This window comes from Streptomyces sp. NPDC020747 (genome assembly GCF_044334695.1).
Classification (GTDB): domain Bacteria; phylum Actinomycetota; class Actinomycetes; order Streptomycetales; family Streptomycetaceae; genus Streptomyces.
Genome location: NZ_JBIRTJ010000013.1, coordinates 1 through 56318 on the forward strand (window position 1 = coordinate 1; position 56318 = coordinate 56318).

Annotated in this window: 55 protein-coding genes and 2 riboswitches (1 of these 57 running past the window's edge); of the genes, 35 read left to right on the forward strand and 20 right to left on the reverse strand. The window is 70.3% G+C overall.

Features of this window, described 5'->3' with window-relative positions:
- The 3 genes from ACH4YP_RS30570 to ACH4YP_RS30580 form a co-directional block, all read left to right on the forward strand.
- Positions 1-885 (forward strand): cbb3-type cytochrome c oxidase subunit I (locus ACH4YP_RS30570; protein ID WP_398493847.1); only part of this gene is annotated, 885 nt, incomplete at its 5' end.
- Entirely contained in the window at positions 882-1280 is a 399-nt protein-coding gene (locus tag ACH4YP_RS30575) for a cytochrome c oxidase subunit 4 (RefSeq protein WP_055615514.1), read from the forward strand. The genes ACH4YP_RS30570 and ACH4YP_RS30575, both read left to right, overlap by 4 nt.
- Before the next feature lie 129 nt (positions 1281-1409).
- Positions 1410-2657, forward strand: coding sequence for an Ig-like domain-containing protein (locus ACH4YP_RS30580; protein WP_398493849.1), 1248 nt, complete (start codon positions 1410-1412; stop codon positions 2655-2657).
- A gap of 12 nt (positions 2658-2669) precedes the next feature.
- Here the strand turns inward: ACH4YP_RS30580 and ACH4YP_RS30585 are convergent, their stop codons facing one another.
- The gene (locus tag ACH4YP_RS30585; RefSeq protein WP_055615512.1) at positions 2670-3071 is read right to left on the reverse strand and encodes a hypothetical protein; all 402 of its coding nucleotides are present in this window, start codon (positions 3069-3071) and stop codon (positions 2670-2672) included.
- Positions 3072-3259: 188 nt separating this feature from the next.
- Between ACH4YP_RS30585 and ACH4YP_RS30590 the strand changes: the two genes are divergently transcribed.
- The 6 genes from ACH4YP_RS30590 to ACH4YP_RS30615 all read left to right on the forward strand — a co-directional run bounded on the left by ACH4YP_RS30590 (position 3260) and on the right by ACH4YP_RS30615 (position 10692).
- Positions 3260-3880 carry a heme-copper oxidase subunit III gene (locus tag ACH4YP_RS30590; RefSeq protein ID WP_143637955.1) on the forward strand — a complete coding sequence of 207 codons (621 nt, stop codon included), beginning with the start codon at positions 3260-3262 and terminating at the stop codon, positions 3878-3880.
- 65 nt (positions 3881-3945) lie between these two features.
- Positions 3946-4755, forward strand: coding sequence for a c-type cytochrome (locus tag ACH4YP_RS30595; protein ID WP_361072596.1), 810 nt, complete (start codon positions 3946-3948; stop codon positions 4753-4755).
- Entirely contained in the window at positions 4752-5819 is a 1068-nt protein-coding gene (locus tag ACH4YP_RS30600) for a Rieske 2Fe-2S domain-containing protein (protein ID WP_398493852.1), read from the forward strand. The genes ACH4YP_RS30595 and ACH4YP_RS30600 overlap by 4 nt, the downstream gene beginning before the upstream one ends.
- Positions 5816-7453, forward strand: coding sequence for a cytochrome bc complex cytochrome b subunit (locus ACH4YP_RS30605; protein WP_361072602.1), 1638 nt, complete (start codon positions 5816-5818; stop codon positions 7451-7453). The genes ACH4YP_RS30600 and ACH4YP_RS30605 overlap by 4 nt, the downstream gene beginning before the upstream one ends.
- Before the next feature lie 171 nt (positions 7454-7624).
- Positions 7625-8689 (forward strand): anthranilate phosphoribosyltransferase, encoded by a 1065-nt coding sequence (gene trpD, locus ACH4YP_RS30610; protein ID WP_361072605.1) that lies wholly within the window; start codon positions 7625-7627, stop codon positions 8687-8689.
- A 278-nt stretch (positions 8690-8967) separates the two neighbouring features.
- A riboswitch (SAM riboswitch) is annotated at positions 8968-9084 on the forward strand.
- Between the two features lie 171 nt (positions 9085-9255).
- On the forward strand, positions 9256-10692 hold the full coding sequence (locus ACH4YP_RS30615) for an aminotransferase class V-fold PLP-dependent enzyme (RefSeq protein WP_361072809.1): 1437 nt from the start codon (positions 9256-9258) through the stop codon (positions 10690-10692).
- 8 nt (positions 10693-10700) lie between these two features.
- Here the strand turns inward: ACH4YP_RS30615 and ACH4YP_RS30620 are convergent, their stop codons facing one another.
- The 7 genes from ACH4YP_RS30620 to ACH4YP_RS30650 form a co-directional block, all read right to left on the reverse strand.
- Positions 10701-11879: a glycerate kinase gene (locus tag ACH4YP_RS30620; RefSeq protein ID WP_398493855.1), complete on the reverse strand. Its 1179-nt coding sequence runs from the start codon at positions 11877-11879 to the stop codon at positions 10701-10703.
- A 45-nt stretch (positions 11880-11924) separates the two neighbouring features.
- Complete coding sequence (locus ACH4YP_RS30625) at positions 11925-13343, reverse strand: SLC13 family permease (RefSeq protein WP_361072815.1); 1419 nt, start codon at positions 13341-13343, stop codon at positions 11925-11927.
- A gap of 93 nt (positions 13344-13436) precedes the next feature.
- Entirely contained in the window at positions 13437-14099 is a 663-nt protein-coding gene (locus tag ACH4YP_RS30630; RefSeq protein ID WP_361072818.1) for a response regulator transcription factor, read from the reverse strand.
- Between the two features lie 56 nt (positions 14100-14155).
- A complete protein-coding gene (locus tag ACH4YP_RS30635) occupies positions 14156-15634 on the reverse strand; it encodes a sensor histidine kinase (RefSeq protein WP_398493857.1) in 1479 nt (492 codons plus the stop codon).
- 16 nt (positions 15635-15650) lie between these two features.
- Positions 15651-15923 carry a small secreted hydrophilic protein gene (locus ACH4YP_RS30640; RefSeq protein WP_361072823.1) on the reverse strand — a complete coding sequence of 91 codons (273 nt, stop codon included), beginning with the start codon at positions 15921-15923 and terminating at the stop codon, positions 15651-15653.
- Between the two features lie 246 nt (positions 15924-16169).
- Entirely contained in the window at positions 16170-16451 is a 282-nt protein-coding gene (locus ACH4YP_RS30645; protein ID WP_055615922.1) for an Lrp/AsnC family transcriptional regulator, read from the reverse strand.
- Between the two features lie 41 nt (positions 16452-16492).
- Complete coding sequence (locus ACH4YP_RS30650) at positions 16493-17254, reverse strand: rhomboid family intramembrane serine protease (protein WP_398493859.1); 762 nt, start codon at positions 17252-17254, stop codon at positions 16493-16495.
- A 156-nt stretch (positions 17255-17410) separates the two neighbouring features.
- Here ACH4YP_RS30650 and ACH4YP_RS30655 point away from each other — a divergent pair, with 156 nt between their 5' ends.
- The 5 genes from ACH4YP_RS30655 (at position 17411) to ACH4YP_RS30675 (ending at position 22989) form a co-directional block, all read left to right on the forward strand.
- Positions 17411-17650 carry a hypothetical protein gene (locus ACH4YP_RS30655; RefSeq protein WP_055615920.1) on the forward strand — a complete coding sequence of 80 codons (240 nt, stop codon included), beginning with the start codon at positions 17411-17413 and terminating at the stop codon, positions 17648-17650.
- A 35-nt stretch (positions 17651-17685) separates the two neighbouring features.
- On the forward strand, positions 17686-19038 hold the full coding sequence (locus tag ACH4YP_RS30660; protein ID WP_361058009.1) for an NYN domain-containing protein: 1353 nt from the start codon (positions 17686-17688) through the stop codon (positions 19036-19038).
- A 353-nt stretch (positions 19039-19391) separates the two neighbouring features.
- Complete coding sequence (locus tag ACH4YP_RS30665; RefSeq protein ID WP_361058011.1) at positions 19392-20423, forward strand: NlpC/P60 family protein; 1032 nt, start codon at positions 19392-19394, stop codon at positions 20421-20423.
- Between the two features lie 296 nt (positions 20424-20719).
- Complete coding sequence (locus ACH4YP_RS30670; protein ID WP_361058013.1) at positions 20720-21733, forward strand: NlpC/P60 family protein; 1014 nt, start codon at positions 20720-20722, stop codon at positions 21731-21733.
- A gap of 32 nt (positions 21734-21765) precedes the next feature.
- Positions 21766-22989: a hypothetical protein gene (locus ACH4YP_RS30675; protein WP_398493862.1), complete on the forward strand. Its 1224-nt coding sequence runs from the start codon at positions 21766-21768 to the stop codon at positions 22987-22989.
- A 110-nt stretch (positions 22990-23099) separates the two neighbouring features.
- On the opposite strand, the gene ACH4YP_RS30680 is transcribed toward ACH4YP_RS30675, so the two are convergent.
- Positions 23100-24332: a glycosyltransferase 87 family protein gene (locus tag ACH4YP_RS30680; RefSeq protein WP_398493864.1), complete on the reverse strand. Its 1233-nt coding sequence runs from the start codon at positions 24330-24332 to the stop codon at positions 23100-23102.
- Positions 24333-24469: 137 nt separating this feature from the next.
- On the opposite strand from ACH4YP_RS30680, the gene ACH4YP_RS30685 reads away from it, so the two are divergent.
- Complete coding sequence (locus ACH4YP_RS30685) at positions 24470-25612, forward strand: glycosyltransferase family 4 protein (protein WP_398493866.1); 1143 nt, start codon at positions 24470-24472, stop codon at positions 25610-25612.
- A gap of 209 nt (positions 25613-25821) precedes the next feature.
- Positions 25822-27405: a GMC oxidoreductase gene (locus tag ACH4YP_RS30690; RefSeq protein ID WP_398494298.1), complete on the forward strand. Its 1584-nt coding sequence runs from the start codon at positions 25822-25824 to the stop codon at positions 27403-27405.
- Positions 27406-27421: 16 nt separating this feature from the next.
- Here ACH4YP_RS30690 and ACH4YP_RS30695 read toward each other — a convergent pair whose 3' ends face one another.
- On the reverse strand, positions 27422-29218 hold the full coding sequence (locus ACH4YP_RS30695) for an AMP-binding protein (RefSeq protein WP_361058021.1): 1797 nt from the start codon (positions 29216-29218) through the stop codon (positions 27422-27424).
- A gap of 296 nt (positions 29219-29514) precedes the next feature.
- On the opposite strand from ACH4YP_RS30695, the gene ACH4YP_RS30700 reads away from it, so the two are divergent.
- The 6 genes from ACH4YP_RS30700 to ACH4YP_RS30725 all read left to right on the forward strand — a co-directional run bounded on the left by ACH4YP_RS30700 (position 29515) and on the right by ACH4YP_RS30725 (position 34759).
- Complete coding sequence (locus tag ACH4YP_RS30700) at positions 29515-30327, forward strand: metallophosphoesterase (RefSeq protein WP_398493868.1); 813 nt, start codon at positions 29515-29517, stop codon at positions 30325-30327.
- Between the two features lie 138 nt (positions 30328-30465).
- Positions 30466-30909, forward strand: coding sequence for an SRPBCC family protein (locus ACH4YP_RS30705; RefSeq protein ID WP_361058025.1), 444 nt, complete (start codon positions 30466-30468; stop codon positions 30907-30909).
- Positions 30910-31063: 154 nt separating this feature from the next.
- A complete protein-coding gene (locus tag ACH4YP_RS30710; RefSeq protein WP_398493870.1) occupies positions 31064-32245 on the forward strand; it encodes an ArsA family ATPase in 1182 nt (393 codons plus the stop codon).
- Positions 32246-32338: 93 nt separating this feature from the next.
- Entirely contained in the window at positions 32339-32818 is a 480-nt protein-coding gene (locus ACH4YP_RS30715) for a DUF5304 domain-containing protein (RefSeq protein ID WP_361058029.1), read from the forward strand.
- A 53-nt stretch (positions 32819-32871) separates the two neighbouring features.
- Positions 32872-33825 (forward strand): ROK family glucokinase, encoded by a 954-nt coding sequence (locus ACH4YP_RS30720; RefSeq protein ID WP_361058031.1) that lies wholly within the window; start codon positions 32872-32874, stop codon positions 33823-33825.
- A gap of 157 nt (positions 33826-33982) precedes the next feature.
- Positions 33983-34759 (forward strand): endonuclease/exonuclease/phosphatase family protein, encoded by a 777-nt coding sequence (locus tag ACH4YP_RS30725; RefSeq protein WP_398493873.1) that lies wholly within the window; start codon positions 33983-33985, stop codon positions 34757-34759.
- Between the two features lie 77 nt (positions 34760-34836).
- Here the strand turns inward: ACH4YP_RS30725 and ACH4YP_RS30730 are convergent, their stop codons facing one another.
- Together ACH4YP_RS30730 and ACH4YP_RS30735 are read right to left on the reverse strand one after the other, a co-directional pair.
- Positions 34837-35508 (reverse strand): hypothetical protein, encoded by a 672-nt coding sequence (locus ACH4YP_RS30730; protein ID WP_361058035.1) that lies wholly within the window; start codon positions 35506-35508, stop codon positions 34837-34839.
- Positions 35501-36310 carry an alpha/beta fold hydrolase gene (locus ACH4YP_RS30735; RefSeq protein ID WP_361058037.1) on the reverse strand — a complete coding sequence of 270 codons (810 nt, stop codon included), beginning with the start codon at positions 36308-36310 and terminating at the stop codon, positions 35501-35503. Before ACH4YP_RS30735 ends, ACH4YP_RS30730 begins: the two co-directional genes overlap by 8 nt.
- Positions 36311-36606: 296 nt before the next feature.
- Between ACH4YP_RS30735 and ACH4YP_RS30740 the strand changes: the two genes are divergently transcribed.
- The 4 genes from ACH4YP_RS30740 to ACH4YP_RS30755 all read left to right on the forward strand — a co-directional run bounded on the left by ACH4YP_RS30740 (position 36607) and on the right by ACH4YP_RS30755 (position 40690).
- Positions 36607-37395 (forward strand): lysophospholipid acyltransferase family protein, encoded by a 789-nt coding sequence (locus tag ACH4YP_RS30740; protein WP_361058117.1) that lies wholly within the window; start codon positions 36607-36609, stop codon positions 37393-37395.
- A 33-nt stretch (positions 37396-37428) separates the two neighbouring features.
- Positions 37429-38706 carry a MacS family sensor histidine kinase gene (gene macS, locus ACH4YP_RS30745; RefSeq protein WP_398493875.1) on the forward strand — a complete coding sequence of 426 codons (1278 nt, stop codon included), beginning with the start codon at positions 37429-37431 and terminating at the stop codon, positions 38704-38706.
- Between the two features lie 133 nt (positions 38707-38839).
- Positions 38840-39517, forward strand: coding sequence for a response regulator transcription factor (locus ACH4YP_RS30750; RefSeq protein WP_143637911.1), 678 nt, complete (start codon positions 38840-38842; stop codon positions 39515-39517).
- A 144-nt stretch (positions 39518-39661) separates the two neighbouring features.
- Positions 39662-40690 carry a 6-phosphofructokinase gene (locus ACH4YP_RS30755; RefSeq protein WP_055612065.1) on the forward strand — a complete coding sequence of 343 codons (1029 nt, stop codon included), beginning with the start codon at positions 39662-39664 and terminating at the stop codon, positions 40688-40690.
- Positions 40691-40977: 287 nt separating this feature from the next.
- On the opposite strand, the gene ACH4YP_RS30760 is transcribed toward ACH4YP_RS30755, so the two are convergent.
- On the reverse strand, positions 40978-42879 hold the full coding sequence (locus tag ACH4YP_RS30760; RefSeq protein ID WP_398493878.1) for an anthranilate synthase family protein: 1902 nt from the start codon (positions 42877-42879) through the stop codon (positions 40978-40980).
- Positions 42880-42996: 117 nt separating this feature from the next.
- Positions 42997-43098 (reverse strand): trp operon leader peptide, encoded by a 102-nt coding sequence (locus ACH4YP_RS30765; protein ID WP_361058043.1) that lies wholly within the window; start codon positions 43096-43098, stop codon positions 42997-42999.
- Positions 43099-43204: 106 nt separating this feature from the next.
- Here ACH4YP_RS30765 and ACH4YP_RS30770 point away from each other — a divergent pair, with 106 nt between their 5' ends.
- Together ACH4YP_RS30770 and ACH4YP_RS30775 are read left to right on the forward strand one after the other, a co-directional pair.
- On the forward strand, positions 43205-44557 hold the full coding sequence (locus ACH4YP_RS30770) for a class II 3-deoxy-7-phosphoheptulonate synthase (protein WP_398493880.1): 1353 nt from the start codon (positions 43205-43207) through the stop codon (positions 44555-44557).
- A gap of 182 nt (positions 44558-44739) precedes the next feature.
- The gene (locus ACH4YP_RS30775; protein ID WP_361058119.1) at positions 44740-44973 is read left to right on the forward strand and encodes a (2Fe-2S)-binding protein; all 234 of its coding nucleotides are present in this window, start codon (positions 44740-44742) and stop codon (positions 44971-44973) included.
- 13 nt (positions 44974-44986) lie between these two features.
- Here the strand turns inward: ACH4YP_RS30775 and bfr are convergent, their stop codons facing one another.
- A complete protein-coding gene (gene bfr / locus ACH4YP_RS30780; RefSeq protein WP_361058046.1) occupies positions 44987-45466 on the reverse strand; it encodes a bacterioferritin in 480 nt (159 codons plus the stop codon).
- Between the two features lie 185 nt (positions 45467-45651).
- On the opposite strand from bfr, the gene ACH4YP_RS30785 reads away from it, so the two are divergent.
- Positions 45652-46284, forward strand: a complete 633-nt coding sequence (locus ACH4YP_RS30785; protein ID WP_361058048.1) for a sulfite oxidase-like oxidoreductase — start codon at positions 45652-45654, stop codon at positions 46282-46284.
- A gap of 47 nt (positions 46285-46331) precedes the next feature.
- Here ACH4YP_RS30785 and ACH4YP_RS30790 read toward each other — a convergent pair whose 3' ends face one another.
- From ACH4YP_RS30790 to thiO, 5 genes are all read right to left on the reverse strand, one after another.
- Entirely contained in the window at positions 46332-47201 is an 870-nt protein-coding gene (locus tag ACH4YP_RS30790) for a deoxyribonuclease IV (protein ID WP_398493882.1), read from the reverse strand.
- Positions 47202-47333: 132 nt separating this feature from the next.
- A complete protein-coding gene (pknB, locus tag ACH4YP_RS30795) occupies positions 47334-49268 on the reverse strand; it encodes a Stk1 family PASTA domain-containing Ser/Thr kinase (protein WP_398493884.1) in 1935 nt (644 codons plus the stop codon).
- A 142-nt stretch (positions 49269-49410) separates the two neighbouring features.
- Positions 49411-50205 carry a thiazole synthase gene (locus tag ACH4YP_RS30800; RefSeq protein ID WP_361058054.1) on the reverse strand — a complete coding sequence of 265 codons (795 nt, stop codon included), beginning with the start codon at positions 50203-50205 and terminating at the stop codon, positions 49411-49413.
- A 3-nt stretch (positions 50206-50208) separates the two neighbouring features.
- Positions 50209-50409 carry a sulfur carrier protein ThiS gene (gene thiS / locus ACH4YP_RS30805; protein WP_361058121.1) on the reverse strand — a complete coding sequence of 67 codons (201 nt, stop codon included), beginning with the start codon at positions 50407-50409 and terminating at the stop codon, positions 50209-50211.
- A 2-nt stretch (positions 50410-50411) separates the two neighbouring features.
- Positions 50412-51608: a glycine oxidase ThiO gene (thiO, locus tag ACH4YP_RS30810; protein ID WP_398493886.1), complete on the reverse strand. Its 1197-nt coding sequence runs from the start codon at positions 51606-51608 to the stop codon at positions 50412-50414.
- A riboswitch (TPP riboswitch) is annotated at positions 51606-51719 on the reverse strand. (Overlaps the previous gene by 3 nt.)
- Positions 51720-51771: 52 nt before the next feature.
- Between thiO and ACH4YP_RS30815 the strand changes: the two genes are divergently transcribed.
- The 6 genes from ACH4YP_RS30815 to ACH4YP_RS30840 form a co-directional block, all read left to right on the forward strand.
- The gene (locus ACH4YP_RS30815; protein WP_361058058.1) at positions 51772-52116 is read left to right on the forward strand and encodes a hypothetical protein; all 345 of its coding nucleotides are present in this window, start codon (positions 51772-51774) and stop codon (positions 52114-52116) included.
- 66 nt (positions 52117-52182) lie between these two features.
- Positions 52183-53412, forward strand: a complete 1230-nt coding sequence (locus ACH4YP_RS30820; protein ID WP_398493888.1) for an NAD(P)/FAD-dependent oxidoreductase — start codon at positions 52183-52185, stop codon at positions 53410-53412.
- Between the two features lie 115 nt (positions 53413-53527).
- The gene (locus ACH4YP_RS30825; RefSeq protein WP_361058060.1) at positions 53528-53899 is read left to right on the forward strand and encodes an Rv2175c family DNA-binding protein; all 372 of its coding nucleotides are present in this window, start codon (positions 53528-53530) and stop codon (positions 53897-53899) included.
- Positions 53900-53976: 77 nt separating this feature from the next.
- Complete coding sequence (thiE, locus tag ACH4YP_RS30830) at positions 53977-54627, forward strand: thiamine phosphate synthase (RefSeq protein ID WP_398493891.1); 651 nt, start codon at positions 53977-53979, stop codon at positions 54625-54627.
- Positions 54628-54748: 121 nt separating this feature from the next.
- The gene (gene metF, locus ACH4YP_RS30835; protein WP_143637886.1) at positions 54749-55672 is read left to right on the forward strand and encodes a methylenetetrahydrofolate reductase [NAD(P)H]; all 924 of its coding nucleotides are present in this window, start codon (positions 54749-54751) and stop codon (positions 55670-55672) included.
- Between the two features lie 57 nt (positions 55673-55729).
- Positions 55730-56318, forward strand: partial view of a hypothetical protein gene (locus tag ACH4YP_RS30840; protein ID WP_361058064.1) — the 5' portion only. It continues 422 nt past the right edge of the window; the window shows 589 of its 1011 coding nt (coding positions 1-589); it begins with the start codon at positions 55730-55732; its stop codon lies beyond the right edge, outside the window.

Below are 56318 nucleotides of genomic sequence, written 5' to 3' on the forward strand. Positions count from 1 at the left end.
GTCATTCCGGTCTTCTCCCGCAAGCCGATGTTCGGCTACATGGGATTGATCGGCGCGACCATCGCCATCGCCGGCCTGTCGGTGACGGTGTGGGCGCACCACATGTACGTCACCGGCGGGGTGCTGCTGCCGTTCTTCTCCTTCATGACGTTCCTCATCGCCGTACCGACCGGTGTGAAGTTCTTCAACTGGATCGGCACCATGTGGAAGGGGTCCTTGTCGTTCGAGACCCCGATGCTGTGGGCGACGGGCTTTTTGATCACCTTCACCTTCGGTGGTCTGACCGGTGTCATCCTGGCCTCGCCGCCGATGGACTTCCACGTCTCGGACAGCTACTTCGTGGTGGCGCACTTCCACTACGTGGTGTTCGGCACCGTCGTCTTCGCGATGTTCTCCGGCTTCCACTTCTGGTGGCCGAAGTTCACCGGCAAGATGCTCGACGAACGCCTCGGCAAGATCACCTTCTGGACGCTGTTCATCGGCTTCCACGGCACCTTCCTCGTCCAGCACTGGCTGGGTGCCGAGGGCATGCCCCGTCGTTACGCGGACTATCTCGCGGCCGACGGCTTCACCGCCCTGAACACGATCTCGACGATCAGCTCGTTCGTGCTCGGTCTGTCGATCCTGCCGTTCTTCTACAACGTGTGGAAGACCGCCAAGTACGGCAAGAAGGTCGAGGTCGACGACCCGTGGGGTTACGGCCGTTCGCTGGAGTGGGCCACGTCCTGCCCGCCGCCGCGGCACAACTTCCTCACGCTGCCCCGGATCCGCTCCGAATCCCCGGCCTTCGACCTGCACCACCCCGAGATCGCCGCTCTCGACCAGCTCGAGAACGCCGGTCACGGTGAGAAGGCCCTCGCTGGTGGCAAGGAGGCCGGCAAGTGAAGGTCCAAGGCAAGATGTTCCTCTGGCTGGCGTTCTTCGTGCTGGCCATGGCGATCGTCTACGGCGTGTGGTCCAAGGAGCCCGCCGGTACCACGGCGCTCTTCCTGGGCTTCGGCCTGTGCGTCATGATCGGCTACTACCTGGCCTTCACGGCCCGGCGTGTCGACGTGGGCGCCCAGGACAACAAGGAGGCCGACGTCGCCGACGACGCCGGTGAGGTCGGTTTCTTCAGCCCGCACAGCTGGCAGCCGCTCTCCCTCGGCATCGGTGGCGCGCTCGCCTTCATGGGCGTGATCTTCGGCTGGTGGCTGCTCTACTTCTCGGCCCCGATCATCATGATCGGCCTGTGGGGCTGGGTCTTCGAGTACTACCGCGGAGAAAGCCAGAACCAGTAACACGCGCAGAGCACAGGAAGCCCGGACACTCCGTCAGGAGGTCCGGGCTTCCCTCTTTTGCCACACTTCTCGTCCCTCGCACGGCCCACTCGCCGCGCCGGGTCCGGCCCCGCTTCCTAGCGTGAGGTCATGAGCCACACACCGCGAAACCGCACAGCCGTCAGCACGGCACTCATAGTCGCCCTCGGCGCCGGGGTCACGGCCTGTGGCTCCGACGGCCACCCGCTGTCGTCCAAACCGTACGACGCCGCGGGGGACATCTCCTTCAGCACCCCCGTGGACGACGGCAAGAAGGTCGACCCGGACAAGCCCCTGGAGATCACCGCCGAGGACTCCGACGGCCGCATCACCGACGTGACCGCCACGGACGCCACAGGACGGTATGTGGCGGGCGAACTCTCAGTCGACGGGGCCCGCTGGCACAGCACCTCCCCGCTGGCCGCCGGCGTCCACTACAGGGTCCGCGTGAGCACCGAGGACGAGGACGGCGCTCCCGGCCGCAAGGTCGTCGACTTCGACACCGGAACCCCCACCACGAAGAAGCGGCTGGACGTGAAGTTCGGGCCCGACAAGGGCACGTACGGCGTCGGTCAGCCCGTCACCGCCGAGCTCAGCCTCCCGGTCGAGGACAAGGCCGCCCGCGCCGTCGTGGAGCGCTCACTGAAGGTCGACTCCCGGCCCGCCGTGGACGGCGCCTGGCACTGGGTTGACGACACGAAGCTGCACTACCGCCCCAAGGAGTACTGGCCCGCCCAGGCCACCATCAGCGCCCACAGCAACCTGTCCGGGATCAAGGTCGCCGAGCGCCTCTGGGGTGGCATAGCCAAGCCCCTGACCCTGACCACGGGCGACCGTGTGGAGGCCGTCACGGACGCCTCGGCGCACTCCATGACGGTCTACAGGAACGGCGAGGCGATCAAGGCGATCCCCGTCACCACCGGCAAACCGGGCTACGACACCCGCAACGGCGTCAAGGTCGTACTGGGCAAGGAAGGCACCGTTCGCATGACCAGCGCCAGCATCGGTTCCTCCGACTTCTACGACCTGATCGTCCACAACTCGGTCAGGCTCACCAACAGCGGCGAGTACGTTCACGCCGCCCCCTGGTCCACGGGCTCACAGGGCTACGCCAACGTCAGCCACGGCTGCACCGGTATGAGCAGCGCCAACGCCCAGTGGTTCTACGAGAACATCCGCGCCGGCGACATCGTCCAGGTCGTCAACTCGTCCGGCGACATGATGGCCCCGTTCGGCAACGGCTTCGGTGACTGGAACCTCACCTGGCAGAAATGGCGCACCGGCAGCGCCCTGGTGGCCGACACCCCGGAGGGCCCGGGGCCGGAAGCCCGCCTGAGGCTGCGCCCCGAGTCCGTGTAGGCGTCCGCGCCCTCAGGCGCTCAAGGCACGCTTACTGCGAAGCAGCCCCGCCAGGGCGGAGGCGAACTCCACCGGCTCCACCGGCAGGGTCACCGCGGCGTCGGCCCGGCTCCACGTGGCCAGCCACGCGTCCTGCGGCCGCCCGATCAGCAACAGCACCGGCGGACAGTTGAAGATCTCGTCCTTGATCTGCCGGCAGATCCCCATCCCGCCCGCGGGAACGGCCTCGCCGTCGAGCACACACACATCGATGCCACCGCGGTCCAGCTCCTTGATGACGGCGGCAGGCGTCGCGCACTCGATGAACTCGACCTGAGGCACGTCCGTGGCCGGCCTCCGGCCGGTGGCGAGCCGCACCTGCTCACGGGTGTTGGAGTCGTCGCTGTAGACCAGCACCGTTGCGGTCGGCTGCATTCTTCCTCCGGGACGTCAGCGTCGTAGAGACAGATACGGACAGGGTCCGTTGCGCGGATGCTACCCCCTTGAACACATGGTCAACAGCGGTTCGGACAGGGCTTCGATGGGCCATATGGGCTGGACACGACCCACAGACACTCCGAACGGCACCCCCGGGAGTGAGGGCGAGATAAGCGACCGACATAATGTCGGTCGTGGCGACAGCAACGACAGTAGAAACCGGGCACGCGCACCCGTCGGTCAATCGGCCGAACCTCACCAGCGTCGGAACCATCATCTGGCTGAGTTCCGAGCTGATGTTCTTCGCGGCCCTCTTCGCGATGTACTTCACCCTGCGATCGGTGACCGGGCCGGATCACTGGAAGGAGATGGCGGAACATCTCAACTTCCCGTTCTCGGCTACGAACACCACGATCCTGGTGCTCTCCTCCCTCACCTGCCAGCTCGGCGTGTTCGCCGCCGAGCGCGGGGACGTGAAGAAGCTCCGGATGTGGTTCATCGTCACCTTCATCATGGGTGCGATCTTCATCGGCGGTCAGGTCCTCGAGTACACCGAACTGGTCAAGGACGCGGGCCTCTCGCTCTCCTCCGACCCGTACGGCTCGGTGTTCTACCTGACCACCGGCTTCCACGGCCTGCACGTGACGGGTGGTCTCATCGCCTTCCTGCTGGTCCTCGGGCGCACCTACGCCGCCCGCAGGTTCACGCACGAGCAGGCGACCGCCGCCATCGTCGTGTCCTACTACTGGCACTTCGTCGATGTCGTCTGGATCGGCCTCTTCGCCACGATCTACATGATCAAGTAGCCGGGCCCGTTCCCGAGCACATTCCAGAAGCATCGACGCAGAAGATCCTGACACCGGGGTAATCCGTGAAAAAGCTCTCCGCACGACGACGCCATCCGCTGGCGGCGCTCGTCGTCCTACTCCTCGCGCTGGCATGCACCGGGGGGCTGTACACCGCGTTCGCGCCCGCGGACGAGGCGCAGGCCGGTACAACCGCCCAGTCCCTAGCCATCGACGAGGGCAAGAAGCTCTACGCCGTCGGCTGCGCCAGCTGCCACGGCACCGGCGGTCAGGGCACCACTGACGGTCCGAGTCTCGTCGGCGTGGGCGCCGCGGCCGTCGACTTCCAGGTCGGCACCGGCCGTATGCCGGCCCAGCAGCCCGGCGCGCAGATTCCGAAGAAGAAGGTCATCTACTCGCAGGCCGAGATCGACCAGCTCGCGGCGTTCGTCGCCTCGCTGGGTGCCGGTCCGACGGTGCCGACCGAGGCGCAGTACAACCCCGAGGGCGCGGACATCGCCAAGGGCGGTGAGCTCTTCCGTACCAACTGCGCCCAGTGCCACAACTTCACCGGCAAGGGCGGCGCGCTGACGAACGGCAAGTACGCCCCGACGCTGGAGGATGTCGACCCGAAGCACCTCTACGAGGCCATGCAGACCGGCCCGCAGAACATGCCTTCCTTCCCCGACACCACGCTGACGGAGAAGAACAAGCAGGACATCATCGCGTACCTGCACGCGGTCAACAGCGACGACTCGGAGAGCCCCGGTGGTCTGGAGCTGGGCGGCCTCGGGCCGGTCAGTGAAGGCCTCTTCGGCTGGATCTTCGGTCTCGGCGGACTGATCGCCGTCGCCGTGTGGGTCGCCGCCCGGACCGCAAAGGCCAAGAAGTCATGAGTAGCCAAGACATCCCAGAAGAGAACCTGCCCGCCGAGCGGGCCGCCGACGAGCACGCGCACGGCGCCGTGAGTGTCGCGGACGAGAAGCACCCGTTCGCGGATCCCGGTCTGCCGCCGCACGAGCACCGTATCCAGGACATCGACGAGCGGGCCGCCAAGCGCTCCGAGCGCACGGTCGCCTTCCTGTTCACGCTGTCGATGCTGGCCACGGTCGGCTTCATCGCGGCGTTCGTGACGATCCCCGCGGACAAGATCGTCTACATCTTCCCGCTCGGTCACATCAGCGGACTGAACTTCGCCCTGGGCATGACGCTCGGTCTGGCGCTGTTCTGCATCGGCGCGGGCGCGGTCCACTGGGCCCGCACCCTGATGTCCGACGAGGAGATGACCGACGAGCGCCACGCCATCGCGGCGGAGCCCGAGGTCAAGGCCAAGGTGCTGGCCGACTTCAAGCAGGGCGCCAAGGAGTCCGCGCTCGGCCGCCGCAAGCTGATCCGCAACACGATGTTCGGCGCGCTGACCCTGTTCCCGCTGTCCGGCATCGTCCTGCTGCGCGACCTCGGTCCGCTGCCGGAGGACAAGCTGCGGCACACCTTGTGGCGCAAGGGCCTGCAGCTCGTGAACATGAACACGAACGAGCCGCTGCGTCCCTCCGACGTCGCCGTGGGCTCGCTCACCTTCGCCAAGCCCGAGGGCCTGGAGGAGCACGACCACGAGTTCCAGACCGAGATCGCCAAGGCGGCCCTGATGATCGTCCGGCTGCAGCCGGAGAACATCAAGGACAAGCGTGAGCTCGAGTGGTCCCACGAGGGCATCGTGGCGTACTCGAAGATCTGCACCCATGTCGGTTGCCCGATCTCCCTGTACGAGCAGCAGACGCACCACGTTCTCTGCCCGTGCCACCAGTCCACCTTCGACCTCGCCGACGGTGCCCGAGTCATCTTCGGCCCGGCCGGTCACGCCCTGCCGCAGCTGCGCATCGGCGTGAACGACGAGGGCTACCTTCAGGCGCTCGGCGACTTCGACGAGCCTGTCGGTCCTGCATTCTGGGAGCGCGGATGAGCACTACGACCACTTCCGACTCTCGCTCGCGAGAGAAGGCGCCGGCCGGCGAGAAGATCGCCGACTGGGCCGACGGCCGGCTGGGGATCTACTCCCTGGCCAAGGCCAACATGCGCAAGATCTTCCCGGACCACTGGTCCTTCATGCTGGGCGAGATCTGCCTCTACAGCTTCATCATCATCATCCTCACGGGTGTGTATCTGACGCTGTTCTTCCACCCCTCGATGAACGAGATCGAGTACCACGGAAGCTACGTCCCGCTGCAGGGGCAGCTGATGTCGGAGGCCTTCGCCTCCACGCTGGACATCAGCTTCGACGTCCGCGGCGGTCTGCTCATCCGGCAGATCCACCACTGGGCGGCCATCGTCTTCCTGGCCGGCATGTTCGTGCACATGATGCGCGTGTTCTTCACCGGCGCGTTCCGCAAGCCGCGTGAGATCAACTGGATGTTCGGCTTCCTGCTGTTCGTCCTCGGCATGTTCACCGGGTTCACCGGCTACTCGCTCCCGGACGACCTGCTCTCCGGCACCGGCGTCCGCTTCACCCAGGGCGCGATCCTGGCCACGCCGATCGTCGGAACGTACATCTCGATGTTCCTGTTCGGCGGGGAGTTCCCGGGCGGCGACTTCGTCTCGCGGTTCTACTCGATCCACATCCTGCTGCTGCCCGGCATCATGCTGGGGCTCGTGGTCGGCCACCTGATCCTGGTCTTCTACCACAAGCACACGCAGTTCGCGGGTCCCGGAAAGACCAACAAGAACGTCGTCGGCATGCCGCTGCTGCCGGTCTACATGGCCAAGGCCGGAGGCTTCTTCTTCCTGGTCTTCGGCTTCATCGCGATGGTGTCCGCGGTCGCGTCGATCAACCCGATCTGGGTGCTGGGACCGTACCGGCCGGACCAGGTGTCCACGGGCGCCCAGCCGGACTGGTACATGGGCTTCGCCGAGGGTCTGATCCGCGCGATGCCCGGCTGGGAGATCAACTTCTGGGGTCACACGCTCGTCCTGGGTGTGTTCATCCCACTGGTGCTCTTCGGCCTGTTCCTCGGCATCCTCGCGCTGTATCCGTTCATCGAGTCCTGGATCACCGGGGACAAGAGCGAGCACCACATCCTGGACCGGCCGCGCAACGCGCCGACCCGTACGGCCTTCGGTGTCGCCTGGGTGACCGCGTACATGATCATGCTGATCGGCGGTGGCAACGACATCGTCGCGACCCACTTCCATCTGTCGATCAACTCGGTGACCTGGTTCGTGCGGATCGGGTTCTTCGTCGGACCGGTCCTCGCGTTCGTCGCCACCAAACGGATCTGTCTCGGCCTCCAGCGCCGCGACAAGGACAAGGTGCTGCACGGCCGCGAGTCGGGCATCATCAAGCGTCTGCCGCACGGTGAGTTCGTCGAGATCCACGAGCCTCTCAGCCAGGAGGCTCTGCACACCCTCACGGCGCACGAGCAGTACGAGCCGGCCGCGATCGGCCCTGCGGTCGACGAGAACGGTGTCGAGCGCAAGGCGAAGGGCCCGCAGAAGCTGCGCGCCAAGCTCAGCAACGCGTACTTCGGGGACGACAACCAGATCCCGAAGCCCACCGCCGAGGAGTACAAGGAGATCACGAGCGGCCACGGCCACCACTGATCTTCGAACTGTTCGCCACGGCAGGAGCCCCGTCCATTGCCCGGACGGGGCTCTTTGCCGTCCCCGGGGCTGGATAGGGTGGACCCGTTCCCGTACGAGCTATGAGCTACGGGCGAGATTCCACATCCCACAGGCGTCCCCAACGCGGGACGGACGACCCAGGAGCGGCATATGAGCGCTGTGACCCCCGCCGGAGGCGACACCGCGGCGGTCCGTTCCTGGCCCGCCCTGCTGAACGGCCTGCTGGACGGGCGCGACCTGAGCGCCGCCGACACCGCCTGGGCGATGGACCTGATCATGCGGGGCGACGCGACCGACGCGCAGATCGCCGGGTTCGTGGTGGCGCTGCGGGCCAAGGGCGAGACCGTCGAGGAGATCGTCGGGTTCGTCCGGGCGATGTACGAGCACGCGAACGTGATCGAGGTGCCAGGGGACACCGTCGACATCGTCGGTACGGGCGGCGACGGGGCGAAGACCGTCAACATCTCCACCATGTCGGCGATCGTCATCGCCGGGACCGGCGCCAAGGTCGTCAAGCACGGCAACCGCGCGGCCTCCTCGGCCTCCGGGGCATCCGATGTGCTGGAGAAGCTCGGGGTCAATCTGGAGCTGCCGACGCACCGGGTGGCGCAGGTCGCCGAGACGGCCGGGATCACCTTCTGCTTCGCGGCGAAGTTCCACCCCGCGATGCGTCACGCGGGTGCCGCGCGTGGGCAGTTGGGGATCCGGACGGTCTTCAACGCGCTCGGTCCGCTGACCAACCCGGCGAAGGTGAAGGCGCAGGCCGTCGGGTGCGCCGACCCCCGGATGGCGCCGATCATGGCCGGCGTGTTCGCCGAGCGCGGCAACTCCTCGCTCGTCTTCCGCGGGGACGACGGGCTGGACGAGCTGACGACCACGGCCACGTCCCGGGTGTGGGTGGTGCGGGACGGGAAGGTGCGCGAGGAGTCGTTCGATCCGCGTGACGTGGGGATCGAGCTGGTGCCCGTGGAGGCGTTGCGGGGGGCCGACGCCTCGTACAACGCGGATGTGGCCCGGCGGCTGCTGAACGGCGAGACCGGGCCTGTGCGGGACGCCGTGCTGCTGAACTCCGCGGCTGCGCTGGTGGCCCTGTCGCCTGGGGACGGGCCGCTCGCGGACCAGCTCCGGGCGGGGATGGTGAAGGCGGCGGCCGCGATCGACTCCGGGGCGGCGAAGGCCACGCTGGAGCGGTGGGTGGCGGCGACCAACGCGTAGCGCCGGCTGCGGGCCGGTGGGGGTTTTCTTCGCCCCCGCCGCCCCTACCCATTCCCGTCCCTGACTCAGGGGCTCCGCCCCCGAACCCCCAAAAGACTGCGCAGTTCCCCGCGCCCCTAAAAAGGGGGCGCGGGGAACTGCGCAGTCTTTGGCTCCGGCGTTTGAGGGACGGGAATGGGTAGGGGCGGCGGGGGCGAAAAAGGCCCGTCGCTTCCCGGCCGTCCCGGTATCCGGACGCCAGGGTTGCGTCGGGAAGAGCGTGTGGCAAGATGCAGGCAGGTCATGAGCGACAGCCATCAGGCCCCGGCCGGCTGTCCGGCAACCCTCCGTCCGTGGCGGGGTGCCCCGGGTGAAGACCAGGCCGTAGGCAGTGAGGTCTACGGCAAGCGCGGACCCCTCGCAGCACCAGGGGTCCTGGTCGTTCGAGGGAGCCTTCTGTGAGCAAGCGAATGCGATAGGGCGTAGAGCCCCGCCTCCGCACACCCTTTTCACCTTCATCCACGCTTGAGCCGTACCCAGTCGTACCCGCTCGCGTGGTGTTCCCGCCTGCCTCACAGGAGTTCGCCATGTCTGTTTCCACCGCTGCCGCTGTCTCCGCCGCTGTCGCTGCCGCCGACCAGCCCGCGTGCCGTGACACCACCGCGTCCCTGCCCGTGCTGGGGCGGGACGTCACCGTCCCGCTCGTCACCGGCGGCGAGGTCACCTACGCCGCGCTCGACTACGCCGCCAGCGCCCCGGCCCTCCAGCGGGTGTGGGACGACGTGGCCGCGTACGCGCCGTACTACGGGAGCGTGCACCGCGGGGCCGGGTATCTCTCGCAGCTGTCCACCGACCTGTTCGAGAACGCCCGCAGGACCGTCGAGGAGTTCCTCGACTGCCGTGACGGTGACCAGGTCGTCTTCACCCGGTCCACCACCGACTCGCTCAACCTCCTCGCCGCCGCGCTCCCCGCCGACTGCCAGGTCTTCGTCTTCGAGACCGAGCACCACGCGTCCCTGCTTCCGTGGCGGTCCCCCAGCCTTCGGCCGGGGGTGCCCCCATCTCGCTTCGCTCGCCGCGTCACCTACCTCAACGCCCCGCGCACCCCGGGCGAGGCCGTCGCCACGCTGGAGCGGGCCCTCGCCGAGCGGGACCCCCACGGGCCGGCGCTCGTGTGCGTGACGGGCGCGTCGAACGTCACCGGCGAGCTGTGGCCCGTACGGGAACTGGCCGCCGCCGCGCACGAGCACGGCGCCCGGATCGTGCTCGACGCCGCCCAGCTCGCGCCCCACCACCCCGTGTCCGTACGGGAGTTGGACGTCGACTGGGTCGCGTTCTCCGGCCACAAGCTGTACGCGCCCTTCGGGTCGGGTGTCCTTGCCGGACGCGCCGACTGGCTGACCGCGGCCGAGCCGTACCTCGCGGGCGGAGGTGCCTCGCGGAAGGTCTCGCGGCGGGTGGACGGCGGCGTCGACGTCGAGTGGCACGAGAGCGCCGCACGGCACGAGGCCGGGTCGCCCAACGTCATCGGCGCCTACTCCATCGCCTCCGCCTGCAAGGCCCTCACCGAGGCCGGCTTCGATGCGTTGGTCGCCCGCGAGCAGCAACTGATCGACACCGTCCGGGCCGGGCTCGCCGAGGTGCCCGAAGTCCGGGTCCTCTCCCTCTTCGGTGACGACGCGCCGCGCGTCGGTGTCATCTCCTTCGTCGTCGAGGGCTGGAACAGCTCGCACTTCGCCGCCGCGCTCTCCGCCGAGTACGGCATCGGGGTGCGGGACGGTCTGTTCTGCGCCCACCCCCTCGTCCGTACGCTGCTCGGCAGCGACCCGCAGACCCAGGGCGAGTGCGGTGCCCCCGAGGCGGCGCCCGGCGAGAAGTCCCTCAACGCGATCCGCGTGAGCTTCGGGGCCGGCACGCCCGACGAGCACGTCGAGCGGTTCGTCCGGGCCGTCAAGGAACTCGTGCGGGACGGTGCGCAGTGGAACTACCGCACAGTGGAAGGGCGTTGCGTCCCGGCGGTGTGAGGCTGCCCTCACACGCCCGCCCCTCGTGGCAGCCCCGCCCCCAGCAGGATCATCCGCAGCGCGCGCTCGGTCGCGTCGGTGAGGAGTTCCGAGGCTCGGAGCAGGGCCTCGGCCAGGGCCATCGGGGCGGGCAGGATGCCGGTGTAGGCGTCCACGCCCGGGACCGTGTGGGCGCCCTCGCCGAGGGTGCCCGCCAGGGCGAGGACCGGGCGTCCGGTCAGCTTGGCGCGGCGGGCCACCTCGGCCGGGACCTTGCCGCGGGGCGTCTGGTGGTCCAGGGAGCCCTCGGCCGTGATGACCAGGTCGGCGCGGGCGAGGCGGGCGTCCAGGTCGAGATGGTCGAGGAGCACCTCGAAGCGGGGGAGGAGACGGGCGCCGAGAGCGGCGAGGCCCGCGCCCAGGCCGCCGGAGGCACCCGTACCGGGGCCGCCGTACAGGTCGCAGGTGACCGGGAGGTCCCGGGTCAGGACGTACGCCCAGTTCTCCAGGCCCGCAGACAGCTCCTCGACCTGCGCGGGGGTCGCGCCCTTCTGCGGGCCGAAGACGCGGGCGACGCCGCGCTCACCGCACAGCACGTTGTACGGGTTGCAGGCGACCAGTAGTTCCGTGTGGGCCAGGCGGGGGTCGAGGCCCTTCGGGTCGATGTGGTGCAGGCGGGTCAACTCCCGGCCGCCTTGGGGGAGTTCGAAGCCGTCCTCGTCGAGGAGGCGGGCGCCGAGCGCCTGCAGGGCTCCGGCGCCCCCGTCCGACGTACCCGAGTCGCCGCAGCCGACGAGGATGCGGCGTACGCCCGTGTCCAGGGCGGCATGGATCAGCTCGCCGACACCGTACGTGGTGGTCGCGCCCGGGTCGCGCAGGCCGTGCGGGACGAGGGAGAGGCCGGCCACCGCGGCCATCTCCACGACGGCCGTGTCGGCGGAGCCGAGGCTGGATCCGGTGCCGAGCAGCGCGAAGTGGGTGCCCACGGGCTCGCCGAGCGGGCCGGTGGCGGGCAGCGCGACCAGCCGGCCCCCGGTGGCCGAGGCGAGGGCGCGGGCCGTCCCCTCGCCGCCGTCCACCAGGGGGATCAGGTCGACCTCGGCGTCCGGCACGACACGGCGTACGCCCGCCGCGATGGCGTCGGCGGCGGCCTGGGCGGACAGGGACTCCTTGAAGCCACTGGGGGCGACGGCGAAACGGGTCAGCATGAGAGGGGCTCCTTGAGGGCTTGACGGCTGCACGGCTTGACGGCTTCAGGGCTTCAGGACGGGGACGCCGAGCAGCGGCCACACGGTGAGGGCGAAGAGCAGGACCAGCGCCGCCGTCAGCGGGGCCAGGACCGCGGACAGGCGCAGCAGATCGCGCGGGGTGTACGTCGGGGTGCCGGGTATCTCGGCGAAGAGCGTGACCGGCTTGGCGGAGGCCGGGAGCGTGTGGCAGAAGCCCGCCGCGGCGGTCGACGCCAGCGCGGCGGCGACCGGGTTGACCCCCGCGCCCACCGCCGCCGCGACCACCAGCGGCACCAGGACGGACGAGCGGGCGGAGCGGGACTGCAGGACCAGGTGGGCGGCCGTGCTCACCGCGACGACGAGCGCGAGGAACAGCCACGGGTCCACGTCCGCCGGCAGCCCGGACACCAGCCAGCCCGCCGCCCCCGAGTCCGCGAGCGCGACACCCATCGCCATCGTCGCGGCCATGAAGAGGAGCAGCGACCAGGGGACGGTCTTCAGAGCGTCCTTCAGGCCCACGGTTCCGAGAGCGGGCGAGGCCGCGACGACCGCGCCGATCAGGGCGACGACCGCGGGGGAGACCTGGTGGAGGGGCTCGCTGCACCACAGCGCGACCACCGTGGCGAGCAGCAGCGCGCAGCGCGACTCGGCGGGCGACCAGGGTCCGGTGACGGGCTGCTCGCTGTGCCGCTGGATGTCATCCGCCGTGATCTGTACGGGAGTTCGGCGGTCCGCGCGCCGGGTCGTCGTCAACAGCACGGTCTCGGCGGCCAGATGGGAGGACGCCACGGCCAACGGCAGCCCGAGCAACAGCCACTGGGTGAAGTCGATACGGTCCCCGGTCGTCTCCCACAGCACCGACACCGTGATCAGATGCGCACCCGCACCGATCAGGGTCGCCACCGCCGACAGCAGGATCACGGTCGGAAAGAGCAGCGCCAGCATCACGACCAGTCGTTTCCGGTCGGCCAGCACCTTGGCGAGCGCGAGGAACACGGGCAGCGCGAGCGCCGCCCGGCCGGAGGTGGCCGGCACCGCGAAGGCTGTCACGACCAGCGCCGCCGTGGTCAGATGCACCAACTGCCTGACGCTGCGCGCCCCGCCGACCAGGAAGGCCGCCGCCCGCCCCGCGAGCCCCGTCCGGGCCACCGCCGCCGCCAGCACGAAGGCGCAGATCAGCAGCCAGACCGTCGAGTCCCCGAGCGTGCCGAAGAGTGTCTCGCTGCTGATCACACCCGTCACCGTGAGCGCGAGTCCCGCGCCGAGGGCGATGTACGTGTCGTCGATGGGCGTACCGATCCACGCGCAGGTCGCCAGCGCGAACACGGCCAGTGTCAGCCGCGCGTCACCACCGAGCCCGGGAAAGTTGCCGGGCACGATCAGCAGGGCGCAGAGGCTCAGGGCCACACAGAGGGCGGCGGCTTGCCGGAGATTCAGACTCACGACATTCAGAGTTCAGCGGGGCGGTGAGCCCTCAATGAGCAGCACATGAAGGAAGCTTCACGAGCGCCGCGGGGGCGCCTCCCGGCGGAACACTCACGCGGGGAGCCGATACCCCATCCCCCGCACAGTCTCCACCCGCTCCGCCCCGAGCTTCTTCCGCAGCGAACGGACGTACACATCAACGATGTTGGAGCCCGGGTCGAAGTCGTACCCCCACACATGCGACAGGATCTGCTCGCGAGAGAGAACCTGCCCCGGGTGCCGCAGAAACAGCTCAAGCAGTACGAACTCACGGGCCGTCAGGTCGACCACCCGCTCGCCCGCGCGAGCCCGCCGCGTACGCAGATCCAGCGTGAGGTCGCCGCCGCGCAGCACGGTGACCTCGGGAACCCCCGCCGCCGTACGCAGCCGCAGCCGCACCCGTGCAAGGAGTTCCTCGAAACGGAACGGCTTGGTCATCCAGTCGTCGGCGCCGCCCTCCAGGCCCGCCACCGCGTCGCGTACGGAGTCCCGGGCGGTCAGCACGATCACCGGGACCGTCACCCGGGCCTCGCGCAGTTCGCGCAGCACGGTGAACCCGTCCCGGCCGGGCAGCCCGATGTCCAGGATCACCAGGTCGAAGCCACCGGTCAGCGCGTACTCGTAGGCCGAGTCCCCGTCCGCGACGACGGTCGTGGTGAAGCCGCCCGCGCGCAGCCCCTTCTCGACGAAGGAGGCGATGCGCTCCTCGTCCTCGACGATCAGGATGCGCTTCATGTCCAACGGGCCTTTCCGGTACGGGTGTTCATGCAAAGGTGCTCATGTACGGGTGTTCATGCTCGGTCCGTCTCGAGGAGCGGGTCCGGCACCGAGTCGAGCACGACGGCGAAGGTGGCCCCGCCGCCCGGGGTCTGCCGCAGCCCGACCTTCCCGCCCCGGTGCCCCTCCGCGATGGCCCGCACGATCGACAGGCCGAGGCCCGCGCCGCTGCCCCGGGTGCCGCGCCGGGAGGTGCCGCGCCGGAACCGCTCGAAGATCACCTCGGCGTCCTGCGGCTGCACACCGGGGCCCGAGTCGGCGACGTACAACTCGACGCGGCCGCCGGTGACGCGTGAGCCGATCCGGATCGACTGGCCGGGGACGGTGTGCTGCACGGCGTTCTGCGCCAGCTGGACCATCGCCTGGGTGATGCGCTGCGGGTCCAACTGGGCTTCTCCGTCGGCGACTTCGGCCAGTTCCCAGTGACGGTCGCCGAGCGTGCGGGCCTTGACGAAGACATCGGCGGTGAGTTCGGCGAGCTGCACCGGTTCGGGCGTGACGAAGTCCGGGCGCTCGGCCTTGGCGAGCAGCAGCAGGTCCTCGACGATGCGGCTCATCCGGTCGAGCTCGTCGGTGACCAGCCGGACGGTCTCCTCGCGCTCGGCCGGATCGTCGCCCATCAGCTCCAGATGGCCGCGCACGATGGTGATCGGGGTGCGCAGCTCGTGGCCCGCGTCGTCGACGAACTCCCGCTGGGCCGCGAAGGCGCGTTCCAGCCGGTCGAGCATCGCGTTGAAGGTCTCCGCGAGCGCGGCGATGTCGTCGTGGCCGCGGACCGGGATACGCCGGGTGAGGTCCTGCTCGGTGAGCTGGGCGGCGGCGGTACGCACCAGACGTACCGGCTTGAGGATCCGCCCGGCCACCACCCAGCCGATCCCCGTCGTCATCAGCAGCGCGACCCCGGAGATGGCGAGCAGGATGCGGAACACCTCGTCCACGCGGTCGTGCTCGCGCCCCGGATGGAAGGCGACCACGAAGGCGGCCTCCGGTTCACCGCCGGAGCGGGCGATGGCGACCTTGGCCCACCGGACGTCCCCGGCGGCGCGGTGCAGCGTGCCGGTGGACTCGGCGGACTCGAAGATCTGCCGGCGGCCGGCCTCGTCCTGGTGCAGGGGCAGTTCCGCGGGGATCTCACGGTCCTGGACGAGCTTCGCCGGGTCCGCGCCCGGGCCTCCCGCGAGCAGCCCCATCAGCTCCTCGTCCGGATCGGCGTACTGCCGCTCCAGGAAGACCTTGAGCAGCCGCCCCGGCTCGGTGAACGGCTTCCCGGTCTCGGGGTCCACCCCCCGCTCCTCGAAGTTCGCGAACTCGCCCGCCTCCTGGGCGAGCAGACCGCTGACGCGGGAGTCGACGTCCCGCAGGAGGATCGAACGGGTGGTCGTGGCCACGGCGGCGAGGGCGACGGCCATCACGAGCAGCAGCCAGAGCAGGATGCGGACCCGGGCCGAGATGCGCCGACGCAGGGGCACGGGATCGAGATCGGAATCGGACATGGGTGCGGGTACGGGCTCAGCCGTCGTCCCCGGGTCCGTCGTCATCGTCATCGTCGTCACTCACCGGAGGCCGCGACACGACCTCGTCGCTCGGCGTCGAAGCCGGCGTCGGTGTCGAGGACGTGCCCGTGGGTGTGGGCGTCGCCGAGGGCGACCCACTCTCCAACTCCACCTTGGGCGGCACTTTCGGCGACTCCGGACTGTCGGTGAGGGCATAACTGGTAGCGGCGATCCCCAGCGGAATCACCACGACAGCGGCGAGAGCCGCCATCCGGTGAGAGAAAACCATGGGGCCGATGCTGCGGGGTCCACGGGTGCGCCCGGATGAGCGCCGGATGAAGAACTCTTCATCTCGGCCGCGCCCCGTGACCTAGGGCCCTTCTGATGGATCTCCGCGGCGTCGCGACGCCCGGCACGCACGCTCGCCGCACGGCGCGAAGGGCCAGGTGGCTCCGCCACATGACCCTCCACACCGCACGCCGATCGCACGCACCGACCGCCGCTCCTTCTCCCACGGAGATCCATCAGAAGGGCCCTAGTTGTCGAGCCCGATGGCGAACGCGGCCTCAAGATCATGCTGGGAGTACGTACGGAACGCCACATGCGTGTCCGTCCCCTCCACCCCCGGAATCTTGCTGATCATCCCGGGGATCACGTCCGCCAGATCGTCGTGCGCCTTCACCCGGACCATGGCGATCAGGTCGTACGTGCCGGTCACGGAGAACACCTCGCTGACGGAGTCCAGCGCGGCGATCGACTCCGCGATCTCGGGAATCCGGTCCACGCTGGTCTTGATGAGCACGATCGCGGTGATCACGGCTGGTTTTCTCCCTCGGTGGCCATGGCTGGGTTTTCACCTTACTCAGCCTCACGCCCGGGAGTCTTTTCGGCCGGGGGGCCGGGGGTTGTCCCCCGGGAGAACACAGCAGCTGTACGTCCATAGCGCACCCACGCGTAGAGGAACCCCGCCGAGAACCCCAGCAGATGCGCCAGATATGCCACCGCGGGCCCCTGGGTCGCCCGGCTCGCCGCCATCCACTGGAGGGACACCCAGAAGGGCAGGACCACCCAGGCCGGAAACCGCAGCGGCAGGAAGAAGAGGAACGGAAAGAGACTGGTCACCCGGGCTTTGGGGAACAGGTAGAGGAACGCACCGAGGACCGCGGAGATCGCCCCGGACGCGCCGACCAACGTCTGCGCGGAGTCGGAGTGGGCGGCCGCGTAGCCGAACAGGGCGAGGTAGCCACAGCCCAGATAGAAGAGGGCGAACGCGAAGTGGCCCATCCTCTCCTCGGCCATCGCCCCGAAGACATAGAGGAAGAGCATGTTCCCCAGCAGATGCAGCCAGCTGCCGTGCACGAAGAGGGCGGTGGCCGGAGTGACGGCCGCCCGCGGTGTCCCCTCGAACAGTTCGACGGGCACCACACCCCAGCGCTCGAAATAGGCCCGCTGCGCGGAAAGGAGCTCGTCACCGGTGCCGTACGCGGGACTGAGGCCCGAGCCCGGACCGATCACGAAGACCAGGCAGCACAGGGCGATCAGTCCGTAGGTCACCGGAGCGGACTGACCCCGGACCGCGCTGACTGCCCTCTCGACGGGGCTACCCCAGTTGCCGATCATGAACAGAGCATGACGTAACGGGACCGAACCGCACAGAGCGCCTCGCCGCTCCCGGTGGACGGGCGTCGAGTACCCGCCAGGCCTTAGGGTTACGAGCCACACGCTCCAGGGAACCTGGTGCGGCATGAGGACTCAGGAAAGAGAGCGACTGCAACGATGACGGTACCCCTGCCGACCGCCGAGACCCGGTGGCGCTGCACGCTCTGCGGCAACCTCACGCGCTTCGACGTGACGCGTTCGTCGAAGGTCGTCGAGTACGTGCATCTGGACCTGGCCGGGGAGCCGAAGATCGAGGAGCGCGAGGTGGTCAGTGAGACCATCGAGTCGGTGCGCTGTCGCTGGTGCAACGCGGTGGATCAGGTGGAACTGGTGGACAGGCCGGGCGCCGGCTCCTGACAGGAGCGGGCCCCGCACGGACGATGGGGTGAAGGATGGTGGAGACCACCACGGGCGGGGAGCCGGACGACGGCGCCGCCGAGGTGCTCGACCGTCCGCTGCCCGACGGCGTGCGCCGCAGGGTCGTACAGATCGTCTCGGACGGTTTCGGCGGGCTGACCGTGGCCGAGCTGCCCGTACAGCTGCGGCAGTACGCCAGGTTCGCCCCCAACCGCCGTGCCAAGTTCGCGGGCAACGCGATGGCGGCGGCCCTGGAGACGGACCCGCTTTTCAGACAGCGGATCGCCGAGAAGCTCAGAGAGGCCCAGTCGGAGCTGACCGGCGCCCTCGACTCCGGCTCGCCGCCCCCGGCCGCGGACCCGCTGGACGTGGCGGCCGCGGCCTATGTGCTGCGCCCCCCGGGCTGGGTGAAGCTGGTGACCGCCGCGGGCGAGGAGGCCCTGCGGGCGGACGCCGAGCGCGTCGACGAGGAGACCCGCGCCGAGCTCGACCGGCTGCGCGAGGAACTCGCCGAGGCGCGCGGCCAGACCCGCACCGAGACGGAGCGGCTGCGGACGGAGCTGGAGTCGGCGAAGAAGGAAGCCGATTCGCTTCACCGCAAGCTGCGCGGGGCCCTCAGTGACGTCAAGCGCGGCGAGGCGGCCGTGCGCAAGCTGCGGGGCGAGATGGAGTCCGTCCGCGGCGAGGGGCAGGCCCATGTGTCCGCCGCCGAGAGCGAGAGCCGGCGGCTCAAAGGGCGGCTGAGCGAGGTCGAGGCCACCCTGGAGGCCACCCGCCGCGCGGCCCGCGAGGGACGCAGCGTCGAGGACATGCGCGTACGGCTGCTGCTGGACACCGTGCTCGACGCGGCGCAGGGGCTGCGGCGCGAACTCGCCCTGCCGCCGGTGTCGGTGCGGCCCGCGGAGACCGTGGACGCGGTCGAACCGGGACGGATGACACCGAAGGACATCGCGGCCCGCGCGCTGTCCGAAAACGATCCCGCGATCCTCGACCAGCTGCTCGCGCTGCCGCAGGCGCATCTGGTCGTCGACGGCTACAACGTCACCAAGACCGGCTATCCGCAGATGCCCCTGGAGAAACAGCGGCTGCGGCTCCTCGGGCAGCTCTCGCAGCTCGCCGCGCAGACCGGCGCCGAGGTCACCTGTGTCTTCGACGGGGCCGAGCTGGCCGCGCCCGTGCTGCTCGCTCCGCCGCGCGGGGTGCGGGTGCTCTTCTCCAAACCGGGCGTCACCGCGGACGAGTTGATCCGCCAGCTGGTGCGCGCGGAGCCGCCGGGGCGGCCCGTCATCGTCGTCTCGACCGACCGCGAGGTGGCCGACGGGGTGGCGAAGGCGGGAGCGCGCCCGGTGGCCTCAGCGGTGCTCCTGAAGCGTTTCTCGCGCGGCTGAGCAAGCGGGTTTCGAGCGGCCGCGCAAGGGAATTTCGCGTGGCCGACCTTCTGATGGTGTACGTCGCCTACGTAACAGAAGCCCCAAGCGCAACACATGTGCAGCTTGCCCGAATTGGCGAAACCTTCACGCAACGTAGCGTCAAGCGAGCATTACCGCATGTGAGTCGAGTGCAAAGAATGCGGTCGGTGACCGAGATTTTTCTGAGGAGGATTTGAACTGATCACAGGAACATCACTAGGGTCAGGCGTCGAACCTCTACTCGGGTGATCACTCATTGGGAGTGACGGTGGAGGGGCACCGCCGACCGGTGTTTTCGGTAGGCGGCTGAGGTAATGAAGGAGCTCGCCTCCGTGGCGTCCCACCGTCGACCGAAGCAGCCGAGCCGCACCCGCGTGACCGTGCTCACGACCGCCGCCGCTGCAGCCGTGGCCCTCAGCTCGCAGGCGGCCAACGCCGCGCCCAGCGAGAAGCCGAACAAGGACGAGGTCAAGGCCAAGGTCGACGCGCTCTACGAGGACTCGGCCCGGGCCACGGACAGGGCCAACGGTGCCGAGGAGAAGCAGAAGAAGCTCGAAAAAGAGATCGACACCATCCAGGACCAGGTCGCGCGAGGCCAGGACGAGCTCAACACCATGCGCGACAGCCTCGGTCTGATGGCCAGCTCCCAGTACCGCACGGGCGCGATCGACCCCTCCGTCCAGCTCTTCCTCTCCTCCGACCCGGACGACTACCTCGACAAGGCGTCCACGATCGACCAGCTGAGCGCCCAGCAGGTCGAGGCGCTGAAGAAGGTCCAGGAGAAGCAGCGGACCCTCGCCCAGCAGCGTCAGGAGGCGGCCGGCAAGCTCAAGGACCTCTCCGACACCCGCAAGACGCTGAGCGAGAAGAAGAAGGAAGTCCAGACCAAGCTCGCCGACGCGCGCAAGCTCCTCAACACCCTGACCGTCCAGGAGCAGGCGGCCCTGAAGACCGAGGACACCCGCGCCAGCCGCGACGCCGGGGACCGCATCGAGCTCGGCAACGAGGTGCCCGCCTCCGAGCGCGGCGCCGCCGCCCTCGCCGCCGCCAAGACCCAGATGGGCAAGCCGTACGTCTCCGGCGGCAGCGGCCCCAACTCGTACGACTGCTCCGGTCTCACGCAGTGGGCGTACAGCCAGGCCGGTGTCTCGATAACCCGGACCACCTACACGCAGCAGAACGACGGTGTGAAGATCGGCCGCGACCAGCTCAAGCCCGGCGACCTGGTCTTCTTCAACAGCCTCGGCCACGTCGGTCTGTACGCGGGCAACGGCGTCATCGTGCACGCCCCGAAGCCGGGCGCCGTCGTCCGCCTGGAGTCGATGAGCACGATCGGTACCTTCCAGTTCGGCGTCAGGGTCTGATCCCCGACTCCCTCGGTCCGGTCGTCGGCCACCTCGTCTCGGGCCGTCCGCGATCCGATTCCCGTCCGGCCCGGATTCCTTCCGGGCCCGCCGGGAAGTTGATCGCCACGCCGCCCGAACGGGCGAATTCCCGCAACTCCCGCTGACTCCACGCCCCGCTGATGACCTGCGTCTGAGGCGGGGCGTCACGTTGTGTACCCGTATGGGTCTTTGGCCACCGCGTAGTCGCACGGCTACTGTCTGCCGCGTTTCCCCCAACTCCGGGGGCACGTCAGCGGAAGGGAGTGCGGCTTCCTGTGGGGTCCCATCGCCGCCTTGTACCGTCCGGCTTCGACCGGGGCGCCCGAGGCGCCACCCTGTGCGTACTGACCGCCGCGGCCGCGGCCCTCGGCGTCCTGCCGGCCGGCGCCGCGCCGCAGGACGACTCCCGTGCCGAGGTGGACCGGCTGTACGAGGAGGCCGAGCACGCCACCGAGTCGTACAACAAGGCCGACGAGCGCACGGACACCCTGCGCGGCCAGGTGGACAGGGCGCAGGACCGGATGGCCAGACAGCAGGACCGCATCAACACCATGCGGGACGCGCTCGGTTCGCTCGCCGGGGCCCAGTACCGCTCCGGCGGACTCGATCCCTCACTGGCGCTGATGTTCTCCGACGATCCCGACGAGTACCTCGACAAAGCGGCCGCGCTCGACCGGATCAGCTCCCGGCAGGCCGGGGAACTCAAGGAACTGCAGGGCGCCATGCGAGATCTCTCCCAGGAGCGCGAGGAGGCGACCCGCAAGCTCACCGAACTGGACAAGAGCCGTAAGGCGGTCGCCCGGCACAAGCGCACCGTCGAGCAGAAACTGTCCAAGGCACGGCAGTTGCTCAACGCCATGCCGGGTGCCGACCGCGCCGCCTACGACCGGGCCTCCCGCTCGGGCGGCCGTGTCCCCGACCTCACCGGCGCGGTCCCGTCCTCCGGCCGTGCGGCGGCCGCCGTCGCCGCGGCCCGCTCGGCCGTCGGCCGCCCGTACGTCTGGGGCGCCAACGGGCCCACCGGGTTCGACTGCTCGGGCCTCACCCAGTGGTCGTACGCGCAGGCCGGTGTCGGGCTGCCGCGCACCTCGCAGGCCCAGGCGCACACCGGACGGCCGGTGCCGCTCTCCCAGGCGCAGCCCGGCGACATCGTCACCTACCGGGGCGACGCCAGCCATGTCGGCATGTACGTGGGCAACGGCCAGGTGATCCACGCGCCCTACCCGGGCGCCCCGGTGCGCTACGACCCGGTGGGCATGATGCCGGTCAACACCGTGACGCGCCCCTGACCCCACGGGCCTGGCGCCGTACGATCAGGGTCGTGGCTGGTCGTGGGCGTGTGCCGAGGTGGGGCGTGGGGCTGCTGCTGGCGGCCCTGACCGCGTCGGCCGGCTGCGGCGGCGGCTCCGGGACCGACAGCGCGTCCGGTGACGTCCAGCGCGTGCTCGACACCCGGGCGGCGGCGGTACGCGACGGCAGCGAGCGGGAGTTCGTGGCGACGCAGGCACCGGCCACCCTCGCCGCCGGTGAACGGGCCGCCGCGCGCACCGAGTTCGGGAACCTGCGGGCAGTCCCGCTGGCCGACTGGGCGTACCGAGTGACCGGCCTCCACCGCTCCGGCGACCGCGCCACGGCCGACGCCGAGCTCCGCTACCGCATAGAGGGCTACGACAAGGCGCCCATCGTCACCGCCCGCACGCTCAGCCTGGCCCGGGCCGACGGGCGCTGGTACGTGACCGCCGACCGGCCCGCCAAGGACTCCAGCGAGCAGCTGTGGGAGCAGGGGACCGTCCTGGCCGTACGCGGCGAGCACAGCCTCGTCCTCGGCGTCGGTCGCCCGCCCGGCGCCCTGCGCCACTACGCGGAACTCGCCGACCGTGCGGTGCCCGCTGTGCGGGAGGCGTGGGGCGAGAACTGGTCGCGGCGGGTCGTCGTCCTCGTACCGAAGTCGCTGGACGGGATGGCGGGACTCCTCGGGGCGCCCGCGTCCGGGTACCGGGGGATCGCCGCGGTCACCACGGGCGAGGCGGGCGGATCCGCGAAGGCGCCCGCCGACCGGATCATCGTCAACCCCGACGCGTACGGGGTGCTCGGCGCCTTCGGGCGGCAGGTCGTCCTCACCCATGAGACGACCCATGTCGCGACCCGCGCGTCGACCTCGGCGGCCACGCCCTTGTGGCTCTCGGAGGGGTACGCGGACTGGGTCGGCTACCGCGGCACCGGGCGCACGCCGCAGCAGGCCGCGCCGGAGCTGGCTCGGGCGGTGGCTGAGGGCAAGGTGCCCGACGCGCTGCCGGGCGACGAGGACTTCGGCTTCGGCGGGGACGCGGGGTCGCTGGCGCGGGCCTACGAGGGCGGGTGGCTGGCCTGCCGGCTGATCGCCGAGCGGTGGGGCGAGGTGCGGCTGGGGGAGTTCTACCGGGCCGTGGGGGAGCGGGAGAAACGGGCCGGGGCCGTGGAGGCGGGGCTGGAGGAGGTTCTCGGTACGTCGCTGGAGGAGTTCACGGGGTTGTGGCGGGCTTATGTGCGGGATCGGCTTGGGTGATGGGCGCGGGCCGGTCGTGGCTGGGTGCGCAGTTCCCCGCGCCCCTGAAGACGCCTGGGCTGCAGCCGCGGTTGTTTAGGGGCGCGGGGCTGTGACATTTGCGGCTCCGCTCAGGAGTTCAGCGTCTCCTGAGTGCGGGGAGTCTCGCTGGGCAGCTCGGCCGGGGGCGCGTACGACACCGTGTCGCGCCAGAGGAGGGCGCCCGCGGTGACGGACGCGGCGACCAGCAGACCGTTGCGGATCACGAGCAGGGTGATGCCGAGGCCGTCACTGCCGACGACGTTCGCGAAGTAGATCGGGAACTCCAGGACCGTGAAGAAGCTCGCCGTCAGGACCATCCCGGCCGGCAGCCCCATCCGGCTGCCGCGGAAGACCAGGCACACGGCGGCCAGACCGACCAGCCACACCATGTACTGCGGGCTGATCACCCGGCTGGTGGTCGTGAACAGGAGCACCGCCACGAACGCGGCGTCCGCGAGTGTGTGCGCCAGGAAACGCGTCGCCAGCAGCCGCCACATCAGCAGCCAGCCGAACGCGAGCGCCGTCAGCAGCAGGGCCGCCGTGCTCACCAGGTCCACGTACGGGCCGAGGAATTCCACCGAGCCGTAGTTGAGCAGGACCTGGCCCTCCCAGCCGTGGTGCCGGGCGATGTGGAAGACCAGCGAGCCCAGCGACTCGATCTCGGTCCCCCGGTCGCGCTGGAAGGTCATGAAGGCGAACGCGCCGGGCATCGACACCGCGAACAACAGTGCCAGCCCCGCGGCCGTCGCCGCCGCCGAGCCCCACGCCTTCCGCTTCGCCGTGCCCACGAGCAGCAGCGCCGGCCACACCTTCAGCATCGCGCCGACCGCGGCGAGCGCGCCCATCACGCGCGGATGCCGGGCACCCGCGAGGATCGCGGCCACGACGACGGCCGTCACCATCACGTCGTACCGCGAGTACACCGTCGGCCCGAGGAGCGGCACGCCCACCACCCACACCCAGACGCCGCGCGGCGACTTGCCCGGGCGCCGGCCCGCGTACAGGAGCAGGCCGAAGGCGACCAGGTCGGCGAGGAAGGCGAGGACGAAGAACGCCGAGGTGTACTCCAGGAAGGGCAGCAGCGCGGGGGAGAGGATCGCGAGCGCGGCGGCCGGCGGGTACTGCCAGGTCACGTCTTCCAGCGGGAAGGTGCCGGTGCGCAGGACCTCGTACCAGCTCTGGTAGGTCACCGCGACGTCGCTCGTGACGTCAGGACCGGGGAAGACCCACACCTTGAAGACGAAGAGCAGCAGCATCAGCCTGGTCAGGCCCCAGGCCCCCAGCAGGAGATACGGGAACCTCGCGCCCCTTGCTCCCGTCATGCCCACCTGTCCTCTTCCGTACGGATCCTGTGCGGCCATGATTCCCCGCGCGGCTGTGCGAGAGCCATGAAGCGCGGCCGTGCGGAGCTGCCAGGTGCGGGTTCGGTACTTCCGTGCTTTCGGTACTGTCGACGGCGATGCACAAGACCCTGATCGTGACCAACGACTTTCCGCCGAGGCCGGGTGGCATCCAGGCCTTCCTGCACAACATGGCGTTGCGCCTGGACCCCGAGCGGCTCGTCGTCTACGCCTCCACGTGGAAGCGGGGCCGGGAGGGAGCCGAGGCGACGGCCGCCTTCGACGCCGAACAGCCCTTCGCCATCGTACGCGACCGAACAACCATGCTGCTGCCCACTCCGAGGGTCTCCCAGCGGGCCGTGGGGCTGCTCCGCGAGCACGGCTGTACGTCCGTGTGGTTCGGCGCGGCGGCGCCGCTCGGGTTGCTGGCGCCCGTGCTGAGGAAGGCCGGCGCCGAGCGCCTCGTGGCCACGACGCACGGTCATGAGGCGGGGTGGGCGCAACTGCCGGGCTCGCGCGGGCTGCTGCGCAGGATCGGTGAGTCGACGGACACGATCACGTATCTCGGCGAGTACACGCGCTCGCGGATCGCCGCCGCGCTGACGCCCGAGGCGGCCGCGCGGATGGCCCAACTGCCGCCGGGCGTCGACGAGAAGACCTTCCACCCGGGCTCGGGCGGTGACGTCGTCCGCGCCCGGCTCGGCCTGACCGACCGGCCGGTCGTGGTGTGCGTCTCCCGGCTGGTGCCGCGCAAGGGCCAGGACACGCTCATCCTCGCGATGCCGCGCATCCTGGCGCGCGAGCCCGAGGCGGTGCTGCTGATCGTGGGCGGCGGGCCGTACGGGAAGGATCTGCGCAGGCTCGCGCACGAGACCGGGGTCGCCGACTCCGTCCGCTTCACCGGGGCCGTTCCCTGGTCCGAACTGCCCGCCCACTACGGCGCCGGCGACGTCTTCGCCATGCCGTGCCGCACCCGCCGCGGGGGCCTCGACGTCGAGGGGCTCGGCATCGTCTACCTGGAGGCCTCGGCGACCGGGCTTCCCGTGGTCGCCGGCGACTCCGGCGGTGCGCCCGACGCCGTCCTCGACGGCGAGACCGGCTGGGTCGTCAGGGGCGGCTCCCCGGAGGCGGCGGCCGACCGCATCACCACTCTCCTCGCCGACGAGGAACTCCGCCGCAGCATGGGGGAGCGGGGAAGGGAGTGGGTCGAGGAGAAGTGGCGCTGGGACCTGCTGGCGGAGAAGCTGAAGCAGCTGGTGTAGGGCGGCTCCTGCCCCGCTCCCGGCTTCGGTCGAGCGGGATCCCCGTCGTGGGCGCGACCGGTCCCCACCGGCCCGCGGCCGTCCCACCGGCCGAACCCTCTTCGACAATACGAGCGGAACCACTAGGCGGAAGCCAATAATCCGCCCATGCTGCGCACATGACAGAAAAACTGACACATCGTCATCTGACTAGACGTCACATACTCGGCATGGTCGCCCTGCAGACCGCGGCCACCCTCGGCATCACCCGGATCAACCTCCAGGCGGCCCAGGCGGCCGAGCCCGACGCGGTCGACAACGCCCCCGCGATAGTCATCGGCTCCGGCTACGGCGCCGCGGTCGCCGCCCTTCGCCTCGGCCAGGCCGGCATCCGCACCCTCGTCCTGGAAATGGGCAGGCTCTGGAACACCCCCGGAGCCGACGGCAAGGTCTTCTGCTCCACCACCGCCCCCGACCAGCGCTCCATGTGGTTCCGCACCCGCACCGAGGCCCCGCTCGCCACCTTCCTCTGGCTGGACGTCGTCAACAAGGACATCACCTCGTACCCCGGCGTCCTCGACCGCGTACGCCACCAGAACATCTCGGTCTACGTGGGCCGCGGTGTCGGCGGCGGCTCCCTGGTCAACGGAGGAATGGCCGTCACCCCCCTCCGCTCGTACTTCACCGAGCAGTTCCCCACCGTGAACGCCACCGAGATGTACGACACGTACTTCCCGCGCGCCCGTCAGATGCTGGGCGTCAACACGATCGACCCGGCCTGGTTCGAGTCCACGGAGTGGTACCGCTTCACCCGGATCTCCCGCAAGCACGCCCAGAACGCCGGCCTGAAGACCACCTTCGTGCCGAGCGTCTACGACTTCGGCCACATGCAGCGCGAGGCGGCGGGCACCGCCACGAAGTCCGCGCTCGCGGGCGAGGTCATCTACGGCAACAACGAGGGCAAGCGCTCCCTCGACAAGACGTACCTCGCGGCGGCACTCGGCACGGGGAACGTCACGATCCAGACCCTGTCGCGGGCGCGGGGCATCCGGAGGGCGGCCGACGGCTCGTACGTCGTCACCGTCGACCGGATCGACAACACCGGGGCGGTCGTCGAGACCAAGGAGTACGGCTGTTCGTACCTCTTCCTCGGCGGCGGCAGCCTCGGTACGACCGAACTCCTGGTGCGCGCCCGTACGGTGGGCTCCCTGCCCGCCCTCGACGCGACCGTCGGCACCGGCTGGGGCACGAACGGCAACGTCATGACCGGCCGCTCCAACCACCTCTGGGACACGGTCGGGGCGAACCAGTCGACCATGCCCGTGATGGGCATCGACGACTGGGCCAACACCGCCAACCCCGTCTTCGCCGAGATCGCCCCGCTGCCCACGGGGCTCGAACACTGGATCAGCCTCTATCTGGCGATCACCAAGAACCCGGAGCGCGCGTCCTTCTCGTACGACGCGGCGAGCGACTCGGCGAAGATCGGCTGGACGGCCGCCCAGAGCGCGGTCTCCGTCAGCATGGCCAAGAAGCTCTTCGACCGGATCAACTCGGCCAACTCGACGATCTACCGCTACGACCTCTTCGGCAACAACAAGACCTTCGCCGACGACTTCACGTACCACCCGCTGGGCGGCTGCGTGCTGGGGAAGGCGACCGACAACTACGGCCGGGTGAAGGGGTATTCGAAGCTCTACGTCACCGACGGCTCGCTCGTGCCCGGCTCCATCGGGGTGAACCCGTTCGTCACGATCACCGCGCTCGCGGAACGGAACATGGCGCGGGTCCTCGCCGAGGATGCCGCGCCATAAGTGTTCAACTGGCTGATCAGCCCTGGTAGATGGCCTCGATCTCGTCCGCGTAGTCCTTCGCCACCACATTGCGCTTGAGCTTCAGGGACGGCGTGAGGTGGCCGGAGTCCTCGGTGAACTGGGAGGCAAGAATGCGGAACTTCCGCACCGATTCCGCCTTCGACACCGCGGCGTTGCCGTCGTCGACAGCACTCTGGATCGCCGCGAGCAGATCCGGATCCTGTCCGAGCGACGCCGCGGTGGAACCCGCCGGCTTGCCGTGCTCGTCGGCCCAGCGGCCCAGGAACTCCTCGTCGATGGTGATCAGCGCGCCCACGAACGGACGCCCGTCACCGACGACCATGCACTCCGCGACCAGCGCGTGCGCGCGGATCCGGTCCTCGATCACGGCCGGGGCGACGTTCTTGCCGCCCGCCGTGACGATGATCTCCTTCTTGCGGCCGGTGATCCGCAGATAGCCGTCCTCGTCGAGCGTGCCGATGTCACCGGTGTGGAACCAGCCGTCGGCGAGCGCCTCGGCGGTCGCGGCCTCGTTGTTCCAGTACCCCTTGAACAGGTGCTCGCCGTGCAGCAGCACCTCGCCGTCGTCCGCGATGCGGATCACGGAACCCGGCAGCGGCTGGCCGACCGTGCCGATCTTCTGCCGGTCCCACGGGTTGAAGGCGGTGGCCGCACACGACTCGGTGAGGCCGTAGCCCTCCAGGACCGTGAAGCCGATGCCGCGGAAGAAGTGGCCCAGACGCTCACCCAGCGGGGCGCCGCCCGAGATCGCGTACTCGCCCTTGCCGCCGAGCACCGCGCGCAGCTTGCTGTAGACGAGCTTGTCGAACGTCCTGTGCTTGATCTTCAGGCCGATCGACGGGCCCGACGGGGTGTCCAGCGCGCGGCTGTACGCGATCGCCGTGTCCGCCGCCTTGTCGAAGATCTTGCCCTTGCCGTCCGCCTGCGCCTTGGCCCGCGCCGAGTTGTAGACCTTCTCGAAGACGCGCGGCACACCGAGGATCAACGTCGGCCGGAACGAGGCCAGTTCGTCGGTGAGGTTCTTGATGTCCGGGACGGTGCCCAGCTTGATCGGCGCCATCATCGGCGCGACCTGCACGAGCCGCCCGAAGACGTGCGCGAGCGGCAGGAAGAGCAGCACCGAACACTCACCCGTACGGAACAGGGGGCGCAGCCGCTCCACGATGTTGCCGCACTCGGCGAAGAAGCTGCGGTGGGTCAGCACACAGCCCTTGGGGCGCCCGGTCGTGCCGCTCGTGTAGACGATGGTCGCCGGGTCGTCGGCCTTGGCGAGCGAGCTGCGCTCCTCGACGGCGGCGTCCGTGACGTCCTTGCCGGCCCGGCCCAGCTCCTCGACACCGCCGCCCTCGATCTGCCAGACGTGTTTGAGGTGCGGCAGCCCGTCACGCACCGACTCCACGGCGGCCGCGTGCACGTCCAGCTCCACGATGACGGCGGTCGCGCCCGAGTCGCCGAGGATCCACTGCACCTGCTCCGCCGAACTGGTCTCGTACACCGGCACGGTGACCGCGCCCGCGCTCCAGATCGCGAAGTCGAGGAGCGTCCACTCGTAGCGCGTACGCGACATCAGGCCGACCCGGTCGCCCGGCGCCACGCCCGATGCGATCAGGCCCTTGGCGGCGGCCTGCACCTCGGCGAGGAAGGTCGTGGCCGAGACATCCGTCCAAGTGCCGCCGACCTTACGGGCGATGACCGCCACGTCCGGATGCTGCGCGGCGTTTCTGTGGACGATGTCCGTCAGATTGCCGTCCGCGGGGACCTCGTACAAAGCCGGAAGGCTGAACTCGCGCAAGACTGCTGCTCCTCATAGGGCGCCGACGCCACGACTTCGTGTGATGCGACGGAGCGGTCCAAGGCTCGGGCGTGTGCTCTGGGACCCAGGTGGTTGAAACCCTGAGCACGACTGGACTGCCCGGACGTTACCCGCCGGTACTGCATCTACGACAGGGGGGCCGGTGAGATGTTCCCCGCGTCACACGTGTTGGCGTTCCTCCGCGCAGGGTAGTCCACCACGTTACTGACTGGGAGGTAACCGCAGGTCCGCCCGCATCTACACACGTTTGCTCCACAGGCTTACCCTTGATCGCCATGGCAGGCACACAAGGCGGCAACGGCGGCGAGACCCGCGAAACTCCACGGACACGGGTCCACGTCGTGAGCGACGTACACGGCAATGTCCGTGACCTGGCCCGGGCCGGTGACGGCGCGGACGCCCTGATCTGTCTCGGCGACCTCGTGCTCTTCATCGACTACGCCGACCACTCCCGCGGCATCTTCCCCGACCTGTTCGGCACGGAGAACACGAGCCGCATCGTCGAGCTGCGCACCGCCCGCCACTACGAGGAGGCCCGGGCCCTCGGCGCGCGGCTGTGGGCGGGCGTCGACCGCGGCCCCGCCATCGAGAAGGCCGTCCGCAAGCAGTACGCCGAACTGTTCGCGGCGTTCCCCACTCCGACGTACGCCACCTACGGCAACGTCGACGTGCCACCCCTGTGGTCGGAGTACGCCGGACCCGGCACCACCGTGCTCGACGGCGAGCGCGTCGAGATCGGCGGCCGCGTCTTCGGCTTCGTCGGCGGGGGCCTGCGTACACCCATGCGGACGCCGTACGAGATCAGCGACGAGGAGTACGCGGCGAAGATCGAGGCCGTCGGTGAGGTCGACGTGCTGTGCACGCACATCCCGCCGGAGGTGCCCGAGCTCCTCTACGACACCGTGGCGCGGAGATTCGAGCGGGGGAGCCGGGCACTGCTCGACGCGATCCGGCGCACCCGGCCGCGGTACTCGCTCTTCGGCCACGTCCATCAGCCGCTCGTCCGGCGGATGCGCGTCGGCGCCACGGAGTGCGTGAACGTAGGGCACTTCGCCGGAACGGGAAAGCCGTGGGCGCTGGAGTGGTGAGGGCCGGCGGCGGTCGCGGGGCCGCGGGCGGCCGGCCGGTCGCCGCGCGGTAGCCTTCACGCTGCATACACAGGTAGGAAGCGTTCGTACGCCGAAGTACACCCCTTTGTCCGGACCGCATCTGGAGGAGCCACAGCGATGGCGGAACACACCAGTTCGAGCATCACGATCGAGGCGGCACCGGCCGATGTCATGGCGGTGATCGCCGACTTCGCCCGCTATCCGGACTGGACCGGCGAGGTGAAGGAGGCGGAGGTGCTCGCCACGGACGAGAAGGGCCGCGCCGAGCAGGTGCGCCTCGTCATGGACGCCGGCGCGATCAAGGACGACCAGACCCTCGGCTACACCTGGACCGGCGACCACGAGGTCTCCTGGACCCTGGTCAAGTCCCAGATGCTCCGCTCCCTCGACGGCTCCTACATCCTCAAGCCCGCGGGCACCGGCGCCACCCAGGTCACCTACCTGCTCACCGTCGACGTCAAGATCCCCATGCTCGGCATGATCAAGCGCAAGGCGGAGAAGGTCATCATCGACCGCGCGCTGGCGGGCCTGAAGAAGAGGGTGGAGTCGGGCGAGAAGTAGTTTCTCAGCCCGTCCGGCGTTTGAGGACGAGCGCGTCAGCGCGATATCGGGGGTCTGGGGGCGGCAGCCCCCAGGGGATGGGAACGGGTAGGGGCGGCGGGGGCGAATCCCTCTCTGCTCAGCCGCCGGCCAGGCACGGGTACCGTTGACAGACATGCGCACCATCCTGATCACCGGCCCCGGCGGCTCCGGCCGCACCACCGTCGCCGCGGCCACGGCGGTGAAGGCCGCCCACCAGGGCACCCGCACCCTGGTGCTCACCGCCGACCGCACCGACACCCTCGGCGCCATCCTCGGCACCCCCACCGGCGGTACCCCCGCCGAGGCCGCCCCCGGCCTCACCACCTGGCGACCGGACGCCACCGAGGCCTTCCGCACGGACCTCCTCGCGTTCCAGGACCGCGCCGCCACCGGCCTCGACCTGCTGGGCGCCGCCCGTCTGGACGGCGAGGAGCTCACTCCCCTGCCCGGCGCCGAGGAACTCGCCCTGCTCCGCGCCCTGCGCGACGCGGCCACGGCGGACACGTACGACCTCCTGGTCGTCGACCTGCCGCCCGCCCCCCAGGCACTCGCCCTCCTCGCCCTGCCCGAACAGCTGCGCCGCTACCTCCGCCGCCTGCTCCCCGCGGAGCGGCAGGCCGCCCGCGCGCTGCGCCCCGTACTGGGCCGTCTCGCCGGCGTCCCGATGCCCTCGGAGTGGCTGTACGAGACGGCGGCCCGCTGGGACGTCGAACTGGCCGCCGTCCAGCTGGCCGTCGAGGACGCCGCCACGACCGTACGGCTGGTCGCGGAGCCGGGCCCGGCCGGCACCGACGCCGTGCGCACCGCCGCCACCGGCCTCGCCCTGCGCGGCCTGCGCACCGACGCCCTGGTCGCGAACCGCGTCCTGCCCGACGCGTCCCCCGACACCTGGCTCGCCGCCCTCGCCGTACAGCAGCGAAAGGCGCTCGACGAGTGGCGTGACGAGTGGGGCCGGACGTTCGACGTACACGAGCTCCCCCACCTCGGCCGGGACCCGCGCGGCGCCGAGGACCTCGCCGCGCTGCCGGTGCCCTCGCCGGGCGACGCTCCCGGACCTGTTGAGTGGCCCGTCGTGGACCGCCTCACCGACGACGGCGTGCTCGTCTGGCACATCCCCCTTCCCGGTGCGATACGGGAGGAGCTCGACCTCGTACGCCGCGGCGACGAACTCGTCGTCACCGCCGGGCAGTTCCGCCGGATCGTGCCCCTCCCGTCCGCCCTGCGCCGCTGCACGGTGGACGGCGCCTCCCTGCGCGACGGCGAACTGGCCGTCCGCTTCGCACCGGACCCGGACCTGTGGCCCCGGGGAAGGTGACCGGGTCCCGTTTCCGTGGCCGCGCACACGATGAACGGCGTACCCCCGTTCGGGTAACGTCGAGAGACACAGATCCCACGCTTGGAGTCCGCCATGAGCGATGAGCGCCCCACGTCCGACGCCGACGCCGCCAAGGACGCGCTCGACGAGGTGCGCGCGACCGACGCCGATGCCTGGGCGAAGGCGTGCGCCGAGGACCTCGCCGCGGAGAAGGCCCGCCGCCGCGTCCAGAACGGCCAGCCGCCCGGCTCGGCCGCCGAGGAACTGCGCAAGCTCGTCGACGCCGTCGCCGACAAGCTGACCGGACTGCAGTCGCCGCTGCTCGGCGCGGTCGCGGGCGGCGCCGCCCAGCAGATGGTCAACCAGGTCGTGCGGCAGGCCAAGGCCGCCGTCGAGCCCGTCATCGAGCGCAACCCCGACGTCTTCGACCACCTGGCCACCGCCGGCTCCGAACTGCTCGCCGCCTACCGCTCCGCGGTCGAGGCGCAGGAGCGGCGCTGGACCACCCGTGACACCGCCCAGGGCCCCCGTGACGAGGGCACCGGTCCCGGTGAACACATCGACCTCGACTGAAGCCGCTCGGGTACGGTTGGCCGTAGCGGGGCTCGACCGAAACTGAGGGATTCATGGGACTCACCATCGGCGTCGATATCGGCGGCACGAAGATCGCGGCCGGCGTGGTCGATGAGGAAGGCAACATCCTCTCGACCTTCAAGGTGCCGACTCCGACGACGCCGCAGGCCATCGTGGACGCGATCGCCGCGGCCGTGGAAGGTGCACGGGCGGGGCACGAGATCGTCGGCGTGGGCATCGGTGCCGCCGGATACGTCAACCGCCAGCGCTCGACGGTCTACTTCGCGCCGAACATCGACTGGCGGCAGGAGCCTCTGAAGGCCGAGGTGGAGGCCCGCGTGGGCCTGCCGGTCGTCGTCGAGAACGACGCGAACGCGGCGGCGTGGGGCGAGTACAAGTTCGGCGCGGGCAAGGGCCACCGCAACGTCATCTGCATCACGCTGGGCACCGGCCTCGGCGGCGGCATCATCATCGGCAACGAGCTGCGCCGCGGGCACTTCGGCGTGGCCGCCGAGTTCGGCCACATCCGGATGGTCCCCGACGGCCTGCTGTGCGGCTGCGGCTCCCAGGGCTGCTGGGAGCAGTACGCGTCCGGTCGCGCCCTCGTCAGATACGCGAAGCAGCGCGCCAACGCGACCCCCGAGAACGCGGAGATCCTGCTGTCGCTCGGCGACGGCTCCCCCGACGGCATCGAGGGCAAGCACATCTCGATGGCAGCCCGTCAGGGTGACGCGGTGGCCGTGGACTCGTACCGCGAGCTGGCCCGCTGGGCCGGTGCCGGTCTGGCCGATCTGGCCTCGCTCTTCGACCCCTCCGCGTTCATCGTCGGCGGCGGTCTCTCGGACGAGGGCGAGCTGGTCCTCGACCCCATCCGCAAGTCGTACAAGCGCTGGCTCGTGGGCGGCAACTGGCGTCCTGTCGCCGATGTCATCGCCGCCCAACTGGGCAACAAGGCGGGGCTGGTGGGTGCGGCGGACCTGGCTCGGGAGCCCGATCCGGTCATGTAGTCACGCTTCGACCGCCCGCCTTTCCCTCCGGGGGAGGCGGGCGGTTCTGTTTGTGGGGGTGAGGGGTTGAGGGGCGCGGGGAACTGCGCGACCAGCCCCCACCGGGCCCGCGGTGAATCTGACGGCCCAGGACAGGCAGGGCATATATCTTGATCGAATGCCGACCAGCCCTTCCGCCAGTCCGCTACCGGCGTCCCGTACGGAATCCGACGGCTCGGCCGTCATCCGGGTCCTCAGCTACAACATCCGCTCCATGCGAGACGACACCACCGCGCTCGCCCGAGTGATCACCGCCTGCGAACCGGACCTCGTCCTGGTCCAGGAGGCACCCCGCTTCTTCCGGTGGCGCAAGAAACTGGCCCGCCTGGCAGCCGCGTCCGGCCAGGTGATCCTCTCCGGTGGTGGCACGGCATCTGGCCCCGCCCTCCTCTGCTCCCTGCGGGCGACGGTCGAGCGCACCGAGGACGTACTGCTCCCGCTCACCCCAGGGCTGCACAGACGCGGCTTCGCCACCGCGGTCGTCCGCTTCGGCGGCGCCGCCCGTCTCGGCGTACTGAGCTGCCATCTCTCCCTCCAGAAGGACGAGCGCCACGAGCAGGGCGGCATGCTCCTCGACCGCCTCGCCGCCCTGGGCACGCCGCACGCCGTCGCGGGCGGCGACCTCAACGAACGACCGAACGGCCGCACCTTCAAACGCCTCGCCACCGAGCTGCAGGACGGCTGGGCGGTGGCCCCCTGGGGCGAGGAGTACACCTCGACGCCCGCCGAGCCCCACCAGCGCATCGACGCGCTCTTCGCCACCGAGGGCGTGGAGGTCCTGGGCTGCGGGGTACCGCTCGGTCACCCCGGAGTGACGGAGGCCGATCTGCGGGCCGCCACGGACCACCTGCCGGTCCTGGCGGCCCTCAGGGTGCCCGCCTCCCAGCGGCCATAGACGAGGGCCCGCCCGGAGCGTCTCCGGACGGGCCCTCGCACCTCGCACCTCATGCCTCGTACGACCGAGAAGAGCTGTCAGACCACCGCGCCGCGCCCCGGGTCGTCCTCGTCCTCGTCGTCGCCGCGCATGCGGCCCACCAGCGTGGCGAAGCCGCCGAGGAAACCGCCGATGCCGATGGTGGCGAGCCACCAGGTCATGGTCCAGCCGAGCAGGACGGCGAGGAGGAGCAGGAGCGGGCCGCCGATCACGGCCAGCCAGGCGAACCTGGCCGTCGCGTCCGTGGCGGGCAGCGGGGGCGGCTCGGGCGGCACGAAGTGGCCCTCGTCGTCCTCGTCGAGGTCCTCCTCGGCCGGTTCGGGCATCGAGTAGTCGCGCGGGCCGGCGACACCCGGCGCGAAGGCGACGGAGCTGCCGAGCGGCTTCTCGGTCTCGGCGGAGGGCTCGTCCTCCTCCGACGCCGGCTCCGTGGCCTCGGTGGTGTCTGTCGAGCCCTTCGTGTCCTTGGAGCTCTTGGGGTTTCTGGCACTCTTCGTGTCGGAGTCACCCGAGTCGTTCGTCTCGGGCTCCAGGAGCGCCAGGTCCTCGATCGACTTGAAGGGCTTGGCGCCGGGCGGGTCCGGCGGTTCGTCGCCGTACCCCGCGACGATCGCCTCCCACGCCGCGGCCTCGTCGAACGACGGGCCCTGCTCATCGCCGGACGGCGCGTCCTTCTCCTCGGGTTCGCGGTCCGCGTCGTGCTCAGCCACCAGTGGCCGTCCCTTCCTGCTGACCCGCCTGGCCCGCGCCGGTCTCCTTGCCGGCGCCGGGTGCGAGCCGGGAGACGAAGGCGAAGCTCTCCTCGAAGATCCGGTCCGCGTCGTGGTCCAACGTCGCGACGTGGTAGCTCTGTTCCAGGAGTATCTCCGCGACGTCGGTGGACGACACCCGGCTGAGGATGCGGACCGAGTCGGCGGGCGGCACGACATGGTCCTGCGGGCTGTGCAGGAGCAGCATCGGCTGGGTCACCTGCGGCAGCTCGCCGTCGACCAGCCGGAAGAAGTTCCGCAACGAGTGAGCCGCGTGCAGGGGCACCTTGTCGTAGCCGACCTCGATACCGCCCTCCTTCGCGATGTCGCTGGTCAGCCCCTTCGTCGTACGGACGAGATGACGGAGTACCGGAAGGGCGTACGCCGACAGGCCGTGCACCTTGTTCGCCGGGTTGACGACCACGATGCCGCTGATCTCGTCGCCGTGCCTGGCGGCGAGCCGCAGGGTGAGGGCGCCGCCCATGGAGAGGCCGAAGACGAAGACCTGGGAGCAGCGCTCACGCAGGGCGCGCAGCTCGCGGTCCACCTCCGCGTACCAGTCCTGCCAGCCGGTGAGCTGCATGTCCTCCCAGCGCGTGCCGTGCCCGGGCAGCAGCGGCAGCGCGACGGTCAGACCGCGATCGGCGAGATACTCCGCCCAGGGGCGCAGCGACTGCGGAGAACCGGTGAACCCGTGGCAGAGAAGGACCCCGACCTCTCCGCCCTCGTGGCGGAACGGCTCGGCTCCAGGAAGGACCGGCACCTTCGGTCTCCTGTTCATTGAAGAGGGACGACTCATGGAAGAAGGACGCTCTTGGACGACGGCGGAAGGACGCTCTGGGAAGAAGGACGACTCATGAAGAGGGACGGCTGCTCATGGAGAACTGTTCATTCGGGAGAACGGTTCCCTGTTCATTCCGGGGCGACGCGACGACCACCCCGAAGCTTCGAGGCGTACTTCACCGTACGCGACCGCACTGACACCGACCAGGGCCGTCGGGCCCTTTGACAGTGCTCCGGGTTAAGGTCTGACCGACAGACACAGGAGGCACTCGGTTGATCTACGGCGCAATGAAGTTTTCCATCGGAGGGCCCCTGAAGCTCGCTTTCAGGCCCTGGGTGGAAGGCCTCGAGAACATTCCCGCCGAGGGCCCGGCCATCCTGGCGAGCAATCACCTGTCGTTCTCGGACTCGTTCTTCCTGCCCGCGGTCCTGGACCGCAAGGTGACGTTCATCGCGAAGGCCGAGTACTTCACGACCCCCGGGGTCAAGGGCCGGATGACGGCCGCCTTCTTCAAGGGCGTCGGCCAGCTGCCGGTGGACCGCTCCGGAGGGCGCGGCGCGGGCGAGGCGGCGATCAAGAGCGGCGTGGACGTCCTCGAACGCGGCGAGCTGTTCGGCATCTATCCCGAGGGCACGCGGTCGCCCGACGGCCGCCTCTACCGGGGCAAGCCCGGCGGCCTCGCGCGCGTGGCCCTCGCCACCGGCGCTCCCGTCATCCCGGTCGCCATGATCGACACGGAGAAGATCCAGCCGCCCGGCAAGGTGATGCCCAAGCTGATGCGCCCGGGCATCCGCATCGGCAGGCCGCTGGACTTCAGCCGGTACAACGGCATGGAGCACGACCGGTTCGTCCTGCGCGCCCTGACCGACGAGGTCATGTACGAGATCATGAAGCTCTCCGGGCAGGAGTACGTCGACATCTACGCGACGGCCGCCAAACGGCAGATCGCGGACGAGGCGAAGGCGCAGAAGCAGGCGCTCAAGGAAGCCCAGAAGGAAGCCGAGCAGGCGCGGGAGCAGACCGAGAAGGACGAGAAGGACGATAAGGAACGGTCCGACTCCTAGACGCGGCCGTCGGGGGATGGGGTAGTGGGGGACATGGCCAAGCGCGAGATAGTCATGAGAATGTCGGTCGAGCAGCCCCTGTGGCGCGCGCTGACCGGGTACCGCGTCCTGACGATGTTCTACGCGATCGGCCTCTTCGCCACGCACTACGGCAGCTTCGTCCGTCCCGAAGTGGCCATCGGCTACTACCTGGTGCTCATCGCGTGGACCTTCGGAACTCTGCCCAGGGTGGCCAACGCGGCCAGCTGCACCAAGCGCTTCCTCGCCGCCGACCTGACCATCGCGCTCACCGGCATCCTCCTCACGCCGGTCGTGGACGCCCACGACCGGATCGTGGCAGGCGGCCCGACCCTCCCGTCGATATGGACCGCGGGTTCCGTGCTGGCGTTCGCGATCAAGGGCGGCTGGCGCTGGGCGGCCTTCGCCTCGGCGCTCGTCGGCGTCGCCAACGTCGTCCAGCGCGGCGCGTTCAGCCAGGACACCCTCCACAACGTGCTGCTCGTCTGGGTCGCCTCCATCGCCATCGGATACGTCGTCGAGGTGGCCCGCGCCTCCGAGCGCACCCTCGCCCGCGCCCTGGAGATCGAGGCCGCGACGCGCGAGCGGGAGCGGCTGGCCCGTGACATCCACGACGGCGTCCTCCAGGTGCTGGCCATGGTGCAGCGGCGCGGTTCCGCACTCGGCGGCGAGGCCGCGGACCTGGGCCGTCTCGCGGGCGAGCAGGAGGTCGCGCTGCGCACCCTGGTCTCGGGCGGGCTCGTACCGGTCTCACGTGTGTCCGAGGACGAGGCCGAGGGCGCCCTGGTGCGCGCGGTGGACGAGCCGGACCCGGACGACGGCGGCCCCTGCGACCTGCGCGCGCTGCTCGCCCCGTACGCCACCGCGAAGGTGACCTTCTCCGCGCCGGGCACCCCGGTGCCGCTCGACCCGGCCGCCGCGAAGGAGCTGGCCGCCGCCGTCGGGGCCGCCCTGGACAACGTCCACCGGCACGTGGGCGCGGACGCCCGCGCGTGGATCCTGGTCGAGGACGAGCCGGACGAGGTGATCGTGACCGTACGCGACGACGGCCCCGGCATCCCCGAGGGCCGGCTCGCCCAGGCCGAGGGGGAGGGCCGCCTCGGCGTGGCCCTCTCGATCCGCGGACGGCTGCGCGAGATCGGGGGCACGGCCGAACTGATCTCGGTGCCGGGCCAGGGCACGGAGGTCGAACTGAAGGTTCCGAAGACGGACGCGGCGAATGCGGCGGGCACGACGGGCGTGACGAATGTGAAGGACCCGAAGAGTTCATGGGGGAAGGCGGAACAGCGATGACAAGGCCGACAGGGAAGTCGCCGCAGAAGTCGACGGGAAAGTCGCCGCGGAGGTCGACGGGGAAGTCGATGCGGGAGTCGACGAGGCAGACGACAGGCAGGACGACGGAGGCCATGGCGAAGGCAGGGCGGCGATGAGTGACGGACAGGGCCCGATCAGGGTCATGGTGGTGGACGACCACCCCATGTGGCGCGACGCGGTCGCGCGCGACCTGGCCGAGTCCGGGTTCGACGTGGTCGCCACGGCGGGCGACGGCGAGCAGGCGGTGCGCCGGGCGCAGGCCGCCGCCCCCGACGTCCTCGTCCTCGACCTGAACCTGCCGGCCAAGCCCGGTGTGCAGGTCTGCAAGGAACTGGTCGGGGCCAATCCCGCCCTGCGCGTCCTGGTCCTCTCCGCGAGCGGCGAGCACGCGGACGTCCTGGAGGCGGTCAAGTCGGGGGCCACCGGCTATCTGCTCAAGTCGGCGTCCACGGACGAGCTGATCGACGCGGTGCGCCGCACGGCCGTCGGGGACCCCGTCTTCACGCCCGGGCTCGCGGGCCTGGTCCTCGGCGAGTACCGCAGACTCGCCTCCGACCCCGGACCCGCCACGGGCGGCGACGAGCCCAGGGCCCCGCAGCTCACCGACCGTGAGACCGAGGTGCTCCGGCTGGTCGCCAAGGGCCTGAGCTACAAGCAGATCGCCGAGCGCCTGGTGATCTCCCACCGCACGGTCCAGAACCATGTGCAGAACACCCTGGGCAAGCTTCAGCTCCACAACCGTGTGGAGCTGGTGCGCTATGCCATAGAGCGGGGCCTCGACGACGCGTAAACCGTCCGCGTCCCACCAAAGAGTGAAGACGCGTGATCAACCCCCGCACAATTCACCGGAATTGACCTTCCGCCCTCTGCTGAAGTGACCTGGATCACTATTAGCGTGAGTCCCATCAGTCAACCGCGGCGAAGGGACTTTTCCATGCGGGTCGGAGTACTGACCGGAGGCGGCGACTGCCCCGGGCTCAACGCCGTCATCCGGGGCATCGTCCGCAAGGGCGTGCAGGAGTACGGCTACGACTTCACCGGCTTCCGGGACGGCTGGCGGGGGCCCCTGGAAGGTGACGCCGTCCGGCTCGACATTCCGGCCGTGCGCGGCATCCTGCCCCGCGGCGGCACCATCATCGGCTCCTCGCGCACCAACCCCCTCAAGGTCGAGAACGGCATCCGCCGGATCAAGGAGAACCTCGCCAAGCTGGAGGTCGACGCGCTCATCGCGATCGGCGGCGAGGACACGCTGGGTGTCGCCGCGCGTCTCACGGACGAGTACGGAGTCCCGGTGGTCGGTGTCCCGAAGACCATCGACAACGACTTGTCGGCCACGGACTACACCTTCGGCTTCGACACCGCCGTGGGTATCGCGACCGAGGCGATCGACCGGTTGCACACCACCGCCGAGTCGCACATGCGGGTGCTCGTCTGCGAGGTGATGGGGCGGCACGCGGGCTGGATCGCGCTCCACTCGGGTCTCGCGGGCGGCGCGAACGTCATCCTCATCCCCGAGCAGCGCTTCGACGTCGACCAGGTCTGTGCGTGGGTGACCTCGCGCTTCAAGGCCTCGTACGCGCCGATCGTGGTCGTCGCGGAGGGGGCGATGCCCAAGGACGGCGACATGGTCCTCAAGGACGGGTCGCTGGACTCCTTCGGGCATGTCCGGCTCTCCGGGGTGGGGGAGTGGCTGTCCAAGGAGATCGAGCGCCGCACGGGCAAGGAGGCCCGCACGACGGTCCTCGGCCATGTCCAGCGGGGCGGTACCCCGAGCGCCTTCGACCGCTGGCTCGCCACCCGCTTCGGCCTCCACGCCATCGAGGCCGTCCGCGACGGCGACTTCGGCAAGATGGTCGCCCTCCAGGGCACCGACATCGTCCGCGTCCCCATCGCCGAGGCCACGGCCCGCCTGAAAACGGTGGACCCCCGCCTCTACGCGGAGGTCGGAGTCTTCTTCGGCTGACCGCGTTTCCCTCGCCCCCGCCGCCCCTTCCCGTCCCGTCCCTGGGGGCTGCGCCCCCAGACCCCCGTATCGCGCTGACGCGCTCGTCCTCAAACGCCGGACGGGCTGAAAATCAGCCCCTCCGGCGTTTGAGGAGCGGGGGTTCGGGGGCGGAGCCCCTGAGTAAGGGACGATGGGGGTCCCCCCGCTCTGGGGGCACCTCCCGGCCGGAGGCTGGGGGAGAAGCCGAGAGTGGGGGAGTGTAGGGGCGGCGGGGGCGAGAACCCCTCGGTGGAGGACGTCCGCGACTACACGGCGGGCCGCCGCTCCGAGAACGTGCCGGTGCCGGCCCCCGCAACCACCCGAGCCACCAGTTCCCGTACGACGTCCGCGCCGCGCAGCGTCAGCACCGACTCCGGATGGAACTGGACCCCGGCGAACCCGGGCCCGCGCAGCGCGTGCACCTCGCCCGCCCCGCTGCGGCTGACCTCGACCCCGTGGGCCGCCAGTTCCACCGCCGCCTCGTCGTCGCACCGCGCCACGAAGCTGTTGTAGAAGCCAACGGTCTCCGTCCGCCCGAAGAGGTCGATGTCCGTCTGGGCACCCTGGTAGGGGACCTCCTTGCGGACGGTCTCCAGGCCCAGCTCCGCCGCGATCAGCTCATGCCCGAGGCAGACCCCCAGCACGCCGTGCCGGTGGCTCCGGATCACCTCCGCGGTCAGCCCGCGCAGGAAGACCATCTTCGGGTCCGTAGTGTCCGAGGGGTCCCCCGGACCGGGCCCCAGCACCAGCGGACCCTCGTGCGCGAGCACCGCCTCCCGCAGCCCCGGCTCGTCGAACCGCCGGACGGTCACCGCGAGCCCCGACGAGCGCAGCAGATGCGCGAGCATCGCCGTGAAGGTGTCCTCCCCGTCCACGACCAGCGCATGGCCCTCCAGCTCGGCCGACCGCTCCTGCATCCGCAGCCAGAACGGCGCAAGGGCCGCCCGCCGCCCGTCCAGCGCCGCCCGCACCCGCGGATCGTCCGCGAGACTCGCCCGTACGTCCAGCTCCCGCGGCCGACCGGGGCGTACCCCCAGCGCCGCCAGCACCCCGGCCGCCTTCGCATGCGTCTCGGCGACCTCGCTCGCCGGGTCCGACCCCCGTACGAGCGTCGCGCCGACCGGGACCCGCAGCCGGCCGCCCCCGTCGATGTCGGCGGTCCGGATGAGAATGGGCGAGTCGAGGGTCTGGGCCCCGCCGGAGTCGCGCCCGATCAACGCCAGCGCCCCGGCGTAGTACCCGCGCCCGACACCGTCCCGCCCGAGGGGCTCGTACCGCTCGATGACCCGGCAGGCGTTCTGCACCGGCGACCCGGTGACCGTCGCCGCGAACATGGTCTCCTTCAGCACCTCCCGCACGTCCAGCGACGACTTGCCCCGCAACTCGTACTCGGTGTGCGCGAGATGGGCCATCTCCTTCAGCCGCGGCCCGATCACGACACCACCCATGTCACCGACCGTGCACATCATCTTGAGCTCCTCGTCGACGACCATCGAGAGCTCCTCGATCTCCTTGCCGTCGGCCAGGAACTCCAGCAGGTCCTCCGGCGTCGGCCCCTCGGCGGGATAGCGGTACGTCCCGCTGATCGGGTTCATCACGACGGTCCCGCCGGACATCCGGACATGTACTTCAGGGCTCGCCCCGACCAGCGTCCGCTCTCCGGTGTGCACCACGAACGTCCAGTACGCCCCCCGCTCGCCGACCAGCAGCCGCCGGAAGAGTGCCAGCGCGTCGGCCCGTCCGAACCCCGGGATCTCGCCCTCGTACGTCCGCCGGATGACGAAGTTCGCGCCCTCGCCCCGCCCGATCTCCTCGCGCAGCACCCGCCCGACGATCTCCGCGTACGCCTCGTCCGCGACGTCGAAGCCACCTCCCTCGACCCGCACGTCGTGCGCGGGCAGCTCCGACAGGGCCTGCTCCAGGGGGAGTTCGTACGACTCCTCGGGGGTGAGCACGGCGAGCGGGGTGCCGTCGTCGCGGACGTCGAAGCCGCGCTCCCGGATCTGGCGGAACGGGACGAGGGCGAGGCCCTCGGGGATGTCGGCCAGCCGCTCGTACTCGGTGACCGGGCCGAGCAGCAGCTCGACGGTGTCGTGATCATGGCCCGGCGTGCGGCGGCGCAGCAGGGCGAACGGGCGGGGATCGGCCGGCAGGTCGAGCAGATTCATGGGTCCGGGTTCCTTCTCGGCGTCTCGTGGGAGAGGGCTGGAGAGGAACGGTCCCGGTCGCGAAAACACCGAAGGCCGCCCCTCGGGCGGCCTTCGCGAAGTCTTGCGTACGCGCAGTCAGTGGGCCGCCGGATGAGCGGTCCACCACCAGTTCTGGGTCGAATGCGCGAACATGCGCCGCACCCTACCCCATGCGACACCCTGTGTGACGGCGTGCATATGGGCGGGTGCCGGCGCACACAGCGGGGCGTTCGATCGAGCGCGGCCCGTCTCAATTGATGAGCATGGGGATGGACGCCCGACACGACCCCGTAATGTTGAGGTCGTGACCGTGAACGCTAAGTCCAGCGCAAGCGCTGGCAACACCTGGCGAGACCTGCCCGCGGCGCAGCAGCCCGAGTACCCCGATGCCGAGGCTCTGCGCGATGTGATCGCGGACCTCGAGTCGTATCCGCCGCTCGTCTTCGCCGGCGAGTGCGACCAGCTGCGCGCCCGGCTGGCAGCCGTCGCCAAGGGCGAGGCGTTCCTGCTTCAGGGCGGCGACTGCGCCGAGGCCTTCGACGCCGTGTCAGCCGACCACATCCGCAACAAGCTCAAGACCCTGCTCCAGATGGGCGCCGTCCTCACGTACGCGGCGTCCGTGCCGGTCGTGAAGGTCGGCCGCATCGCCGGCCAGTACTCCAAGCCGCGCTCCAAGAACACCGAGACCCGCGACGGCGTGACCCTGCCGACCTACCGCGGCGACTCGGTCAACGGCTTCGAGTTCAACGAGAAGGCCCGCGTCCCGGACCCCGAGCGCCTGAAGCGGATGTACAACGCCTCCGCCTCCACGCTCAACCTGGTGCGCGCCTTCACCACCGGCGGTTACGCCGACCTGCGTCAGGTGCACGCCTGGAACCAGGACTTCGTGAAGACCTCGCCGTCGGGGCAGCGCTACGAGCAGCTGGCGCGCGAGATCGACCAGGCGCTGAACTTCATGCACGCCTGCGGGGCCGACCCGGAGGAGTTCAAGACCGTCGAGTTCTACGCCTCCCACGAGGCGCTGCTCCTCGACTACGAATCGGCGCTGACCAGGGTCGATTCCCGTACGGGCCATCTGTACGACGTCTCCGGGCACATGGTGTGGATCGGTGAGCGCACCCGTCAGCTGGACGGCGCGCACATCGAGTTCGCCTCGAAGATCCGCAACCCGGTCGGCGTCAAGCTGGGCCCGACGACGACGGCCGAGGACGCGCTGCAGTACATCGAGCGCCTCGACCCGGACCGCGAGCCCGGCCGGCTGACCTTCATCGTCCGCATGGGCGCCGACAAGGTCCGCGACAAGCTGCCCGAGCTGGTCGAGAAGGTCACCGCCTCGGGCGCGACCGTCGCCTGGATCACCGACCCGATGCACGGCAACACCTACGAGGCGGCCTCCGGCCACAAGACCCGCCGCTTCGACGACGTGCTCGACGAGGTCAAGGGCTTCTTCGAGGTCCACAAGGGTCTGGGCACCCACCCGGGCGGCATCCACGTCGAGCTCACCGGTGACGACGTCACCGAGTGCGTGGGCGGCGGCGACGAGATCTTCGTCGACGACCTGCACCAGCGCTACGAGACGGCCTGCGACCCGCGCCTGAACCGCAGCCAGTCCCTTGACCTGGCGTTCCTGGTGGCGGAGATGTACCGGGACCAGTAGTAGATCAACAGCCGGTTCGGCTGTTACACGGACATGCGAGGGCATGTGTTGGGGCGCGGATCACATACGATCCGCGCCCCATCGCACTTTTGCGGCCCCGGTCCGGCGGGTAAGGTTAGGTTAGCCTCACCGACTATCGGGATGGCGCGACGACCCAACGAGCCCGTCGGGAGGTGAACCGCGTGTACGTCTGCAACTGCTTCGGAGTGACCGAGGCGCAGGTGAAGAAGCACGCGGAGGGCGGCGCCTGCACCCCCCGCCAGATAGCGTCGGCCTGCAAGGCGGGCACCGACTGCGGCTCGTGCGTACGACGCATTCAGGCACTGCTGGGCAGGGGTGAGTACCCCCGGCGTGAGCTGGCCGACCAGGGCGTGCCCGTGCTCTCCGAAGTGGAAGAGCTGGAAGAGGCCGCTTGACCGTCCGGCCGGCTCAGCTGTCCGGCTGCTCGATGAGCTGCGCGATGTAGAGCGCCTCGCCGAGCTTCTCCACCAGCTCCAGCTGGGTGTCCAAATAGTCGATGTGGTGCTCCTCGTCCTCGAGGATCGACTCGAAGATGTTCGCGGACGTGATGTCGCCCTTGTTCCGCATCACCTCGATACCGCGCTTGAGCCGGTCGATCGCCTCGACCTCGACCTGCCGGTCCGCCTGGAACATCTCCGTGACCGTCTGCCCGACGCGGACGTGGAACAGCCGCTGGTAGTTCGGCAGGCCGTCCAGGAAGAGGATGCGGTCGGTCAGGATCTCCGCGTGCTTCATCTCGTCGATGGACTCGTGCCGCGTGTACTTCGCGAGCTTCGTCCAGCCGAAGTTCTCCTGCATCTTCGCGTGCAGGAAGTACTGGTTGATCGCGGTGAGTTCGGCGGTCAGCTGCTCGTTGAGGAATTCGATGACCTCGGGGTCGCCCTGCATCGCAGAGGCTCCTTCCAAGCGGGGGGAACTGGCAGGTTGCGCCGCATGATTGCACCGGCGTAGAAGATCGTCCAGTAAGTGCATGCTTAGTAAGTAAGTACTTGCTTAGTCCTGTTAGTGCCGAGTTGTCAGAGTCGGTGCGTACCTGGTCATGCCCATCGTCCGGGGTCTGTCAGGATGGAGTCATGGGTCAGCCGGTGGGTCGTGAATCTGGAGAAGCAGCGCAGTCGGAGCTTCCGCCGGGGCAGCGACTTCAGCGGGGCTGGCCGGTCACGCACTACGGGCCCGTGCCGAAGTTCCGCCCCGAGCGCTGGGAGTTCAGGGTCTTCGGCGCCACCGCCGACAGCGAGAAGCACTGCTGGACCCACGAGGAGTTCACGGCCCTGCCGTATGCCACGGTCGTGGCCGATCTGCACTGCGTCACCAAGTTCAGCATGATCGGTGCGGAGTGGGGCGGCATCCCGGCCCGTACGATCCTGGAGATCGCCCCGCCGGCACCCACCGTCACCCATGTGATGGTCTGGGCGGAGTACGGCTTCAGCTCGAATCTGCGCCTCGACGACTTCGCGTCCGACCGCGCCATCTTCGCCACCCACAAGGACGGCGAGCTGCTCACCGCGGAACACGGCTTTCCGCTGCGCCTCGTGGTGCCGCAGCTGTACGCGTGGAAGGGCCCCAAGTGGGTCCGCGGCGTCGAGTACATGACGGCCGACCGCCGCGGCTTCTGGGAGGAGCGCGGCTACCACAACATCGGCGACCCCTGGCGCGAGCAGCGCTACTCGTACCAGGAGGAGCCCGGGGACGGCCCCGAGCTGTAGGCCCGGCGCTTCCTTCCCTGGGCCTTCTGGCCTTCTGGAGGCTTCGCTCAGCCGTCCCGGAGCTTCTTCAGCCGCTCCACGTCCGCCGCGTGCCCCTCCTTGCCGCCGGGCGTCTCGATGATCAGCGGTACGCCCTCGGTGGCGGGGTGGGTCATCAGCGCACGGAACGGGTCCTCGCCGATGTGCCCGGCGCCGATGTTCTCGTGGCGGTCCTTGTGGGCGCCGGCCACGTCCTTGGAGTCGTTGGCGTGGATCAGCTTCAGCCGGCCCTCGCCGACCGTGTCGACCAGCAGGTCGAGCGTCTGGTGCATCCCGCTGGGCCCCGTGAGGTCGTGGCCCGCCGCGAAGATGTGGCAGGTGTCCAGGCAGACGCCCAGCTTCGGATGGGAGTCCAGCGCCTCGAAGTACGGCCCGAAGTCCCAGGTGCGTGAGCAGAGCGAGGAGCCCTGTCCGGCGGTCGACTCCAGCAGCAGGAACGGGTCGTCGTCGTGGGTCAGCTCGTCGAGCAGCGGCAGCAGATACTCGCGGACCTGCTTCAGCGCGACCGAGCGCTCCCGGCCGCCGGTCGCGGAGCCCGTGTGCACGACGACGCCCAGCGCCCCGATCGCCCGCCCGCGCCGCAGCGAGTGCCGCAGCGACTCCACCGACTTCTCCACGGTCGCCTCGGTGTGCGAGCCGAAGTTGATCAGATAGGGCGCGTGGACGTACGCCGGGATCGACTCGGCGGTACAGGCCGCGCGGAACTCGTCGTCCTGGAGCGGGTTTCCGGGCGGAGTCGCCCAGCCGCGCGGGTTGGCGACGAAGACCTGGACGGTCTCGGCGGCCAGCTCGCGCGCGTACGAGAGGCCGACGGAGGCGAGGCCTCCGGCGACGGGGACATGGCCGCCGACGGGGTTGCGGGACTGCTGAGTGCTCACCCCTTCAGGGTGTCACGCGGTCCCGGTCGCCCCGTCGGCGGCCATGTCCCCGCGGGTGCCTGCGTGCCCGGCATGCCTGCCTGTGCACCTGTGTGCCCGCGGCGCCCGTGTGCTGCTGTGCCGTCCGTGTCGTCAGCGGATCTCGATGGTGATCGTCGATCCCTCGGGCGCCGTGTCGCCGCCGTCCACCGACTGGCTCTTGACCGTGTCGCCGAAGAGGCCGAGCAGACCGCGGTCCTCCTCGACCTCGAAGCCGGCCGCTTCCAGCTCCTGCTTCGCGTCGTCGACGCTGTCGCCCACGACGTCCGGGACCTCGATCATCTCCGGGCCCTTGGACACCGTCAGCGTGACGGTGTCACCGCCGCCCGCCTTGGTGTCGGGGTCCGGTGACTGCTTGGCGACCTGACCGGCCTCGTACTCGGACGTGACCTGCTCGGAGGCGACCTCGACCGTCAGGCCGGCGTCCTCCAGCTCCTGCTTGGCGTCGGCGAGGTCGTCACCCACGACGTCGGGCACGTCCACCGGGCTGCCCTTGCTGACGGTGAGCGCGATCGCCGAACCACCGCGGCGCTCGGTGCCCGCCCCCGGTTCCGTACGGATCACGAAGCCCACGGGCACGCTGTCGCTGAAGCCCTTGGTGACCATGCCCGCGACCAGGCCCTCGCTCTTCAGGCGCTGCTTGGCCTTGTCCAGCGAGTAGCCCCCCAGGTCCGGCACGCGCACGATCTCCGGGCCCTTGGAGACCGTCAGCGTCACGGAGTCGTTGTCCCGGATCCGGGCGCCGGGCTTCGGGTCGCTGCTGATGACCCGGCCGCGCTTGACGGTGTCGCTGTAGCCGCGCTTGACGTCCTTCACGTCGATACCGGCGCCCGTGAGCTGCTTCCTGGCCTGGGCCTCGGTCTTGGAGAGCACCCCGGGGACCGTGGTGAACTGGCCGGAGTTGATGTACCAGACGCCCGCTCCCAGGCCGAGGGCCAGCAGTACCGCGGCGACGATCGCGATCAGACCGCGGCGGGGCGCCGCCATACGGCCGCCACGTCCGCGGCGCGGCGGTTCGGGCGGCGGGGACGGCAGATAGCTCGTGCGGTGCAGCTCGGCGTCGTCGTCGTTCACCGGGAGCGGCCGCGGTACCGAAAGCGAGAGCGGGATCACGCTCGTACGGTCGTCGGCGTTCTGGTGGTCCGTGGCGACCGCCTGCGGCGGGACGGCGTCCAGCTGGTCGGCGCTCAGCGCGTTCCGTGCGTCCAGGACCTGCGAGAGCAGCGCGACGGCGTCGTACGGGCGGAGGTCGGGGTTGCGTGCGGTGGCCGTCGTGACCAGCTCGTCGAGCTCGTGGGCCAGGCCCGGCACGGACGCCGACGGCTGGGGCACGTCCTCGTGGAGGTGCTTGTAGAGCACCGCGGCGGGGGAGTCCCCGTAGTGCGGGCGGTCACCGGTCAGCATCTCGAAGAGGAGGATGCCGCAGGCGTACACGTCGACCCGGGGGTCGGCCGTGTCGTTCTCTATCTGTTCCGGCGCGAGATACGACACCGTGCCGAGCACGGCTCCCGTCGTGCTGGTGACCGTGTCCACGGCCCGTACGAGACCGAAGTCCGCCACCTTCACCCGGCCGTCGTCCCCTATCAGGACGTTCTCCGGCTTCATGTCGCGGTGCACGAACCCGGCGCGGTGCGCGGCGCCGAGCGCGGCGAGGACCGGCTCCAGGACGTCCAGCGCGGCCCGCGGCTGCAGCGCCCCGCGCTCGCGCAGCACGTCGCGCAGGGTGCATCCGGCCACGTACTCCATCGCCAGGTAGACGTAACTGCCGTCCGTGCCCTGGTCGAAGACCTGCACCACGTTCGGGTGGGCGAGCCTGGCCACCGACTTGGCCTCGCGGATGAAGCGGTCGACGAACGAGGCGTCGGCCGCCAGCGTCGGGTGCATCACCTTGAGCGCGAGCACCCGGTCCAGGCGGGTGTCCACGGCACGGTAGACCGTGGCCATCCCGCCGACCGCGATGCGCGCGTCGACGCGGTAGCGGCCGTCGAGCACGTGCCCCACGAGCGGGTCCTGAAGGGTCGTATCCACGCAGGTGAGTGTACGAGCCGCCACTGTCAACGCCGCCAGGACGGGTGATTCCGGGGCGGTACTGCAGCCGAGCTGTGACGGACGTCGCACGGTGAGCGATACCGTGCGGCGCCTGGATTCAGACAGGTGTTCAGGCCAAAAGTCAGAAAGCAGGCCTTTCCGGGTCCAACCGGGCGACACCCTCCACGGGAGACGACGCCTCGGCGAAGTGGCGGCGCGGGATGCGCCCGGCGCGGTACGCGAGCCGGCCCGCCTCGACCGCGTGCCGCATGCCCTCGGCCATCAGCACCGGCTCCTGCGCCCGGGTCACGGCCGAGGCGAGCATCACACCCGCGCACCCCAGCTCCATGGCGAGCGCCGCGTCCGACGCCGTACCGGCGCCCGCGTCCAGGATCACCGGCACGCGCGCGTGCTCCACGATCAGCTGGAAGTTGTGCGGGTTGCGGATGCCGAGACCGGACCCGATCGGCGAGCCGAGCGGCATGACCGCGGCGCACCCCACGTCCTCCAGTTTGCGGGCGAGCACCGGGTCGTCGTTCGTGTACGGGAGGACGGTGAAGCCGTCGTCGACCAGGGTCTCGGCCGCGTCGAGCAGCTCGATCGGGTCGGGCAGCAGCGTCCGCTCGTCGGCGATGACCTCCAGCTTCACGAGGTCCGTGCCGAGCGCCTCACGCGCGAGGCGGGCCGTCAGCACGGCCTCCCCCGCGGTGAAACAGCCCGCCGTGTTGGGCAGTACGCGGATGCCCAGCCGTTCCAGCACGGACAGGACCGAGCCGTGGGCCTCGGGGCTCACGCGGCGCATCGCGACCGTCGTCAGCTCCGTGCCGGACGCCACGAGCGAGCGCTCCAGGACGTCGAGGCTGGGCGCACCACCGGTGCCCATGATCAGACGGGACGCGAAGGACGTACCGCCGAGGACGAAGGGATCGTCGGCCATGGGTCAGCCTCCTTGGACGGCGGTGAGGACTTCGACGCGGTCTCCCTCGGAGAGGAGGGTCTTCGACCACTGCGCGCGCGGGACGACGGTTTCGTTGAGTGCGGCGGCGACACCGGAGGGAGCCGCGGTGAGGGCGGCGACGAGGGTGTCGAGGGCGGTGTCCGGGGCCAGCTGCCGCCGCTCCCCGTTGACGAAGACGCTCATGCTCATGCGTGCTGCTCCGAGAGTGCGGCGGCGCCGAACCGCCTGGGTGTGAACGGGCGGGCCTCGTCCGGGAGTTCACCGGTGGTCAGGGCGTGTGCCATGGCGTCCCCGGTGACGGGCGTCAGCAGTACGCCGTTGCGGTAGTGGCCGGTCGCGAGCAGCAGCCCCGGGAGTTCGGTCGGGCCGAGCAGGGGCGCGTTGTCGGGGGAGCCCGGGCGCAGTCCGGCCCGTGTCTCGGTGAGCGGCAGCTCGGTGATGCCGGGGACGAGTTCGTGGGCGTCCCGCAGCAGCTCGTACACGCCGCCGGCGGTCACCGTGGTGTCCCAGCCCAGCTCCTCGCTGGTCGCGCCGACGACCAGCTCGCCGTTCTCGCGCGGCACCAGATAGACGTGGCTGCCGCGCACGACGGCCCGCACGCTACGGCTCAGGAAGGGCGCGAACCGCTTCGGGACGGTCAGCCGCAGCACCTGTCCCTTCACGGGGCGCACCGGCGGCAGCACGTCGTCGGGGACGCCCGTCAGACGGCCGCTGAGGCTGCCCCCGGCGAGCACGATCTGGCCCGCCGAGAGCGCGGTGCCGTCCGCAGTGACGACTCCGGCGGCCCGGTCGCGTACGACGGTCAGGCGGTCGGCCCATGTCCGGTGGAAGGCCACTCCGGCCCGCTCGCAGGCCGTGACCAGGGCCCCGGCGAGCCGCCGGGGATCGATCTGGTGGTCGCCGTCGACCCGCAGCCCGCCGCGCACCCCCGGCGCGAGCATCGGCTCCAGACGACGGCACTCGCGGCCGCTCAGCCACTCCGACTCCAGGCCCGACCGGCGCTGCAGGGCGTGCAGTTCGCGCAGATGGGCACGGTCGTCGGCGTCGAGCGCGACGGCCAGTGTGCCGCACTGCCGGTAGCCGAGGTCCTGGCCGGTCGCCTCGGTCAGCTCGGCCGCGAAGTCCGGATAGCGGCGTGCCGAGGCCAGATTGAGGCCGAGCAGGGTCTGCTCGCCGTAGTGGAGTTCGGTGACGGCGGCCAGCATCCCGGCCGCGACCTGCGCGGCGCCGCCGCCGGGCTCCGGGTCCACGAGCGCGGTCGTGAACCCGCGCTGCGCGGCCCGCCAGGCCGTGACCAGGCCGATGATCCCGCCCCCGACGACCAGGACGTCTGACGTGTGCCCTGTATGGGGTGTATCGGGTGTCTCCGGTGTACGCGACATGGGCGTCCAGCCCCTCCCTTCGCCGGCATGACCCGGATCAGGTTCGTACGGTCGGAGGCCGTCCCAGCCTCCCTCTCAGCCCGGTACGCCCGGACTCCCGCGAGTGCTCTACGTTGGCCACCCTAGCCCTTCGCCCCAACAGCCTGTAAGGGAGCCTTCACGCATGGCCCGCTCGCTCGACGGACTCCTTCTCTCGCCGGTCGCCGACCAGGCGCCAGGTCAGGTGGGTACCCGCACACGGTTCGCGTACCACGAGAAGGACGGCGAGATCTGGGCCGAGTACGCGGGCGGTGACGTCGTACGCGGACACCTCGTGGGCACGCGCGCGGGCGACCGGCTCGACTTCCGGTACGTGCAGCTGAAGGTGGACGGCACCACCTCGTCGGGGCACTGCGTCTCCTTGGTCGTCGAGCTGGCCGACGGACGGGTGCGCCTGGAGGAGACCTGGGAGTGGGAGTCCCAGGAGGGCAGCGGGACGAGTGTGGTCGAAGAGGTCAACGAGGGCTGACGCTGTGCAACAACTCACTGATCGCGCCCCCTGACCGACGATTTCACCAGTGTCTATGGTGATCGTGTGAGTGAGCAGACGCAGGGACGGAGCCCGGCGGCGCGACGCAGCGCCGTGATCGTCGGGGCGGGCATGGCCGGTGTACAGACCGCCGTCGCCCTGCGGGAACGGGGCTTCACCGGAAGCGTGACCCTGATCGGCGCGGAGCCCCACCAGCCGTACGACCGGCCCCCGCTGTCCAAGGCCGTACTGCTCGGCAAGGCCGAGGACTCCGCCTTCGACGTCGACTTCGAAGCGCTCGACGTGGAGCTCCGCCTGGGGCTCGAAGTGACCGGCGTGCACCCCTCGCGGCACGAACTCGACACGGCCGACGGTCCGGTTCCGTACGACGTCCTCGTCATCGCCACCGGCGCCGAGCCGATCCAACTGCCGGGCGCCCAGGGCGTACCCGGCGTCCATCTGCTGCGCACGCTCGACGACGCCGAGCGGCTGCGCCCCGTCCTCGCCCGGCAGCACGACATCGTGGTGGTGGGCGCGGGCTGGATCGGCGCCGAGTTCGCCACGGCGGCGCGCGAGGCGGGCTGCGCGGTGACCGTCGTGGAGGCCGCCGACCGGCCGCTCGCCGGCGTGCTGCCCGACGAGGTGGCCGCTCCGATGGCCGCCTGGTACGCGGACAGTGGGGCGGTGCTGCGCACCCACGCGCGCGTGGAGCGCGTCGAGCCCGGCGAGGTGGTGCTCGACGACGGCTCACGGCTGCCCGCGGGCGCCGTCGTCGTCGGCATCGGGGCGCGGCCCGCCACGGCCTGGCTGGCCGGTTCCGGGATCGAACTCGGTGCCCGCCGCGAGATCGTCGCGGACGACCACCTGCGCACCTCCGCCCCGGACGTGTACGCGGTCGGCGACTGCGCCTCCTTCCCGTCCGGCCGCTACGGCGAGCGCCTGTTGGTCCACCACTGGGACAACGCCCTCCAAGGCCCGCGCACGGTCGCCGCGAACATCGTCGGCGAGACGTCCGCCGCGTACGACCCCGTGCCGTACTTCTGGTCCGAGCAGTTCGGCCGCTTCGTCCAGTACGCGGGCCATCACGCGTCCGCCGACACCATGGTCCGGCGCGGTGACCCGGCCGGACCGTCCTGGTCGGTGTGCTGGCTCCGGGAGGGCCGCCTGGTCGCGGTCCTGGCGGTGGGCCGGCCGAGGGACCTGGCACAGGGGAAGCGGCTGATCGAGGCGGGCACGCCGATGGACTCCGGGCTGCTCTCGGACCCCGCGTCGCCGCTCAAGGGCGCGACGGCCTGAGCGCTCCGCCGGGCCGCCCGGTCGACGGTCGTCCGGTGTCTGCGGGGCCGCGGGCGTGACACGGTCGCACCGGCCCGGGTACCGACTGTCAGTCCGAGATGGCAGGCTTGTGTTCGTGACCGAGATTGACGCAAAGATCGATGCTCTCGTCCCCGCCTGGCTCACCCTCCCCGACATCGCCGAACTGCTCGGCGTCGAGGTGACCCGCGTCCGGCAACTGGTCAAGGAAGGCCAGGTCATCGCCGTACGCCGTGGTGAGAACCGCGCGCTGCACGTCCCCGCCGCTTTCATCGACGGGGCCGAGCAGAAGGTCGTCAAGGGCCTGACCGGCACCCTGACGCTCCTGCGGGACGACGGCTTCTCCGACGAAGAGATGCTCGAGTGGCTCTTCACCCCCGACGAGAGCCTGCCCGGTACGCCGGCCCAGGCTCTGAGCGAGAATCGCGGCACGGAGGTGAAGCGTCGCGCCCAGGCGCTCGCCGTCTGACCTGATCACGCCGTCCGGCGTACGGGCCGTGTTCCTCACGGCCCGTACGCCACCGACACGACACGGGGGACCCACGCATGCCCGAATCCACCGCACGCGCCCGGCTCGCCGACGCCCGGGTGTACCTCTGCACGGACGCCCGCAAGCGCCAGGGCGACCTCGCCGACTTCCTGGACGCGGTCCTGGCGAACGGCGTGGACATCGTGCAGCTGCGGGACAAGGGCATGGAGGCGGCCGAGGAGCTGGAGCACCTCGCCGTCCTCGCGGACGCCTGCCGTCGGCACGGCAGGCTCCTCGCGGTGAACGACCGGGCGGACGTCGCCCACGCCATCGGCGCCGACGTGCTGCACCTGGGCCAGGGCGACCTTCCGGTGCCCGCCGCCCGGGCCGTCCTCGGCGACGGCGTCCTGATCGGCCGCTCCACGCACGCCGATGCGGAGGCCGCGGCCGCCGCCGCCCAGGAGGGCGTGGACTACTTCTGCACCGGCCCCTGCTGGCCGACCCCCACCAAGCCCGGCCGCCACGCGCCGGGCCTCGACCTGGTCCGGTACACGGCCGCGCTCGTCACGGACCGCCCCTGGTTCGCCATCGGCGGCATCGACCTCGGCAACCTCGACGAGGTGCTCGAAGCGGGCGCCCGCCGCGTCGTCGTCGTACGGGCGATCACCGAGGCCGACGATCCGGGCGCGGCGGCGGCGGAGTTCGCGAAGCGCCTGCGCCACGCGTAGGCGTCCCGGGGCGGGATCGACCGAATGGGCAGTTGTCCGAGTGGTGGACAACAAATCGACAAAACGGGCAAATTCTCCGGATCCGGTTGGGGGACCGGCGCCCCCTGGCTAACCTGCGGGTATGGCCCTCGGATCTGCATCCACCAGGACGGACCGCGCACGCACGGTGCGTGACATGCTCGCGACCGGCAAGGCGACGTACTCCTTCGAGTTCTCCGCCCCGAAGACCCCGAAGGGCGAGCGGAACCTGTGGAACGCGCTGCGCCGGGTCGAGGCCGTGGCCCCCGACTTCGTGTCGGTGACGTACGGCGCGGGCGGTTCGACCCGGGCGGGCACGGTCAAGGAGACCCAGCAGATCGTCGCCGACACGACCCTGACCCCGGTCGCCCACCTCACCGCGGTCAACCACTCCATCGCTGAGCTGCGCAACATCATCGGGCAGTTCGCGGACGCCGGGATCCGGAACATGCTCGCCGTGCGCGGCGACCCGCCCGGCGACCCGATGGCCGACTGGGTGGCACACCCCCAGGGCCTGACGTACGCGGCCGAACTCGTCCGGCTCATCAAGGAGTCCGGCGACTTCTGCGTGGGTGTCGCGGCCTTCCCCGAGATGCACCCGCGCTCGGCCGACTGGGACCGTGACGTCGCGCACTTCGTCGACAAGTGCCGGGCCGGCGCGGACTACGCGATCACGCAGATGTTCTTCCAGCCGGAGTCGTATCTGCGGCTGCGCGACCGGGTCGACTCGGCGGGCTGCGAGACCCCGGTCATCCCCGAGGTCATGCCGGTGACCAGCGTGAAAATGCTGGAGCGGTTGCCCAAGCTCAGCAACGCCTCGTTCCCCGACGCCCTCAAAGAGCGGATCCTCACAGCCAAGGACGATCCGGCGGCTGTACGCTCCATTGGCATTGAGTTCGCCACGGAGTTCTGCGCGAGGCTGCTGGCCGAGGGAGTCCCCGGACTGCATTTCATTACGCTGAACAACTCCACCGCGACGCTGGAAATCTACGAGAACCTGGGCCTGCATCACCCACAGCAGGCCTAGACCGGTCGCATCGTCGTACGACACACTGCGTAGCGGTCACCTGGGAGAGGGGCGTACATGGGCTGGACGGTCCTCTACATCGCATTCGGCATCGTCGCGCTATGGCTGCTCGGCGAGGTACTGCTGCAGTACAAGGCGCGGCTGCGCTGGCGGCTGCTGGCCTTCGCCGGCTTCCTCGGGGTGGTCCTCGGTGTCCTGATTCCGAACGTGCTGGTCATCGGCCTTGGTGCCGCGGCCTTCGCCGTCGGACAGACGTACGTCACGCTCTCCTTCCGCAGTGGATTCGCCTCCGGCTGGGCCGTCAACGGCCTCAGCGGCGGCCGGCCGGGCGCCAGCAAGCGCCGCCGCGGCGAGGAGCGCAAGGACCCGACGCTGGAGGTCACCGACCTCCACGCCGCGGAGACCACGACGTTTCCCAGCCAGGGCTTCGGCCAGGACGACCCCTACGGGCGCGACGACTCGGTCTTCGGACAACGCCCCGAGACCGGCGCCGGGTCGACCTCCGTCTACGAACCGCAGCCGCTGCCCGACGACACGGGCCAATACGGCGTCTACAGCGACGCCGCCTACGCCGCCGCCACCGACCCGGCGTACGCGGCCGCCGCGCAGGCCCAGGGACAGCAGGCTCAGGGACAGCAGGCTCAGG

Excerpts from the sequence above, each read along its gene's own strand:
- ACH4YP_RS30580 (WP_398493849.1), top strand. The coding sequence starts at position 1,410 with ATGAGCCACACACCGCGAAACCGCACAGCCGTCAGCACGGCACTCATA.
- ACH4YP_RS30585 (WP_055615512.1), bottom strand. The coding sequence starts at position 3,071 with ATGCAGCCGACCGCAACGGTGCTGGTCTACAGCGACGACTCCAACACC.
- ACH4YP_RS30590 (WP_143637955.1), top strand. The coding sequence starts at position 3,260 with ATGTCGGTCGTGGCGACAGCAACGACAGTAGAAACCGGGCACGCGCAC.
- ACH4YP_RS30600 (WP_398493852.1), top strand. The coding sequence starts at position 4,752 with ATGAGTAGCCAAGACATCCCAGAAGAGAACCTGCCCGCCGAGCGGGCC.
- ACH4YP_RS30605 (WP_361072602.1), top strand. The coding sequence starts at position 5,816 with ATGAGCACTACGACCACTTCCGACTCTCGCTCGCGAGAGAAGGCGCCG.
- trpD (WP_361072605.1), top strand. The coding sequence starts at position 7,625 with ATGAGCGCTGTGACCCCCGCCGGAGGCGACACCGCGGCGGTCCGTTCC.
- ACH4YP_RS30615 (WP_361072809.1), top strand. The coding sequence starts at position 9,256 with ATGTCTGTTTCCACCGCTGCCGCTGTCTCCGCCGCTGTCGCTGCCGCC.
- ACH4YP_RS30620 (WP_398493855.1), bottom strand. The coding sequence starts at position 11,879 with ATGCTGACCCGTTTCGCCGTCGCCCCCAGTGGCTTCAAGGAGTCCCTG.
- ACH4YP_RS30630 (WP_361072818.1), bottom strand. The coding sequence starts at position 14,099 with ATGAAGCGCATCCTGATCGTCGAGGACGAGGAGCGCATCGCCTCCTTC.
- ACH4YP_RS30635 (WP_398493857.1), bottom strand. The coding sequence starts at position 15,634 with ATGTCCGATTCCGATCTCGATCCCGTGCCCCTGCGTCGGCGCATCTCG.
- ACH4YP_RS30640 (WP_361072823.1), bottom strand. The coding sequence starts at position 15,923 with ATGGTTTTCTCTCACCGGATGGCGGCTCTCGCCGCTGTCGTGGTGATT.
- ACH4YP_RS30650 (WP_398493859.1), bottom strand. The coding sequence starts at position 17,254 with ATGATCGGCAACTGGGGTAGCCCCGTCGAGAGGGCAGTCAGCGCGGTC.
- ACH4YP_RS30655 (WP_055615920.1), top strand. The coding sequence starts at position 17,411 with ATGACGGTACCCCTGCCGACCGCCGAGACCCGGTGGCGCTGCACGCTC.
- ACH4YP_RS30660 (WP_361058009.1), top strand. The coding sequence starts at position 17,686 with ATGGTGGAGACCACCACGGGCGGGGAGCCGGACGACGGCGCCGCCGAG.
- ACH4YP_RS30680 (WP_398493864.1), bottom strand. The coding sequence starts at position 24,332 with ATGACGGGAGCAAGGGGCGCGAGGTTCCCGTATCTCCTGCTGGGGGCC.
- ACH4YP_RS30685 (WP_398493866.1), top strand. The coding sequence starts at position 24,470 with ATGCACAAGACCCTGATCGTGACCAACGACTTTCCGCCGAGGCCGGGT.
- ACH4YP_RS30690 (WP_398494298.1), top strand. The coding sequence starts at position 25,822 with ATGGTCGCCCTGCAGACCGCGGCCACCCTCGGCATCACCCGGATCAAC.
- ACH4YP_RS30700 (WP_398493868.1), top strand. The coding sequence starts at position 29,515 with ATGGCAGGCACACAAGGCGGCAACGGCGGCGAGACCCGCGAAACTCCA.
- ACH4YP_RS30705 (WP_361058025.1), top strand. The coding sequence starts at position 30,466 with ATGGCGGAACACACCAGTTCGAGCATCACGATCGAGGCGGCACCGGCC.
- ACH4YP_RS30710 (WP_398493870.1), top strand. The coding sequence starts at position 31,064 with ATGCGCACCATCCTGATCACCGGCCCCGGCGGCTCCGGCCGCACCACC.
- ACH4YP_RS30715 (WP_361058029.1), top strand. The coding sequence starts at position 32,339 with ATGAGCGATGAGCGCCCCACGTCCGACGCCGACGCCGCCAAGGACGCG.
- ACH4YP_RS30720 (WP_361058031.1), top strand. The coding sequence starts at position 32,872 with ATGGGACTCACCATCGGCGTCGATATCGGCGGCACGAAGATCGCGGCC.
- ACH4YP_RS30725 (WP_398493873.1), top strand. The coding sequence starts at position 33,983 with ATGCCGACCAGCCCTTCCGCCAGTCCGCTACCGGCGTCCCGTACGGAA.
- macS (WP_398493875.1), top strand. The coding sequence starts at position 37,429 with ATGGCCAAGCGCGAGATAGTCATGAGAATGTCGGTCGAGCAGCCCCTG.
- ACH4YP_RS30750 (WP_143637911.1), top strand. The coding sequence starts at position 38,840 with ATGAGTGACGGACAGGGCCCGATCAGGGTCATGGTGGTGGACGACCAC.
- ACH4YP_RS30755 (WP_055612065.1), top strand. The coding sequence starts at position 39,662 with ATGCGGGTCGGAGTACTGACCGGAGGCGGCGACTGCCCCGGGCTCAAC.
- ACH4YP_RS30760 (WP_398493878.1), bottom strand. The coding sequence starts at position 42,879 with ATGAATCTGCTCGACCTGCCGGCCGATCCCCGCCCGTTCGCCCTGCTG.
- ACH4YP_RS30765 (WP_361058043.1), bottom strand. The coding sequence starts at position 43,098 with ATGCACGCCGTCACACAGGGTGTCGCATGGGGTAGGGTGCGGCGCATG.
- bfr (WP_361058046.1), bottom strand. The coding sequence starts at position 45,466 with ATGCAGGGCGACCCCGAGGTCATCGAATTCCTCAACGAGCAGCTGACC.
- ACH4YP_RS30785 (WP_361058048.1), top strand. The coding sequence starts at position 45,652 with ATGGGTCAGCCGGTGGGTCGTGAATCTGGAGAAGCAGCGCAGTCGGAG.
- ACH4YP_RS30800 (WP_361058054.1), bottom strand. The coding sequence starts at position 50,205 with ATGGCCGACGATCCCTTCGTCCTCGGCGGTACGTCCTTCGCGTCCCGT.
- thiS (WP_361058121.1), bottom strand. The coding sequence starts at position 50,409 with ATGAGCGTCTTCGTCAACGGGGAGCGGCGGCAGCTGGCCCCGGACACC.
- thiO (WP_398493886.1), bottom strand. The coding sequence starts at position 51,608 with ATGTCGCGTACACCGGAGACACCCGATACACCCCATACAGGGCACACG.
- ACH4YP_RS30815 (WP_361058058.1), top strand. The coding sequence starts at position 51,772 with ATGGCCCGCTCGCTCGACGGACTCCTTCTCTCGCCGGTCGCCGACCAG.
- thiE (WP_398493891.1), top strand. The coding sequence starts at position 53,977 with ATGCCCGAATCCACCGCACGCGCCCGGCTCGCCGACGCCCGGGTGTAC.
- metF (WP_143637886.1), top strand. The coding sequence starts at position 54,749 with ATGGCCCTCGGATCTGCATCCACCAGGACGGACCGCGCACGCACGGTG.